This is a genomic window from Granulosicoccus sp. 3-233 (assembly GCF_052681095.1).
The window spans coordinates 507,969-563,076 of the sequence record NZ_JBQYLE010000001.1 but is presented as its reverse complement, the minus strand read 5'-3'; the positions used below and the strand labels follow the sequence as shown (position 1 = coordinate 563,076).

Genomic DNA, 55,108 nt, shown 5'->3' with positions numbered 1-55,108 from the left:
CTGCCTCAATCACTGCCTCAGGTCTGTTGCAGATAGGCGCGCAGACCATCGATCTCGACCGGCTTGGTCATGTGATGATCGAACAGGTCGCGGAAGTCCTCATCCAGCTCGCTGCTGCCGGTCAGGGCGACAAAGCGTGTCTTTTCCAGTGTCGGCATCCGACGCAGTCGTGACACCAGCGAATAGCCGTCCTCATCGGGCAAGCCGATATCCGACAGAATCACATCGGGCCTGATGGAATCGAGTGACGACACGGCCTGCGCTGCGGTATGAGCCATGTGCACCGTGTGCCCGGAACGTTCCAGCAGACGCTTCATGATGCGCGCCGACTCTTCGTGATCTTCCACCAGCAGAATACAGCGAGTCGCCGCAGCCGCTTCCTCGACAGCTCGACCTTCACCGATCTGGCGATGCAGTGATTCGATCAGCAGGTGCTTGTCAATCGGCTTGGTCAGATAATCGGTGCAACCGGCCTGCAGGCACTTTTCGCGCTCGCCTTTCATGGCATTGGCCGTCAGCGCCACTATCGGAGCCTTGAAGCCCTGCTTGCGCAGTGTGGCAGCTGCATCGTAACCATTGATCTCGGGCATCTGCATGTCCAGAACGATGGCCTCGAAGCCGTTACCCTTCGATTCGGCCTGAGCCACCTTCCTGAACGCATCAGCGGCGCCGGATGCCGTACTGACCTGCGCGCCGGCATCTTCCAGAATGTGTTGAACCACGTGCAACACATCGCGCCTGTCATCGACGGCCAGCAATCGATAAGGCAAGTCGGGAACCTGCAGCGATTCAGCCGTCTCGACAACCTGGCGCTTGACCGGTGTTTCCAGAACGATATCCTCCAGATCGCCGGCCGGCAGCGTCAGCGTCAATGTGCTGCCCTCTCCCGGTTGGCTCTTGATACGGATACTGCCACCCAGACTGGCTGCCAGTCGCTGGCTGATGGCCAGACCCAGACCACTGCCGCCAAACCGACGCGATATGGAGGAGTCGGCCTGACGAAAGGCAGCGAAGACTTCCGTTTGCTGACTCTCGGTCATGCCGATACCCGTATCCGTGACATGGAACAATACGCACGGCTCCGGCTCGGCCTGATAGTCGATACGCAGGGTGACGCCACCGGTTTCGGTGAACTTGACCGCATTGCCGGTCAGATTGACCAGTATCTGACGCAGGCGTGTCGGATCGGTTTCCAGTGTGACCGGCAGCTTGCTCAGATACTCCACCCCCAGCTCCAGCTGTTTGCGATCGGCCTGCAGCTGCATCATGTCCAGGGTCTGCTCGATGATTTCCACCGGCGAGACCGGCACCAGCTCCAGTTCCAGCTTGCCGGATTCGATCTTGGACAGATCGAGAATATCGTTGATCAGGTTGATCAGAAAACGTCCGTTGCGTCTGATCGTGCGCACGCTCTGCAGATTGTCGGGATCGCGCAGATGACTCTCCAGCAGATCGGCATACCCCAGTATGGCCGTCATCGGCGTCCGGATCTCATGACTCATGTTGGCCAGAAACTCGCTCTTGAAGCGATTGGCATTCTCCGCCTGTTCGCGCGCCTCGTCTGCCTGCATCTTCAGAGCCTTGAGCCGTTCTTCGGACTGGCGCTGGTGGGTCACCTCCTCGGCCACGATACTGATGCCCACCACCTTGTCGTCCTGATCGCGAACCGGAATCATGCTCTCCACCCAGTGTCGCTCGACACCAGGCTGCGCAGGTGTGGTACCACTGAGCGGGATATTGCGGATGGCCTTGCCCGTTTCGAGAATCTCGTGCAGCAGCGGCAGTGCCTGATCCGCAATGTCGGGTAGAACCTCCGCCATGCTCCTGCCGATATGCTCTGCGGCAGACAGTCCGTTGATTTCCGCCAGGTGCTGGTTGATGCGGGTCCAGCGCAGCTCACTGTCCAGCACACACAGGCCGATGGGGGCACTGTTGTAGATATCCTCGATCTCCTGCAACAGGGAGCGACTCTTCAACTCGGCAAGTTCCAGAGCAACTTCCATCTGCCGCCGATGGGTGACATCGATTGCCGAAGGGATCAGATGCGTGACCGTACCGTCAGCTGCTCGCATCGGTTCGATCTGGAAATCGACGATGCCGACCTCGCCGTCACGCAGATTGATCTCGACATCGAAGCGGGAGCTCTCGCCGCTCGCAGCTCGTTCGATGGCGGCATCGAGCAGATCCTGGGATTCGGGCTTGTCGGCCCACCAGGGCGTTTCGCGGAAGGGCTTGCCAATGACCGTTTCACTGGTCACACCGGCAGCCGTGAGTGCTGTCTGATTGGCCTGCAACAGCACGCCATCAGTCGAACAGACGCCGACAAAGCTGCGCAGACTGTCGATGACATTGCGTGTGAACTGCTCGGCGGCCATCGACTGCGTGATGTCGGTATAGGTCACCACGATGCCGCTGGGTAGATTGCCCGTGCGTACATAGGGCAGGACACGCCGCAGGAAACAGCGACCATCCCGCGTATGGACCTCGATCTCGTCGACGTCCTCCCCCAGATCCTCACGACGTGGTAATGCCGGCATGAAGCGGGCATTGTGCGTCGCATGCTCGATGGGACGACCGATATCCGAATCGATCAGGTTGTAGATGCTGCAGATGGCTGGCGTGAATCGCCTGATGCAGTGATTGTCATCCAGAAACAGCGTCGCCATCCGGCTACTGGTCAGCAGGTTTTCCAGATCATCATTGGCACGCTCCAGCGAGTGATGACTGGATTCGATTTCCTCCTTGGAGGTCTCCAGCTCTTCGTTGGACGAATGCAGCTCCTCATTGATCGAGAGCAGCTCTTCATTGGAGGATTTCAGCTCCTCGTTGGCCGCCTCGAGATCCTGTACAGTGCGTTCCAGATCCGCCTGGGTTGTCGACAGTTCCTGCTCCAGCCTGGCGATCATCGTCTGGGAATGCTGCATGCTACCCCGGTTATCGGCCTGCAGCGGGTCTCGATCGGCCGTGACAGGCACTTCGGACTCCTGAAAGATCACCATGAGAAGCTCTTCGTCAGTGCCGAGTGCCGGCATGGGCTGTACGGTCAGAGTCACCCGACTCAACCCTCCCTTGACGCGCATCAGCATGCGATCGTGCACGATCTTCTCGCGCGATTCTCGCGCCTGACGCAAGGTGCTGCGCAAGCCCGGCTGCAGACTGTCTCTGACCAGACGGATGATGTTGTTCTGAAAGGTGCCTGCCCCCATCTGCAGGTATCTCGAGGCATCCGAGGACAATTCCAGAACCTGAAAATCATCGTTGACGATGGCCCACTGCGGAGTGAACTCGTCCATGATGATGCGTTGCGCAATGGTGCCCAGATCGGGAGTCGCCGGTTGACTGGGAACGCTCAGGTCTCGCACGCTCTGCGGATCCGGCATGCTGTTCAGCGCCTGATTGACCTCACGCCGCCGGGACAGACGATGCCGGTCATGGACCGGTGTGAACAGATCCTTGTGAGCCTGAAGATTCTCGGAATTTCCCAGCAACAGATAGCCCCCGGGCTTCAGAGCGTAATGGAAGACCGGTATCAGTTTCTCCTGCAGATGCACCCCCAGGTAGATCAACAGATTCCGACAGGAGATCAGGTCGAGCCTGGAGAACGGCGGATCGGCGATCACGTTATGCGTCGAAAACAGACACATTTCACGCAATCGGTCATTGACGATATAGCGTCGCCCGCTCTTGCGAAAGAATCGCTGCAGACGCGCGGTCGACACCTCCTTTTCGATTCCTTCCGGGTAGCTGCCACGTCGCGCAGTCGCCAGAGCCTGTTCATCGATATCACTGGCAAATATCTTGACTCGTGGCCTGTCCTCGACATCATCGAAGTATTCGCAGATCAGCATGGCCAGGGTATAGGCTTCCTGGCCGGTGGCACAACCCGCCACCCAGATGCGCACGGTATCACCGGCCCCCTTGCCATCCAGCAGATTACCGAAGGCCTTGCGCACCAGCGTGACGAAAACATCCTCATCGCGGAAGAAGGCTGTGACCCCGATGAGCAGATCGCGAAACAGAACGTGCACCTGTTCGGCATCAGACAGCAGTACGCTGCGATACTTGCTCACATCATCAAGATGAAGCACATTCATGTGCCGCTGAATGCGTCGTGTCAGTGTCTGCGGCTTGTAGTGCTGAAAATTGTGTCCGGTATGTTGTTGCAGAATGCGGGCGATGGACGGAATGGCTGCCTTGATCTGATCGGTGATCGTATCCGGCTCAGCCACCGCCGACAGCGTCTGACAGTGCCGCGCATAGGCAATCAACTCCTGGGCAATCTGTTCCACGGACATCACATGGTCGGCAATGCCGGTATCTCTGGCAGATCGCGGCATGCTCCCGACATCGGCGGTTTCGGCACACTGCACCATGGTCATGCCACCCCGATCGCTGATGGCCTTCAACCCCAGGGTGCCATCGCTACCGGCACCCGACAGAATGACCCCCACCGTTCGGTGCCCCTGATCCATCGCCAGACTCGAAAAGAGCCTGTCCACCGGAGACAGGCAGTCATCGTCAGTGCCATCGGGATCGGCATGCCGCCGGAACCGCCCTTCCTCGACGGTCAGCTGGCTATCCGGAGAAAGCAGATAAATTCCTTGTTCGACTACCCGAGCGCCCTCTGACGGTGTGATGATCTTCAGTCGGGAATTCGGGTTCAACGCATCGGCCAGCTCCACCGGATCGATTCTGCCGGCATTGCTGACGACAATCAGTGCCAGTGTCGCCTCTGCATTCAGGGAACTCAGCAGATTCTGCAGGGCAGGCACACCGCCATCCCCACACCCTATCGTGACGAACAGTGGGGTCTCAGACAGTTTGGAGCCTTTGGTATCCATTCATTCGAGCAGGTTAACCGAACAAGGGCCGCGTGCTTCTGCTCTGAATGGCAGACGCGGAGCACACCGTATCGTAAAGCCTATCGCAGCAGACTACGAGACCTTGTAAAAAATACAGGCTTGCAACGACCTCTCTTTCAGTCAGGCAACGCCGCGACGGGATCGAATGGCAAGGGCTTGCATAAATTACGAGCGCTCGAAGAAGGAGTCGATAACCGATAGCCTTTTCACCAAGATATGTCGAAAGACATCCTGCAGCTGCGTCATTGACGCACGTCCAATGGAGAAGAACTCATGCCTGCCAGTACAGACATTCCCCTGCAGTCTCACCAGAATCCGGTTCCCATTCCACCGGATGACCCGCCGGGCAAGCCGCCGGAAATCGAACCGGACAAGCCTGTGCCAGTGCCTCCTGATCAGCCGACGCCACCTCCACATGTGCCACCGGTACCCGAGCCGGTGCCAGTGGATGACCCGAAACCCGACTTGCCCGACCACATCATTACCTGACTGACTGGCTGGAGAGGCATGTCGCTGGCGAGCGCCATCGAGCACGCAGAATCGACCTCGAACGGATGTCAGGCTGAATCGAACGATGCGACTGCCTCCCGCCCTGCAACCGTGACACTCCGCAGCCTCAGTAACGCGGCAGCTCCACCCCTTCGAACAGTTTCTGGCGCTCACGCAATCCGCTGGCATTCAGGGCCGCATCGACACGTTCGGCAGTCAGATGCGGGGCGAACTGCTCGATGAAGTCGTACATGAAAGGCCGAAGTTCGCGATGCTGACGCATACCGATGTGGGTCGTACTGGTGTCGAAAAGGTGGCTGGCATCCAGCAGTTTGAGATCGGAATCCAGCTGCGTCTCGTAGGCCATGCGTGCGATGATGCCAACCCCCAGGCCGGAGCGAACGTAGGTCTTGATGACATCGGTATCCGCGGCCGTCAGCACCACATTGGGCTCCAGCCCGCGAGCACGAAACGCCTTGTCCAGCTGTGATTGCCCGGTGAATCCGAACACATAGGTGATCAGCGGAAAGCTGGCCAGGGCCTCCAGGGTCAGACTGCCCAGCTGCGAGACCTTGAACAGCGCGTGCTCGGGTCGGACCACGACCGCGCGTGTCCAGTGTGAGCATGGCAGCATCACCAGGTTGTCGTAGTATTGCTGGCCCTCGGTCGCGATGATGAAATCCACCTCCCCGCTGTCTACCATGGCGGCCATCTGCTGCGGCGTCCCCTGATGCAGGTGAATGTTGACCCGTGGATAGCGATCGCCGAAAGAGCGAATGATATCCGGCAGGACATAGCGAGCCTGAGTGTGAGTGGTCGCCAGCCTCAACTCGCCGGAATTCGGGTCTGCATGTTGGCGTCCCAGGTTGCGAATATCATCGGTGCCGGCCAGAATGCGCTCTGCCACGGGAATGATGTCCTTGCCCGCCGCCGTTATGGCAATGATCTGCCGTCCGCTTCTTTCGAACAACTGCACACCGATCTCATCTTCGAGCTGTCTGATCTGCTTGCTGACACCCGGCTGGGACGTATGCAGGGAGGCTGCGGTCTCCGAGACGTTCAGGTTGTTGCGCACCATCGCCACAATGCAACGCAACTGTTGCAGCTTCACTGGCTTTTCACGGCTTCCGCAGAGCCACCACCGTCCACTGCCACCCCATCGGCATCGACACCCAGGCGCTCATGCATCAACGGGCTGGTTGTGGTGTATTGCAGATTGACCTTCTTGTCCGGCTCGAAAGCCTGCTTGATGGCGAATGCGGCCAGCGCCGCTTCATGGAAGCCGCTCAGAATGAGCTTCTTTTTGCCCTCGTAGGTGTTGATATCGCCAATGGCGTAGATGCCGGGAATCGATGTCTCGAAGGTGGCAAGGTTGATGGTGACCAGCTTGCGCTCCAGCTCCAGACCCCAGCTCTCGATGGGACCCAGTTTCGGCGACAGTCCGAAAAAGACCAGCAGATCATCGACCGGCAGCACCTTCTCGGTCTTGTTCTCATCGCGCAGAGTCAGGCTGATGCTGCTGAGCCTGCCATCGGTGGTCTCGAACCCCTTGAGCGCGCCCATCAGGATGGTGGCGCCACCAGCCTCTGCCAGTTCATAGAGCTTGTTGACCGATGCCTCGGCCGCGCGAAAACGCTCCGTACGATTCACCAGAGTGAGGCTCTTCACCGACGGAGCCAGCTGTACTGCCCAGTCCAGTGCGGAATCCCCGCCACCGAGAATCACGACGTCCTTGCCGGCATGCCTGGCCGGATCCCGCACCCGATAGAACAACTGCTGGTCTTCGAATTTCTCGATGCCTTCCAGACGGACCCGCACCGGTGTGAACGATCCGGCGCCCGCCGCGATGATCACGGCTCGACATTCGAACTCGGTACCGATTGACGTGCGGACGTAGAAATCGTTCTCGCCTCGCTTCTGCAGTTCATCGACTGTCTGGTCTAGATGCATACCCGGTGAAAACGGGGCGATCTGCTTTTCGAGATTGTCGATCAGCTGCTGGCCAGTGCATTCCGGAACCGCCGGGATATCGAATATGGGCTTGTCCGGATACAGTTCGGTGCATTGCCCTCCCGTTTGCGGCAGGGCATCGATGACTTCTGCCTTGAGACCCTGCAAGCCCAGTTCGAAGACCTGGAATAGACCGACAGGGCCCGCTCCGATGATGACTACGTCTGTCTGGATGCTCATTGCAAGGTTCCTGTTGATCGACTGCCGACAGCGACCTTATTGCACGAAATAGCGAAAGCCCAGTCCGAAGGTCAATTCATCGATGAGGTCCACACCGACATAGGCTTCACCGGAGCCTGTCGGCAGCGTCAGACCACCACCAATACCGATCTCGTTGCTGGAGTCACTGAAGACATCCTTGACAGTGAGACGGTGAAAACCGAAGTTGCCGTACCAGCCCAGACCATTGGCAGCCAGAGGCTGACGACCACTGAACAGGGCTTCGAAGGACAGTCCCGTCAGGTCCAGATTCGTACCACTGACCTCATACTCGCCCGAGTGATAACTGGCCTTGGCAGCGATATCGACACGCTGACTGATACGCTGATTCGACAGGTGATACAGGATACCCAGTCCGACCGGGGTGCCATCTGCGGGTCCGAACTCACTGAGACCGATGTCGCCGATGACCACGATTTCCGGAGAAACCCGATAATTGACTCGCGCTCCGAAATTCTGGTAATCGGTAACGCCCAGGTCACCGGTGACAAACCCCAGCTCCACGGACAAGTCCGAGAGCATGTCGGGGCTGGCGGAGCGACCATTGGGCAGGCCGAAGAACTCGGCCTGCGCATTGCTTGTCAGCAGGGACGCCGCAACGACCAGGGTTGCGAAGATTCTGGATAGTGGTTTGGTCATTGAGCTGATACCGATTTGACAGACTGCAGTTGATTTACTTCAGGAAATGACGGTAACCGGCGCCGAAGCCCAGATCGTCGATGTGCATCACACCCGCGAAGAACTCACCGGATTGAGAGGCCGTCGGCATGGTAAGACCCGCTCCCAGAGCCAGCTCGGTATCGGAATCGCCCTCACCACTGGTGCGATTGAGGCCGACACTGGCATTCCAGAACAGCGTACCTTGCGAGTTCACTGCTTCCCGGCCACTGAACAGGGCTTCGACCATGATGGACGTTACCGAGACGTCTCCGCTGAAACGGCTGTTCTCGAGACTGGTCTTGTGCAAGCTGGCATGAATGCCGAAATCGGTATTGTCCAGCACACCATCCATCTGGTAGAAGCCGCCCAGACCATATGCAAGACCGTCGAAATCGGCACCGAAATCATACTCGGCCTGTCCCAGGTCCACGTAGGCGACAGTCAGTGGGTTGACCTTGTAGTTGAAGCGTGCACCAAAAAAGGTGTAGTCCACGTCATCGAACTCGCCGAAAACGGCCCCGGCTTCAACCGACTTGTCGGGTGAGCGACTGACGTCCGCTGAGCGACCATTGAGCAGGCCCAGTGGCTCTGCCATCGCGGCACCCGACAGGGTCATCGCGGCCACACCCAAGGCCAGGAGGCCGGTTTTGTTCAATTTCTTCATTTCAAGCTCCATGAAAAGGCTGATTTCGGAACGTTGCGTCCATTGGAATTCTAGTTGAATACCTGCTCGCGTGTGGCCAGAAACTCGACATCCGGCCAGCGCTCCTGCGACATCTGCAGATTGACACGAGTCGGTGCCAGATAAACAAGCTCTCCGGCATGATCATGTGACAGGTTCATGTCCAGCTTTCGTGTGAAATCGGACAGCATCTTCTCATCCGCACAGCGGATCCAGCGGGCCTGCTGAACACCCACTGTCTCGAACTGACACTCTACCTTGTACTCATCTCGCAGCCGCTGCGCAACCACTTCAAACTGCAGCACCCCGACGGCACCCAGAATCAGGTCATTGCTGACCAGTGGCTTGAACAGCTGGGTAGCACCCTCTTCGCACAGCTGGCTGAGTCCTTTCTGCAGGGCTTTCATCTTCAGTGGGTCCTTCAGCACGGCGCGCCGGAACAGCTCCGGGGCGAAATTCGGAATGCCGGTGAATGCCAGCTCCTCGCCCACCGTGAAGGTGTCACCGATGCGGATGGTGCCATGGTTGTGCAAGCCGATGATGTCGCCGCTGAAGGCCTCTTCGACGTGACCGCGATCCGCTGCCATGAATGTCAGGGCGTCATTGAGCCGAATTTCCTTGCCCAGACGAATATGACGCACTTTCATGCCCTTGCTGAAGGTGCCCGAACAGATACGCACGAAGGCCACCCGATCGCGGTGCTGCGGATCCATGTTTGCCTGAATCTTGAAGGCAAAGCCGGTGAATTTCTCTTCCACGGGTTGCACTTCGCGAGTGACCGTGTTTCGCGGCTGCGGTGCCGGTGCATACTTGACGAAGTCGTCAAGCAACTCGGCAACACCGAAATTGTTGATGGCAGAACCGAAATACACCGGCGTCAGCTCGCCCGCCAGATAGGCATCGAGATCGAACTCGTGACAGGCTCCCTGCACCAACTCCAGCTCCTCGCGCAACTCGGCCGCCATGCTGCCCAGGATTTCGTCCAGCTTGGGATTGTCCAGCCCTTGCACCACTTCGCCTTCCTGCATCTTGCCGCCGTGCGTGGCCGAATAGAAGTGAATGCAGTCGGTGTGCAGATGATAGACGCCCTTGAACCGCTTGCCCATGCCGATGGGCCAGGTGATCGGGGCACAGCGGATGTTGAGCATGCTCTCCACCTCATCCATCAGTTCGATCGGATCACGTCCTTCACGGTCGAGCTTGTTGATGAAGGTCATGACCGGTGTGGTTCGCAGACGGCAGACATCCATGAGCTTCTCGGTACGTCCCTCCACACCCTTGGCCACGTCAATGACCATCAGCGCCGAATCCACCGCCGTCAGTGTGCGGTAGGTATCCTCCGAGAAATCCTCGTGCCCCGGGGTATCCAGAAGATTGACGATATGGTCACGATAGGGAAACTGCATGACTGACGAGGTCACCGAGATGCCGCGCTCCTGCTCCATCGCCATCCAGTCCGAGGTGGCATGCCGGGCAGCCTTGCGCCCCTTGACGGTTCCCGCCAGCTGAATGGCACCGCCGAACAACAGCAGTTTTTCAGTCAGCGTGGTCTTGCCGGCATCCGGATGCGAAATGATCGCAAAGGTGCGCCGTCGGTTGATTTCCTGAGTCAGTCTGGCGTCAGCCATGGTGAGGTCACTGCATAAGTTAGCCGCGGAGTATAACGCCTGTTGCCGCAAGGGTCGCGTGCCGGGCAACGGCTACTGCAATCAGGTATCAATCCGACGACAGATAGCGCGCCATGACAAGCGCATCCTCACGACCGCCGCTGGCGTCGTAATAGTCCTTGCGCAGGCCGATCTCGTTGAAACCGGATTGTTGATAGAGTGCCACGGCCCGGGTGTTGGAGGGGCGTACTTCCAGGAACATGACTTGCGCACCGAGACGGGCGGATTCCTCCACCAGGTGCTCCAACAGGGTGCGCGCCAGGCCCTGACGCTGCCAGGGTCTGTCGATGCACAGGTTCAGCAGATGCGCCTCATCGGCACCGATCTGCAGGACCCCGTAACCGGCGATGTCCTCACCGATCTTGAGTAGCGGGCAGATATAGCCGGCCTTGACGCAATCGCGGAAAATGCCATCGGTCCACGCAAATTCATAGTTGCGCCGATCCATGATTCCGATGGCCGCCACATCACCGGCTCGCATCGGAACGAATGACACCGGCTTGTCGTCTCGTCGTGCATTCATCGGCAGGCAGGCTCCATTGGACACGGTTCAACAGATCGTGGCGTTGCGCAATTGCTCGGACCGTTGTGCAGCCTGCATCGACAGGACCCCGACACGCCTGTCACGGCACAGCTCCGTCGAGCGTTGCCCGCAGGCGTTTCAGCACCTGCCAGGCCTGGCGCTTGAGCTGAGGCTGTTCCAGCAGAACGGCGGGATGTGCAACCCGCCACAATGGCAGTCCTGACCCCGGCAATCGACTCTGATGCTGTTCGACGGCGATATCGCCCGGGTCGAAGCTCCAGGGGTTCATCAGCAACAGTACGCCACGGGTGCCTGCCGTGCACAGACCGCTCACCCCGGCCTGAGAGACGGCATCGCCGCCCACCACATCTGCCGCAGCCAATCGATGGCCCAGCTGGCACCGGCGGGTATCCCGATTACTCAGCGCTATCGAGCGCAGCATCAGTTCGAACAGGCGACCATCGTCACCGGCCATCGATCCGGCCTGCCAGGACGGCGCCCGCTGTGCCAGTACAACCAGCAGCGGTGCCTCGGCAACGCCCAGTACCGGGTGCAGGCCACCCCTGAATTCTATCGGCACCAGAGCCTGTTCCAGTACCCACTTACCCAGGCCGCCGGCCGCCAACGGAGGCTGCTCGGACCCGCCAGCCTGGACGGCCGCCGGCGCACTGTCGTTCCGCTCTGCCGGTGTTGATGCCGGTATTGAGGCCGGTGTCGGTGTCGGTGTCGGTGTCGGTGTCGGTGTTGGCTTCGGTGTAGATGTGGGTGTTGATGTCGATGGAACCTGCGGCGACACGGCTTGTGTAGTAGTTGTCAGCGTTTCAGGAGCGGTGTCACCATGCTGCGCTTCTGAAGCGGCATGATTCTCCGACTGTGATGCCAACGCCGGCATGACAGGCTCTGTCGCAACAGGCGTCTGATCGACTGCCTCTGCTCCTGTTCTTGTCTCTGTCTCTGTCTCTGTCTCTGCCCCCGTCTCTGCTTCTGCCTCGGCAGCGACGGCAGGTGATGAGTTCAACGCAGCCACCCGCAACCCGGCCATATCCTCCGGCAATCGCGAGATCCACGGCACAATGCCCATTGTCTGCAGGCAATGCTGTTGTCGAGCGGTATAACGCATCAGGGTCGGCAGGCGCGAATCAGAACGGTCAGTCGTGCATCAGACAGACTGGCGGGCGCGCTTGCGGTAGACCCGGAACAGATAGTACACGGGACCCGACAAGGCATAGAGTGCAGAGGCGATCAGGATCATCTTGGCCGGATCGACCGCGGTTACCACGAACAGTAGCAGCAGGCCCAGCAACATGGCAAACGGCACCTTGCGGTTGGTACCCAGATCCTTGAAGCTGTAATAGGTGAAGGTGCTGACCATAGCCACACCGGCAAACAGCGTCATGATGCCCACCAACAGGACGACATCGGGACCATTGACGCCCATTTCACTCATGACCCAGACAAAGCTGGCCAGAAAGGCGGCAGCCGAGGGACAGGCCAATCCCTGGAAAAATCGCTTGTCGGCCGTGCCCACAGCCACATTGAAGCGAGCCAGACGCAAACCACAGCAGGCCGTGTAGACAAAGGCGATCACCCAGCCCAACTGGCCGTGGTAGGCCTCGGTCAGACTCGACAGGGACCAGCTGTACATGAGGAATGCTGGCGCCATGCCGAATGAGATCATGTCCGCCATGCTGTCGTATTCGGCGCCAAATGCCGTCGTGGTATTGGTCATGCGCGCGACACGGCCATCAAAACCGTCCAGCACCATGGCCACGATGATGGCAATACCGGCTTGCGTGTACTCACCACCGTAAGCCAGCACGATGCTGTAAAAACCGGCAAACAATGCGCTCGTCGTGAACAGATTGGGCAGCAGATAGATGCCCCTGGACGGTCGCTTGCGTGCCTCGCTTGACTCCACCATCGAATTCATTGCCTCATTACCGCTTCAGCCAACCGGCAGTTTACCCTGCCGGAGGCAATCACACGCGCCCGTGTCAGGGCTTCAGGCTTTTATCACCACGGGCGATACCCGTCGCGCCGGAACGCACGGCTTCGATGATGTTGTCTCGACCGATGGCATCGAGAAAACCCGACAGCTTGTAGTCGTCACCGGTAATCTCGATGACATAGCTGGATTCGGTGACATCGAGGATCTGACCGCGAAAGATGTCCGCCATGCGCTTGAGCTCTTCGCGCCCGGCATCCACCGCACGAACCTTCACCATCATGATTTCGCGCTCGATGAACGGCACTTCGGTCAGATCGGTCAGACGCACCACATCCACCAGCTTGTTCAGCTGCTTGATGATCTGCTCGACGATCCGGTCGGTGCCGATGGTCACGATGGTCATGCGTGACAGGGTCGGATCGTGCGTGGCTGCCACGGTCAGCGACTCGATATTGTAACCGCGAGCACTGAACAGACCGGACACGCGTGACAACGCGCCCGATTCGTTTTCCAGCAGGACAGATATAACGTGCCTACGCATCACGCCAGCTCCCGAGCAGGGTTCAATCGCATTTCGTGGTGTCCCTTCCCAGCTTCGATCATGGGATACACGTTCTCCTTCTGATCCGTCTGAAAATCCATGAAGACCAGGCGATCCTTCATCGCGAAGGCCTCCTTCAGGGCGCCTTCCACATCACCGGGTTTTTCGATCCGCATGCCCACATGACCATAGCTCTCTGCCAGTTTCACGAAATCCGGCAAGGCGTCCATGTACGAATGCGAATAACGCTTGTCGTAATTGAATTCCTGCCACTGCCGGACCATGCCCATGTAACGGTTATTCAGGCTGATGATCTTGATGGGCGTGCTGTACTGCATGGCCGTGGAGAGCTCCTGAATGCACATCTGCACACTCGCCTCACCGGTGATGCAGGCCACCACTTCATCGGGGAAAGCCAGCTGAACGCCAATGGCAGCGGGAATGCCGAAGCCCATGGTGCCCAGTCCGCCGGAGTTGATCCAGCGCCGTGGCTTGTCGAAGCCATAGAACTGCGCCGCCCACATCTGATGCTGACCGACGTCGGAGCAGATATACGCATCACCCTTGGTCTCGCGCCACAACGCCTCGACCACTGCCTGCGGCTTGATCAGCTTGTCATCGAGCTCATAGGCCATGCAGTTGGTGTCAGACCAGCCCTTGATGGTCGCCCACCATTGAGCCAGATCGGCAGGATCGGCGCGCTTGCCGGTGTCCTTGATCAGCGCGATCATGGCATCCAGCACGTGGGTGACATTGCCCACGATGGGCACATCGACCGTCACGTTCTTGGAAATGGACGCCGGGTCGACATCGACGTGCACGATCTTGGCGTCCGGACAGAAGCTCTCGATCTCGCCGGTGACACGGTCATCAAAGCGCGCGCCGATGGCAATCAGCACATCGCAATCGTGCATGGCCATGTTGGCTTCATAGGTGCCATGCATGCCCAGCATGCCCAGGTTCAGCTTGTTGGACGCAGGGAATGCGCCCAGACCCATCAATGTCTGTGTGATCGGATAACCGAGCAGCTCGGTGAACTCGGTGAGCTGAGCCGCGGCATTGCCGAGTACCACACCACCACCGGAATAGATCATGGGGCGTTTGGCCGACAGGATGAGATCCACCGCCTTGCGAATCTGGCCCGGATGGCCCTGCTCCGCCGGACTGTAGGAGCGCATGTTCACGGTCTTGGGATAGTTGAACGGCACCGTTACACCCGGAGCCGTGAAATCCTTGGGAATGTCCACAACCACCGGACCGGGTCTGCCGGTAGTGGCCACATGAAAGGCCTTCTTCATGGTCTCGGCAAAGTTCTCGAGAGAGTCCACGAGAAAATTGTGCTTGACGCAAGGTCGCGTGATGCCGACACAGTCGACTTCCTGGAAGGCGTCGCTGCCAATGAAACGGCTCTGCACCTGCCCGGACAGTACAACCATGGGAATGGAATCCATGAATGCCGTGGCGATGCCTGTCACCGCATTGGTTGCTCCCGGACCCGACGTGACCAGCACGACGCCCGGTTTGCCTGTTGCACGCGCATAACCATCTGCCGCGTGCGTTGCTCCCTGTTCGTGCCGCACAAGAATATGCTTCACGGAGTTCTGTTCATACAAGGCATCGTAGATGTGCAGCACTGCACCACCTGGATAACCGAAAATGAACTCGACGCCTTCTTCCTTCAGCGCTTCGATCAGTATTTCACCACCGGATAATTCCACCGCTTCTTTTCCTCATTACTCGCTGGATATTCAGGGACGCCGTCGACAATGCGCACGAGAGACCCATGGCCTGCACGCACGTCTGATAGCATCATGATTGCGTTGTAGAGGTGGCTGGCAACAATGTGGGTCCTTGTCACGAGTGGGCAGTGGTGGGTTGAACCGCCTGTGATCACACCACGAGAGGTAATTCGGGTGAGTGACTTGAACTGATTGCCGGGCCGGATTGTGTCGAACCCCATACAGGAAGAGAGTATAACGCCTTGCGAGCCATTACGGGAGCCGGAAACAGGCTCATGATAGATTGGCACGAACCAAGCAACACGTTGTCCCACAACGTACTGCCCCCTGCCATGGAAACTTGAATCACACTGTGCATCCGGAATATTCCAGTCAGACCCCTCGGACCAGGGCCAGACGCCGGTCCAGTGGCGCTCGCTTGCAGCGGGCCACTGGCATCATTTTCGGTGTGCTGCTGGCACTAGGGGTCAGCAGTATCGGCGCGCAGCAGAATCTGCCGAGCATGGGTGAACCGGCCGACAGTGCCTTGTCCCCGATCGAGGAACAGCAGCTGGGCGCGCAGTTCATGCGCCAGATTCGCGCTCAACTGCCTCTGATTCGTGATGTGCAGCTCACGGAATACATCCAGAGCCTGGGCTCGAAACTGGTCGCGGCATCAGGCAAGGGAGAATCGCTGGACTTCACCTTCTTCATCATCGACGATCCTCAGATCAATGCCTTCGCCATCCCGGGGGGTTATGTCGGCATCAATTCGGGACTGGTTGCCGTCATGGAGCAGGAAGAGCAACTGGCCAGCGTGGTGGCACACGAGGTCGCTCACGTGACTCAGCGGCACCATGCTCGCGCCTTTGCCACCGGCAATCGGGCAACGCTCAGCACAGCCGCTGCCGTACTGGCGGCCATCATCATCGGCCAGGCTTCACCGCATGCCGGTCAGGCCGCGCTGGCTGCGGGCCTGGCGGCCAGCCAGCAATCCGCCATCAATTTCACTCGCAGCAACGAGATCGAGGCAGATCGCATCGGCATCGAGATACTGGCCAACGCCCGCTACGATGCGCGAGCCATGGCCGAATCGTTTGCCATTCTGCGTCGCAAGAATTCGCTCAATACCTCCAATCTGCAGCTGGAATATCTGCGCACTCACCCGCTGGACAACAACCGCATTGCCGAAGCGACCGATCGGGCCGATTCCCAGCCACGACGGGAGCGATTGAACAGTCCCGATTACGACCTGTTCCGTGCCCGCCTGGCGGTTCTCAGCGCCAACGACAGCGGTGAACTGATGCGTACTTACCTTGCGCGTCATCAGACATCGCCCGACATCAGCAGTTGTTATGCACTGGCCCTGATCAACCAGAGAGCCAACCGGCTCGACCAGGCCAAAGCCTACCTGCAAGAGCTGGACACACTGATCAAGGCGCACCCGATGGTCGAGCTGTTGCGCGCCGATATCGCCGGCATGGAGCAGCAGCGTGGTGATGACTCGATTCTGGCTGCCCTGTCGGAACTGTATCCGGAACGGTACTCCATCGTGGAAAAGCGTCTGGAGCAACTCATACAGGATCGTCGTCTGGGACTGGCCATGCAGATTGCCAACGAATACCTGCGCAGCAACAGCAACCCTGACCCACTGGCCTGGAGACAACTGGCCAGCATACAGGAGAGGCTGGATGACCAGGCAGGCAGTCACGAGTCCCTGGCTCGTTACTTCCAGGCACTGGACGAACTGGAACGCGCCACCAGCCAGCTTGAGCTGGCGTTGCAGCAGGTAGCACCGGAATCACAGGATCAGCTCCGACTGGAAGCGAGCCTCAAGGAACTCAGAGCCCAGGCAACACGCCTGCGCTGAAAAGCGGGTTGATCGCGAATCGGGTTACGCTGAATGGTGGGACTGACCGAATCGCGCTGCGCTGCCAGGTGCAGCGCGGTACGCGGCTCATCTGAGCGCCTGAACAGCCTCTGACGACAGTCGCTGTCGTCAGAGGGTCGTGGAAAACGGCTGAAGCCGGTATTACGCCTGGACAGGCCCGGCTGCCACCAGCTCCCGGCCACTGTCGGTATCGGTGTACTGCACGAAATTGTCGATGAACAGTTGCGCCAGCTTGTCCGCTTCACTCTGCCACTGACTCTCATCCTCATAGGTGCTGCGTGGATCCAGCAGATTGGCATCGACACCTGGCAACTCCGTGGGTATACGCAGACCGAAGGTCGGGATGGTCTGTGTGGCCCCCTCTTCGATCGAGCCATCGAGAATGGCATCGATGATGGCACGCGTCGCCTTGATGGAGATTCGCTTGCCAGTGCCATTCCAGCCGGTATTCACCAGATAGGCCCTCGCACCGGAAGCCTGCATGCGCTTGCCCAGCTCTTCCGCGTAGCGGGTGGGATGCAGACTGAGAAAGGCCTTGCCGAAGCAGGCGGAAAAGGTGGGCTGCGGACTGGTGACACCCAGCTCGGTACCCGCCAGTTTGGCGGTGAATCCGGACAGGAAGTGATAGCGGGTCTGCTCGGGGGTCAGCAACGATACCGCTGGCAGCACACCGAAAGCATCAGCCGTGAGGAAGATGACCTTGTCGGCATGGCCGGCACGGGATATCGGTTTGACGATATTGTCGATATGATTGATGGGATAGGAGACACGGGTATTCTCGGTCTTGCTGGCATCGTCATAGTCGATACTGCCATCGTCACGCACCACCACATTCTCGAGCAGGGCGTTGCGACGAATAGCGCCATGGATATCCGGTTCAGCCTCGGCACTCAGCCGGATCGTCTTGGCATAGCAGCCGCCTTCGAAGTTGAAGACGCCATCGTCATCCCAGCCGTGCTCATCGTCGCCGATCAGGCGGCGCTTGGGATCCGTGGACAGGGTGGTCTTGCCGGTGCCGGACAAACCGAAGAACACCGCAGTGTCACCTGCTTCGCCCACATTCGCCGAACAGTGCATGGATGCAATACCCTTCAAAGGCAGGATGAAGTTCATGTAGGAGAACAGACCCTTCTTCATTTCACCGCCATACCAGGTACCGGCGATCAACTGCATCTTCTCGGAGAAATTGAAGGCCACGAAATTCTCCGAATTCATGCCGTGCTCCTGCCACTTGTCATTGGTTGCGGAGGCGGCATTCATGACCACGAAGTCCGGATCGAAGCCGATCAGCTCGCTATCCGTCGGGCGAATGAACATATTGGTGACAAAGTGCGCCTGCCAGGCGACCTGCGTGATGAAGCGTACGGCCACCCGGCTGTTCTCGTTGGCACCGCAGAACGCATCCACGACAAAGAGTCGCTGGCCGTCAAGATCGTTGCAGACCAGGGCCTTCAGATCACCCCAGACCGATTCGGAAATGGGCTTGTTGTCATTGGCCCCCTGATCCGACCACCATAGTACATCACGGGTCAGGTCGTCCTTGACGATGTACTTGTCCTTGGGGCTGCGGCCGGTAAACGCGCCGGTATCGACAGCAACAGCACCCGACTGCGTCAGAGTACCTCGCTCCAGGTCGGTCAGATCATCCTTGAGCTCTTCTTCGAAGAGCAACTCGTAAGACGGGTTATAGACAATCTCAGCGGCTGAGTTGATGCCATAAGGGGTCAGATCCAGTACGGGTGACAAGACACGAGCCGTCTGATTCATAGGGTGCTCCTGATAGTTGGTATCGCTGGGACTCGGATTGAGCCATTACAAATGCAAGCTGTAGCGGCTCCGATGGGCGGAACTATACTGTAGAGTGAAGCAGCTTTACACCCACTACACGGGTAAAAAATCTTTTAAAACAGCAACTTGAACGTTAAAATTCCTATTCATGTAGTTTCACTACACAGCTTTATCGTCCGACCAAAGTACCGGTCTGCTGCAATAACACGGACTTGGGGTCCACCCGAGCGACGATTCCGCGATCAAGGCGCTCATGACAAGGTCATGAATATTTTTTTGGGTAGTTTCAATTCAAGTGAACCTGCTTCAATGATCGCACCGTTATTCGGCCAGAAATGCCCATTCTGACAGGCCGCACCAGTACAGTGCGCGACATCAAGCAGAGGTCAAAGCCAGGGGTTTGCAGCCCCTGCTGGCTTGCTGGTCGTGCACAGGGCCTGGGTGGGACGATCGGTCGAAGACGAGTGCTGGGGGGGCGGCTAACGCTGAACGCCGCACGCCGCACGCCGCACGCCGCACGCTGAGGGCTGAGGGCTGAGGGCTGAGGGCTGAGGGCTGAGAGCTGAGAGCTGAGAGCTGAGAGCTGAGAGCTGAGAGCCGAGAGCCGAGAGCTGAGAGCTGAGAGCTGAGAGCTGAGAGCTGAGAGCTGAGAGCTGAGAGCCGAGAGCTGAGAGCTGGGAGCCGAGAGCCGAGAGTTGGGAGTCGGGAGCTGGGAGCCGAAAGTTGGGACTCGAGAGCTGGGCGCTGGGAGCCGAAAGCTGGGCGGCGGGAACCGGGGGACGAATGCCGGACGCTGAGGGTAGCGGTCAGTATCGGACGCAAAGCTGACAAGACAATCACCGGGGAAGACAGGGCTTCTCCGATGATTGTCCTGCCTTCAAGGCAGCCGGGTCAGGAGGACTACTGCAGAATGGAGAATTCGACCCGGCGGTTGGCTGCTCTGCCCTGTGCAGTGCGATTACTGGTACGGGGACGAGATTCTCCGTAGGCCTGAGGCTTCAGACGCGAACCGGAAATTCCGGCATCGACCAGATATCGAGCCACGGCAATGGCTCGCCTCTTCGACAACTGCAGATTGACGGCTGCCGACCCTTCGTTGTCGGTATGGGCTTCGATGATGACGCGCACGTCCGGGTAATCCTTCAAGGTCTGCGCGACTCCAGCCATGACATCAAGTGCCTCGGCAGTCAGACGGGCGGACCCGGGCTGGAAGTTGACACCTTCAACCACCCCACCGAAGATCGCGCAGCCATCCGTCTTGACGGGGGCATTCGCGGCTGTACCCGGACATTGGTCTTCACTATCGGGCACACCATCGCCATCGGCATCAGTCTGTGAAACAGCTGGTGCGACAGGTTCCGGTCTGTCAGGCAGCGGCTCCGGGTCTGCCACGGCAATGGGCGGCACCGATTCCAGCGGCACGCCTTCCACCGGTATGTCGTTGACCTCTGGCAGGATTGTCGGTTGCTCAGGCTGCGAACGAGTGGCAGAGCGCCCGCTGTCTGTCGAGCCGAAACGATAGATCAATCCCAGCTGTGCGTACTTCGCATCTGTCTCATGAGCAACCAGTTCGGCACGAACGCCGACGCCATTGACAAGGCCGTACTCCAGCCCGACGCCTGCCAGCAAGTGCACATCATTGACCTGGTTGAACCGTACACCGCTGGCGTCGTTTTCCAGCGCACCAACACCCAATCTGCCAAAGACCGCCAGACCTTCGCGACGCGCTCGATCACGCGGCTCCTGCGAACCATAGGCCAGGGCACTGAGACCGGCCACGGTGTAATCGATACTCCCTCGCGGATCGAGAGAAGCCTCACCCAGCGCAGCCACATGACCTTCCACACTGAAGCGGCTATTGATGTCATAGCCCAGCGCCAGTGATGCTCCGCCACTCATGTTTTCATCGACCGATGTACCGGCCACGCCATCGGTATCGGGCTCCAGACGGCTTGCCAGGACCCCGGCGCCAGCGTAGACACGCGGCTGGAAGTCCCTATCTGCCCGACTGCCCCCAACCGAACTGCAACCGGCCAGCACCATCACGCTACCCAGCAGACCTGCCGACAGTGCCAGGCGACAACCCGGCCCCCTTCCCCGGCGACTGGCGCCGCCAGCCGGGTTCCTGCAAGCAGGTCGGAACAACGATTTCCCAGCCTGCCGCAGGCTACGTCTGCCTTCAACGAACATCTCGATCATGAGTCGGAACCGGTCTCCCTGCGTCGGCGAACACGCGCACCCAGCGCCAGGACACTGCCGCCCAGCAGCAATGGCAACAGAGGATCAACCCCCGAACGACTGGCAACCGTTGCAATGCTGCAACCGAATCCGGAGCCGCCCAGACCGGTTTCCACTTCACCGCTGAGGGCCTGGCCCTGTTGCAGGTCGGGAACACCATCGCCATCGGAATCAGGCAGGTCCAGCGGATTCCCCTGCGACTGGCCATCGTCATTGTCATCGAGCGGACCGGCAAAACCATTGCCGTCTGCATCCGGGTCGAAACGATCAACGACACCATCACCATCGCTGTCCGGACCGGTGACGAAATCCTTGTCGACAGAATCATCGATACCATCGTTGTCGATATCGCTGCCGCCCGTGAAGTCGGCATCATTCACATCCGGAATGCCATCACCGTCGCTGTCAGCCAGCAGATCGATACGGCTGTCACTGTTTTCATCCCGACCACCGGCTTCGATCAGATCACTGATGCCATCGCCGTCACTGTCAAGGTCGATGCTGTTGGGAATACCGTCGTTGTCGGTATCCGTCGGCGCTGCCAGATGGGCGGCGACATTGTCATCAAGACCATCGCCATTGCTGTCGACGAAGTTGTCGACCTGACCGTCGTTGTCCTGATCGTTGTCGCTGCCACTGTTCTCGAACAGATCCGACAGACTGTCCTGATCACTGTCCAGATCGCGCGAATCGGCGATGCGATCACCATCGGTATCTCGTAGCGACACTGCAGAGCCCAGACGAGTGTCATCGGCCCCATCATTGTTCTCATCGATGAAATCGTCCAGGCGTGCGTTCAGATCGGCATCGGCCAGCCCGGCTTCGTGCACATCCGGAATTCCGTCGTTGTCGGAATCCAGATCGAGCGGGTCGGAAACGCCATCTCCATCGGTATCCACGACATGATCGCTTGCACCGGCTGCCAGACCAAACGCATCCACACTGGCCGAGGACGCCAGGCGACCACTGGCAGAGACGGCCGTGCGCCCTGCTTCCAGCGCATCGAACTGGCCATCGTTGTCACTGTCCAGGTCTCGATAATCGGGCACACCATCGCCGTCTGTATCCAGCCCTCTTTCCACGGAATCGAGGATGCCGTCGTTGTCGCTGTCACGATCAAGGCGATTGATGATGCCATCACTGTCACTGTCAGCGCTGCCCTCGACCAGATCGGAAATGCCGTCATTGTCATCGTCGGCATCCTGCGCGTTCGGCACACCATCCCCATCATGGTCCGCTGATGGTGTCGGTCCCGGATCGACTGCACCGCCGCCGGTGAACTGAACATCGGCATCCTGGAAGTCAGGCCTGCCATCGCCATTGGTGTCGACAGGTCTGGCCGCATCATCACCCACCTCGATGGCATCGCTGACACCATCGTTGTCAGAGTCCTGTTCACGGTAATCCGCCGCACCATCGTCATCACTGTCCGTTGGCTCTGAAGCGCTGCCGGTATTCTCTACCCGATCGAGAATGCCGTCGCCGTCCGAATCGGTATCCCGATAATCGCGCAGACCATCCGAATCCGTATCGAAGCGCGGCAGTGCACTGGCCTGCACCGCATCATCGACACCTTTCGTATCCAGATCGACAAAGCCATCGATACGACCGTCACCATCGCTATCGACGCCACCAGCTTCCACCAGATCGAAGATGCCATCACCGTCGCTGTCGGTATCCAGGTAATCGGGTGTGCCATCCCCATCCGTATCGAATAGAGGCGCATTGATGGTACCGCTATCGACGCCGGATTCGATTGCATCCGCCAGGCCGTTACGACCGACCGGATTGCGGATATCGATGGCCCCATTGTTGACGGTATCCAATACTGCAATGGTGGCTTCATTCAGCCGCCCCTCGATCAGATCGAGAATGCCGTCATTGTCGCTGTCCAGATCGTTGCCATCGGGCGTACCGTCGCCATCCGTATCCCGCGAGGTCGCATCAGCAACGCCATTGCCATCGGCATCGATGATGCCTTCCTCGGTATCGAGAATGCCGTCGTTGTCATCGTCCAGATCATCCTGATTGGCGATGCCATCGCCATCTCGATCTGGTCGATCATCGTCACGGATGCCATCGTTGTCGTTCGAACCGCCACTGCCCTCGCCCGAGTCGCCCGAGTCGCCAGTGTTGTTGTCGGTATTGCCGCTGGCAGCATCATTGTCGCGATAGTCCGGGATGCCATCGCCATCGGTGTCCACCGGTGAATCGACATTGCTGCCGACTTCCTGTCGATCGCCGATGCCATCACCGTCACTGTCCGACTCTCGGTAATCAGCAGCGCCATCGCCATCGGTATCGAGCGGTGCGCTGGAATTGCCGCCGGACTCGACTCTGTCGGGAATCGTGTCGCCGTCGGAATCCAGGTCGCGAAAATCCAGGATGTAATCGCCATCGGTATCGAACAGTGGCAAGGCAGACGCCTGTACCTTGTCATCCACACCCTTGCCATCACCATCGTAGAATCCGTCCAGTCGGCCGTCGGTATCGGCATCGACCCCGCCGGCTTCCACAACGTCGTAGATGCCGTCGTTGTCACTGTCACGGTCGCGGAAATCCGGCGTACCGTCCTGGTCCGTATCGGGCAGCTCGAATTTCATCTGTCCCGAATCGGGCCAGGTTTCTATTTCATCGGCCACACCGTTACGGCCAACCGGTATGCCGATATCGATGGCGCCATTCGGCACCTGATCCAGGGCCTTGACGGAATCGCGGGACAGACGCGCCTCCATGTTGTCCAGGATGCCGTCATTGTCGCTGTCCAGATCCAGCAGGTCCGGAACGCCATCACCGTCGGTATCGGCAGAATTGTTATCGGGGAAACCGTCACCGTCATTGTCGACACCACCTTCGACAGAGTCCAGGATGCCATCGTTGTCGTCGTCGAGATCGTCCTGATTGCGGATACCGTCTCCATCGGAATCCGGACCGTCCTCCGCTTTTGCCTGTAGCGGAAATCCCGCAGTTTCAGTCAACTGGAACGGGCTGGACGAATCGCTGTCGGCAGCCATGCCGGATGTGGATAGGGTTCCCAGAGCCAGGCCGATGGCCATGGTCAGTATTCCGGGAGTCACGGCCAGTGCGCCAGATGGGCGAGTGCACGGGCTCGTGAAGCGGCTGGTCAAGTGCTTCTTGCTCATGATGTTCGATTGACCGCAAGGCGGTCCCTGTTAACGATGACTTGTTTTTCCGGACACCACGTCAATTCCGGCACCGACAATACGATAACAGGTTACTTGGCGTATTAGCACGACCTACATCACGACCCTGCAGGATGTCTCCGACAACCTGCGCTACAGCTTAATCCCGGATGTAAAACCCTGTCAATTCCCTCGAATCAACAACACTCTCAGCGGGCAACAGCTCCCTGGTTTCGCTGAATGCGGATTTCCACCCGACGGTTGGTGGCACGATCTTCCTCGGTGACATTCTGCACCAGCGGCAGCAGTTCGCCATAGCCTTCGGCGTCCAGTCGCTCCTGTGCAACGCCCTGCGCCGTCAGATAATTCACCACGGTCTGCGCACGCTGCCGCGACAACTGCAGATTCTGTCCGGCATCACCGCTGTCATCGGTGTGGGCCATGACCACGATCCGAACCTCCGGATTCTCCAAAAGGGTTCGCGCGATGTCATCGAGACGACCATGGCTGTTGTTCTGCAGTTCGGCCGACCCGGTTGCGAATCCCAATCCATTCACCACCCCGGAAATACTGACCCCGGGGGCAAATCCCGGCTGTGGCAGTGGCATGACAGGCGGGTTTGATCGCGTCCTCGCGACCACCGGCCCCGCCGCCTTGAGTGGCGGTTCGGCGGCTTTCCCGGCCGAGCGTGCAGCAACCTTTGTCGCGGCCGGTGCCGGCTTGTGTTCATGCACCGAGGCGGCCGCCAGCAAGGTAACCGCTCGCCCGGTCTGACGAGGCGCTCTGTCCGGCAGTTCCCCTGCGTCCTGATCGGGCAAGGTCACGATATCCACCCGGCGATTGCGCAAACGGCCGGCCGAGCTGTGATTACTGGCAAGGGGTTGCAACTCTCCCATACCCACGGCTTGCAGTTGCCGGGCATGTACACCCCGACTCTGCAGGTATTGCACTACCGACTCGGCCCGCTCGGCCGACAGGCGCTGGTTCATGCTGGCAGTACCCTGTGAATCCGTATGGGCTCGTACCTGTACACGGGACTCGGGGAATGCCAGCAGGGTTTCCGCCAGCTGATCCAGGCGACTGCGGGCAGTGTCGGAAAGCCAGCGTGACCCACTGTTGAACACCACGTCTTCCAACACGGCATCAAAGAGCCCACAGCCGACACGGTCAACGGTCACGAACGCTTCGGTTGTCGGGCACTCATCATTCGCGTCGACGACCCCATCGCCATCCTGATCGTTGCTGCGCAATGCCGGACGCCAGCGATTGGCCATGCCCAATGCCGGTGGTGTGCTGGTCCGGGTGGCAGACGTTGGTGGCGCCTGATCTCGCTGATAGGCAGCAATCTGCACGCCGGCATCTGCGTCTGGCGGGGTATCGGACTCATAACGTCCTCTTGCACGCCCGTCCAGCACTCGCCCATCGATTCGAGTACGACTGCCATGAGCGTCACCATCGACGAGTGATTCGCGTGCCTCCTGAAGAATCGGCAGGGATGCAGAACACGCTGACAGGAGGCTGCAAACCAGCATGGCCAGTACGGTGCGGCTGCTGCCGACCATAGCAGGAGGTACTTTACTGCGGGGATGAATCATTGGTGTTCTGTTCCTGCCACACTAACGGCGTTGACAGGACAGCAAAAGCAATTTCCAAACCCGATCGAGTTTCGTTACTACTCGAGCCCCACAGGTTTGATTCGTTTTTGTCGATCAGAACACGTAACGAACTGCACAGGAAAGTCGGCTTGCCAGATTACAGAACCCGTAATTCGACCCGGTTGTTGAGCCGGCGTCCACCAGCTGTGTCATTGCTGGCGCGTGGCTGCGTATCACCAAAGGCACGAGCCTTCAGCCGCCTGACATCCACGCCCTGGCCGACCAGATAGCGCGCCACGGCTACCGCACGAGCCCGTGACAGCTCACGCGCGCGCTCGGGTTCCGGAAACGTCTGTGTATGGACACGGATTTCGACAACCAGCTCGGGATACAGATTCAGCGACCCGGACAGGCGTGACAACAACGTTTCCCCGACTGCCGTCAGGCGCGTGCTGTCGTCAACGAACTCCACGCCTTGCAGTACACCGCTGAACAAGGCACAACCCTGCGCATCGAGCGGCTCTCCCGCAGCCGGAACAGCGCAGGAACTGGCCGAAGCCGATAGAGACTGGTCGACGGTGACCACGGTCTGCTGCGCAGGTCGGGCGACCGTTGCGGCAGGAGCCTGCTCCGTGGAGGGTGCCGGCACCTCGACAGGGGCTGGGGCTGGGGCTGGCGTTTGCGCCTGCGCCTGTGCTTGCGGTTGCGGTTGCGGTTGCGGTTGCGGTTGCGGCAGTCTGGCAGGCACCGACGAAGAGCCTCTTCCAGCGCTGCGCTTCGCGCCGGGGCGCCAGTATACGGAGGCCAGTGCGGCCTGTGCGTCACCATCAAGACTGGCCAATTCGCCGCGCAAGCCCCAGGAATGACTCATGGGCCACTGGATACCGGCTCCGGCCCAGATAGCGGTGTTGTCCTCCTCGGCCAGAAGAATATCCGACTCGTTGCTGATCTTGCTCAGACCAAGCCGCACATAACCCGACCAGCCGTCCTGGCGTCGCCGAGCGTCAGCCTCACCCAGGACATAGGCGATGCCACCAATGGAAATTGCCGAATATTCGACCTCCTCCCCGGCGGACAGATCAGCCTTGCCAAGCTGCGTCCAGGCGGCCTCGACCCCCAGACGCTGGCCGATATCCATGCCACCATAGATGCCGGCAGCCACGGAATTTTCATCCTCGAGAGTGAAGGCAGAACCGTCAGTGTCCGGGCTCAGTCGTGACATGCCTGCTCCGGCACCGATATACCAGTTTCCCTGCTGCGCAAGCACCGGCTGGGCGACCAGAACGAGACTGCCCAGAGAAATGGAGAGGGCGACAACACGGGATACTGAAATGCACATTGGCTGACTGTCACTCATGGTTCAACGAGAATAAAGCGCCGCCACAATACGACAATCTGCACCGATTTGTTGTTAACTGTGATCAATTAACAGCTCACAGATTGCCGGAAAAGCGCATTTGTGCTCCGGGATGGCAGAGTGCGACACTTCATGGTGATGGCTATCGGCCAATCCGGGACAGACTGCAAGCCTGAAGTTGGTACGGGTTTGCACAAGCGCGGCAAATCGGTGTCCATCGAGGGGCGCAGCCGTGTTTCCCGGTTCGACAGAGTGGTAAACCGGGCCTCTTCAGCATTGACGGCGATATCGGATGAAGACCTTCTGCGCTGTGGCTTCCGCCCGTGTCAGCCTGCCCTGACAAGCCGAAGGCGGATTCATTCTGACGCGCAAGGTCAGCAGAAGAGGAAAAACAGCCATCCATGGCTACTATAGCTTCCCTGCCAGCAAGTACCACTTGGAGGAGGTTGCAGTGTGAAACAAATCACATTCTGCAAGCTCATTAGAGTCCCGGAAGCGCGGGCTGTCAACCCTGGTCACGTAAGTGATGCCAATTTCCTTTATAGATTCAGTCACTTGAATCAAGAATGGCCTTCTTCTGCCTTTGCTTGTGCTGCAGATACAGACCGACCCCCAGAAAGACTGAAATCAGAACCAGCAAGCCACTGATCAGGCCCTGCGTCTCCTCACCGACCCGAACACCGGCCCCGAGCAGTACGAACACCAGCATCTGGGGTATGTATCCGATACCGGAAGCCAGCAGGAACTTGCGATAGGACACGTCGGTAAAGCCGATGCACAGATTGGTCAGCAGATTGGTTCCCAGAGGCTGCAGACGCAATATCAGAACCTTGACAAAGGTATCGTGTCGCAGCAGCCGGCTCAGCCTTTCGATGAATGCAGGGTAGCGGCGCTCCACTCGATGTCTCAGCAGGCGCCGTGACACCTGGACCGTCAGATGACAGCCGCTCAGAGCGGCCATGAGCGACAACGCCAGACCAGGAAGCAGGCCATAGGCCAACCCACCGATAAAGGCCACCAACTGGCGCGGCAGTCCGATAGAGGTTGCCAGAGTGCCAACTGACAGGAAAACGACGATACCGTAGGCCCCTGCAGCCTCCAGAAGGAGACCCCAACGTCTAGCCGGTATTCGATCCTCCGGTACCGAGGCCGCGACCACCACGATGATCACCAGCAGCAGAATCGACGCTATCAGAGCTGGCAGTCGGCCGGATTGGCGGATAAGGCGAGTCATTCAGAATAACGATGTGTGCAGAAGGAACGCCATGCTGACATTGTTTCAGCAAAAACGAAGCCCCGGATCGAAAAATGATCCGGGGACCTGCTGTTGCCGGGGCTTGCGCAGACGGGCAGCGCCAACTGCAAGGTGACCGGCCTGCACGAATGGGTCAGTCGAAGACGCAGAAATTCCGCGGCTTCGTCGTCACCTCTGCTTCAGACCTTTTCCATATCAGCCATCGCACTTCGGCTGGTCGCTTCTGACGCATCGGTACGGAATACCTCGGCAGCCTCTGCCTGTGGCACATCATCGTTGGCATCGATCATGACACGGTAGATGACAGCACCGATGATGGCACCGGTAATGGGTGCAAGCCAGAACAACCAGAGCTGCTGCATGGGCAGAGTGACACCGTCACCGAACAGGTTCGCGATCAGGGCCTGAGCGGTGGAACGTGCCGGGTTGACACTGGTATTGGTCACGGGAATGCTGATGAAATGAATCAATGCCAGAGACAGACCAATGGTGAGTCCGCCCATCGCTGCAGAGGCGCGCTTTGCCGTCGCCCCCATGATGACGACCAGAAATACCGCGGTCATGACCACTTCGGTGACAAGAGCCGCCTGCATGCTGAACCCACCGGGAGATCCGTCGGTGCCGAATCCGTTGGTAGCGAAGGTACCGGGACCTGCTTCAATTGTAAAGCCCGGCTGCCCGGAGGCAATGGCATAGATGGTAGCAGCACCCAGCGTGCCGCCGATGACCTGGGCAATGATGTAACCGGGTGCCTTGGAAAATTCGAATCGACCGCCGGCGACCAGACCCAATGTCACGGCCGGATTGAAATGGCCGCCCGACACATGGCCGACGGCATAGGCGCCAGTCACAACGGTCAAGCCGAATGCAAGCCCTACCCCCAGAAACCCAAGCCCCAGGTTGACACCGCTGTCACCGGCCATGAACATCGCGGCCAGTATGGCCGAACCACAGCCGCCAAGAACCAACCAGAAGGTGCCGAATACCTCGGCCGCCAGTGCTTTTCCGTACATGTGTATTGCCCTCTTTGCAATTGAACAGGTTTATCCTCAGCAACGAAACGTAACCAGCCCGGCTGGGAGATGGAACTTCCGTGTCTGTCCGGCAATTCTAGAGAAGCAGGCACGCCATGGAAGCAGCAAACCGTGAACAAAGGTAGATTGATAGCCACCACTGCAAGGTCAGGCGGCCACTGCTTGCATTGTCGGTTCCCTCGAAGATGGTTGTTCAATACAGGAGCTGCACAGATCAGAATCCGACGGTAAAACTCACAGCTGTATCCGAATCTTCAACCGCATCCAGTTCGTCGATATCAACCCGCCGAATCCGGTAACTCAAGCGGATTGCTCCCTGAGGCACTCGCAAAGAGACACCCAGCTCTGCCTGCGACTGTATATAGCGAGCACTGGAAAAGACATCCGCCAGCAAGTCCAGCTTGATCAGATCCGAAAGAATCTGACTACCGGCAGCTCGGACAACACCGACACCTTCTTCTGCGTCTTCCAACAGGGTCTCTTCGGTGAAACTGGTCAGACGGTAACCGGCTCCTGCCTCCAGCAAGAGCTGTTGCTCGCGAGTAGCCAACAGTTGATATCCAAGCCCGCCCAGCAATTGCGTCTCGCGATCGATGCCCAGATCTTCCTCGAACCGCAGCCGTCCTTCGCCGAAGGTATAGAGTTTCTCGCTCAACCAGTACCGCGGCTTGTAGCCCAGCTCGATGCTGCTCGTGTCCCGGCGGTACCATTCGGCATGCAGATCATGACTCAGAGGCCGGCTGTCGAGGCTGGCCCTGGCACGAATACGCGTCGAGGACTCCCCGTCGCGCATCACGGTGCCCCCTTCCAGCCCTCCGCTCCATTGGGCCGCGCCTGCGCTGGTCAAGGTCAGGCAAAGCGCGAGAAGAAGAGCCATTGACGGCAATGGTTTGAAAGCAGGCATGGTGAGCGCATCGGTTTGTTGATGGCTCTAGTGTAGTGGATGTCAGGAAGAGTTGATCGGCGAGCTGGCACGGCCCGCCTGCCACGATCGGAATGCGATCGACACTGCTGACACACGCTTCTGAAGTCGGCAGGCCACCTGCCGATGATAGCTTCGTACACAGCTGGCCGCAGCCGGGAACAGGAAGAACACAGGCCACCGGTATTCCGGAACCTCGTTGCAAGGCCGTGACGGCACCACCGGACCGACAAGGACCAACACATGAAAATGCAGAATCTGACCGTCATCGACGACCTGCTGATTGCTGCCGGTGGCCTCGGCCTGCCGCTTTCAGGGTCCATCGTCTATGGCCAATGGGCCACGATTGGACGACTGGAGGGCACTGTGGGCTATCTGAGTCTGTCGCTGATTCCCGCCTGCATCACCTTGCTGGTATTCGGCCTGATCGTCAGGCATCAGGAAAAGACCACACTCAGACTCTGGGCCCTGCTGCAACACACGCCGGACGCTCGACTCAGCACCTTGTTGCAGCAATCCGGGTTTACCCTCCAGGACATTCGCCGAGGGGTCCGAAGTCTGAACAACGCCGGTATCGGCCACTATATCCTGAACGAACATGCCGACCGCCTCTACGACGGCCGACTCAATGCAAGAATGTCACTACGCCATGAATGTGCAGGCTGTGGCGCGACGACGGAGTTGACGGTGAACCTGCAAGAGCAGGATGAGCTTGCCTGCAGTTATTGCCTGACGCCGTTTCAGGTGGACAGCATCAACCGGATGCGTCATCAGCAGCGTCAGGCCATCGCCGGCGAGATTGCCCGCCACACTTCGAGCCGATTGATGCATCTTGCCGGACAGGAGTCCACCCGCAAGGCGCCGCGTTTTTCGATGAGCGTATTGCTTGTATTGATGGTGTTGTTCTGGCCGGGCGCATTGTTCTATGTCATCCGATATCTGCTCTCGCGCCGTCGGCACGAAGCGCTGTACTGAGCCAGGCAACATTGCGTTACCAGAGCCGGGCAGCCACCCCTTCCCCTCCTGTCGCACCCTTCACGTGTCGCCCACTCGCTGCACCAGGACTCGCGACAGCCCCCACAAGGCCGCCGCTCCACACAGAGCGTACACAGCGACCCCGCGCAGCAGGGCATCGACAGAAACTCCATGATCGATCAGGTAGCCGCTCAGACCCGGTCCCAGCGCTGTCGCCAGCACAATGGCGGACATCAACAAGGCGCGTATGGAACCCAGATGCTGCGTACCGTAGATCTCGGCAAACAGGGTTCCGAACAAGGTGGTGGACATTCCCTGCGAGATTCCCAGCAACACCATGAACACCAGTAGCCCCCACGCCTGATCGGTACCACTCAGCACCAGACAGGCGAGCGCAAAAGGCAGCAGAAAGACCGGCAAGAGGCGGCTGGCGCCGCGGCGATCGACAAACTGCCCCGACAACAGCAGAGCGGCCACATTACCAACGGACATGGCAGTCATGCCACCGGCAATCAGGGATGCAGACCAGCCTTTCAAATCACTGATATGCGCCTGATGAAAGATCACCGACGTACCGGCAAAGGCCGGTATCAGTACGAACATGAGCGTCAACCAGAAATACGGATCTCCGGCCACTTCGCGATATGTCCACTGGCCTGGTTGTTCAGCCTCATCGCTGCTGACCGTGACCACGCCGCGTGGCTTGCGCTCCACTCTCATCAGCAGATGAATGACGGGCAGTGCGACCAGCAGAAGTGACAATGCCCCGAGCAACCAGACGCTGCGCCAGTCCGCCCTGGCAAGCAAGGACACGACCAGTAGTGGAAGCAGTGCAACTCCCATCTGGTGACCCAGAGAGGCTACCGCCACTGCTCGGCCCCGCTCCGCCACATACCAGCGCGCCATGCAGACCATGGCAATATGCGGCAACAGTCCCTGCCCCAACAGTCGCAAAGCGTACAGTACCAGCAACAGCATCGCCGTTGAACTCACCAGGGACATGCCCAGACAGGCCATTGACAATGCAAGACAGGCACCTAATGCCACAAACCTTGCCGGGTATCGATCGACCAGACGACCGATGAACAGGAAACTGGCAGCACTGGCCAGGGTACTGAGCATGAAGATAGCGCCGAACTGCCCATTGCTCATCGACAGGCTTGCCCGCAACGAGCTACCGAACAGGGAGATGAAGAAAGCCTGACCAAAACTGGAGAATACCGTTAGCATCATGCCGCCCACCAACCATCGTGCATTGACTTGCAGAAATGACAGCGTACTCGACAGATCGTGGCGATTCATCGCAACATGATGCTCCAGTAGTACAGGCACTTCACGGCGAAACACCATGACAGACAAGCGATACAAGCCGCTGGGCGGCCTGCAGCAATTTCAGGCGGTCTACAAGACCCGCAACCTGACCACGGCTGCCCAGGCTCTGGGAATCTCGCAGCCCGCCCTCACACAGGCAATCACCAAGCTGGAAAAACTCCTGGGGGTGGAGCTCTTCGACCGCTCGACACGCCCGTTGGGTGTGACGCGCTACGGGGAGTTGCTGGTCGAACATGCCAATACGATCGAGCGTTCCAATACAGAGTTGCACAAGTCGCTGGAAGCGCTGAAAAGCGGCAGCGGTGGTCTGCTGCGTGTCGGCTGCGGGCCTGACTGGATACACGACATACTGCCTCGCGCCATCTGTGCCCAACAGCAGCGCAACCCCGACCTGAGGTTCGAGCTGACGGTCGCTCTCAACAATGAACTCCACAGGATGCTGGATCGCGACGCAATCGATTGTTATTTCTCGTCCATCAGTGACGACTTCATGGGTACGGGCTACTCCACGCAGATTCTGGTACAGGAGCGCATGACGGTCATTGCCCGTCATGATCATCCGATACACCGGGAACAGCCCCGGAAACTGAAAGACATTGCAGACCAGCGCTGGGCGATGACCGGTGAGGAAACCTTCGGACGAGACCTGATGAAACGCCTGTTCGGCGACGAGAAGGTGGATCTGCCCATACCGATGATCGAAACCAACTCTGTCTCCGCCATGATCAATATCGTTCGCTACAGCAACACGCTGGGATTCCTTTCTCAGACTCATCTCAACGCCTACCCGGACATCCGCGCCGTGTCCATGGAGAAAGCACTGCCCGAAAGGCTCGGTGGTGTGACCTTGCGTACAGATCAGGAGCCGATGGCAGCTGTCGTGGAACTGCTCGATGAAGTCAGGGGAGTCATCGACAGTATTCGAGTTGACTAACGCGACCACTGCATAATAACATCAACCTGCTCTTGAGACTCCCAATATAAGTAAATACTTATAACACCACTGCGAGGAACACCATGCTTCGATTTCGACATCTGCTGAGCGTGACTGCGGCAGCACTGCTCATCGTGACAGCCGGATCGGCTCAAGCCGAATGGCCCGAAAAACCCGTCAAGCTGATCGTACCTTTCAAGGCTGGCGGTTCATCCGACCAGATGGGCCGCGTCGTGCAGGCTGGTATCAATGAATCCGGCGCTCTGTCGCAACCCGTGACCATCATCAATGTCGGCGGGCACTATTCAATAGGTTCTCGCCGTGTCATGGAGGCCAAACCGGACGGCTACAACTTCCTGCTGATTCATCTGGCACTGATGGGCGGACAAGGCAGTGGCGCTCTGGATTTCGGCTGGAAGGACTTCGCGCCCGTTGCCTCGCTTGGCGAGTTCTGCCTGATGCCCATGGTGCGCAAGGATTCCGGCATCGACAGTCTGGAGCAACTGCTCACGCAGGCAAAAGACAAGCCTGACTCTCTGATATTCGGAGCCAACCTCGGCGCCATCAATCACATGGGTGGTCTGATGTTGCAGGAGACCACGCCCGGGGCCAAATTTCGATTCGTGCAGATCGGTGGCGGTACGGCAAACTACACGGCCCTGACCGGTGCGCAGACCGACGTCACCGTACTTTCAGGAGCTGAAGTCAGCAAGTTCACTCGCCTGCCAGATGGATCGGAAAACCCCGATTCCCAGATCAAGCCACTGGCCTATACCGGCAGTGAACGCTTCGGAGGCCTGCCGGACGTGGCTACCACGCAGGAATTGGGCTACGACGTGAATTTCTGCATCAAATCCTGGTTCTTCGCGCCGAAGGATACGCCTCAGGAAGCCATCGACGGCTTTGCGGCTGCCATTGAAAAGGCCACGCAAACCGACACCTATCAGGATTATCTGGTCAAGAATGGCTTCGCCGACGGCATTGTCACCGGTGACGAGATGCTGGAAGAACTGACAGCCACCTGGGAACGCATCGAACCGATCGCCAGACTGGCGGCCCAGAAATAGGGATAGCGCAATCATGGAACAGCGGACCATCGCCGAGATCGGCGTCTGCACGCTGATCATTCTTGTCTGTGTCGTGATCCTGTGGCAAGCGGCGGGACTGCCTCCGGGCAGTTTCGAACCGCTTGGCTCGGCACCGGTGCCACAGGCAACTGCCGGCATCGTGATCCTGTGCTGTCTGATCGTCATTGTCAAAGCCGTCGCACAGATACGTCGCCACCCTCCCCTGAGGCGGCATGTTCGTGATGAACTGAGCGGCAGATCCCCCTGGAACGCGATCGTGATGTTCGGCGGCACCCTCGCCTATGTCGGCCTGTTGCAAATAGGCTTGCTCTCCTTCGGCCTGCTGACCTTTGTCTTTCTGTTGTTGCTCATCATGACGCTCAACAGATTCAGCAAGCGCAGCCTGCTGCCTGCCTCGATTACGGCAGCCCTGTTCGGTTTCGGTCTCGAATACCTGTTTACCCGGGTATTCGTTGTCGACCTGCCGGTCTAGTCCTGCGTCCGAATGGACGCAGCCATCTTCGTCAATCACGAAACCACATGGACCTGAACGCGCTCTTCGTTGCCATTCAGCAGATTCTCTCCACGCACGCCCTGCTGATGTTGCTGTTGGGTACCGGCCTTGGCATTGTCGTCGGTGCCATTCCCGGGCTGACAGGTGCAATGCTAATAGCCCTGACCCTGCCGCTGACCTTCTACATGACACCGTTCAATGCCGTGGTGTTGCTGGTTTCGATGTACGTCGGTTCCATCAGCGGTGGTCTCATCACCGCCACGCTGATGCGCATGCCCGGAACGCCGGCCGCTGTCATGACAACATTCGATGGCTATCCGATGGCTCGTTCCGGACGACCGGGCCGAGCCCTGGGCCTGGGAATCACTGCCTCGTTTGTCGGTGGCCTCATTGCCTGGGTGGTGCTGCTGACCATCACCCAGCCACTGTCCGTTCTGGCTACGCGCTTCGGCCCCTTCGAATACTTCTCGCTGATCATGATGGCCATGGTGCTGATTGCATCGGTGAGCGAAGGCAGTCTGGTCAAGGGGCTCATTTCCGGCCTGCTGGGCATGCTGATTTCCATGCCGGGTGTCGACCCTGCCAGCGGCATGCCCAGGCTCACTTTCGACTGGTATGTACTCAACGGCGGTCTGCAGTTGTTGCCGGTACTCATCGGTACCTTTGCCGTCAGCCAGATCATTGCCGATGCCCTGGACATCGGCAAGGTATCGCAGAATTCGAAGGTCAACTCCCGCGGAGTGCTGATGAACCTGGCCGATATGCGCCGGCATGCGGTCAACATGATCCGTTCGTCCTTCATCGGCACCTGGATCGGCATATTGCCGGGTATCGGTGCCTCCATCGGCTCGGTCGTGGCCTATACCGCTGCCAAGAACATATCGAAAACCCCGGAAGAGTTCGGCAAGGGCTCCGAAGAAGGCATCATCGCCTCCGAAGCGGCCAACAACGCCACCGTCGGAGGAGCGCTGATTCCATTGATTGCCATGGGCATCCCCGGCAGCGTCATCGACGCCATTCTGATCGGAGCTCTGACAATTCATTCCATTCAGCCCGGACCAACCCTGTTCCTGACCAATGCCGATATCGTCTGGGGCATCATCGCAACCTGTCTGCTGGCCAACATCGTCATGTGGCTGATGATGACATCCTCGGTACGCTACATTGCCAGGCTGATCTATCTGCCACGCAGTTATGTCTTGCCCGTGGTGATCGTCTTCTGTGTCGTCGGCTCCTATGCGTTGAACAACACCATGTTCGACATCTGGGTCATGCTCGGTTTCGGGGTCATCGGTTTTCTGCTGGAAAGAGCGAAGATTCCACTGGGGCCCTTCGTCATCGGCTTTGTCCTTGCCCCCCTGGGTGAGGAAAAGCTGCGCAGCGGACTGATGATGACCGCTGGTGACATCACACCGATGTTCACGCGCCCTTTCTCACTGGCTTTCACGCTGGCTGCAGTCGTACTGCTGGTCTGGCCGCTGTACAACGACTGGCGCCGACGTCGTGCCACAGCGTAAACCCAATCTGCTGTTCCTCTTCTCGGATCAGCATGCGCAACGAGTATCCGGTTGCTACGGTGATGCCGTTGTCAGGACCCCGTCACTGGATCGCCTGGCCAGCCAGGGAGTCACCTTCGACAACTGCTACTGCCCGTCGCCGGTCTGTGTGCCGAGTCGGATGGCCGCACTGACAGCCTGCCACCCGCATCGGCAGGAATGCTGGACCAACGACGACTATCTGGCCTCGGACAGACCCACCTGGCTGCATGCCCTGGGTGCGGCCGGTTATCGCAGTCAGCTGATCGGGCGCATGCATTCCATGGGGCCGGATCAGTTACACGGCTACTCGCAGCGGTTGATCGGTGATCACAGTCCCAACTGGAGCGGCGTCAAACGTCATTCCATGGGTGTACTGGAGAACGCCAATGACCCGACGCCCGAGAGCTTGCGTGCCTGTGGCGCGGGCCGGTCAGCCTATGAACTCAAGGACGAACAGGTCACTGTCGCCACCATCGATGCCCTGCAGGAGATTGCCGCAACACCGGAAGAATCCCGTGAAGCCTTCAGTCTCACGGTGGGCCTGATGCTACCCCACGCCCCCTATGTGGCCAGTCGCGACTGGGTAGAGTACTACCTCGACACACTGCCCGATGTGGCAATGGACGCCCCACCGGACGCTGCCGAGCATCCCTGGATTCACTGGTGGCGGCACAACCGTGGTATCGATCAGACCAGCCTGCAGCAGATACGACTGGCGCGCGCCGCCTACTGGGGACTGGTCTCCACCATGGACGAGATGATCGGCCGCATACTGCAGACGCTGAGCGACACCGGTCTGGACAGGAACACGCTGATCGTCTATGCCTCCGACCACGGTGATCATCTCGGTGAACGCGGTCTATGGTGGAAGCACACCTTCTTCGACGAATCCGTCAAGGTGCCCTTGATCATGTCCATGCCTGGCACACTGCCGGCAGGAGAAAGGCAATCGGCCGTCGTGAACCTGACCGATCTGTCGCAGACCATGGTTGACGCACTGGGCGCAGCCCCGCTGCCGCAGGCCGATGGCAACAGCTTCTGGCCACTGCTGACAGGCGCATCGGAGCAATGGGACAACCGCACCTTCAGCGAATACTGCACCGACGCCGTGCCCGCATGGACAGGAGGCATGGCTGTGCAACAGCGCATGATGCGCGATGGTGATTTCAAATTGCACTACTACCATGGTTACCCACCGCTTCTGTTCGACCTTGCTGCAGACCCGGATGAACGTGTCAATCTGGCTGACAGGCCGGAACAGCAACAGCGTCTGACGGCCATGCAGAAGACGCTGCTCGCTGACTGGAAACCCGACGACATCGCCCGGACGATGCGTCAACGTCGGCAACGCAAGGACATCCTGGGTCGCTGGGCGGCCGTGACCGAACCGGGCAACACGCATCTCTGGCCAGTGAAGCCGGAGATGAACCTGCTGCAAGAGAATCAACCCGCATCACGTCGTGAACCATGACAGGCAATCGAGTCAGAGAATTACAAGTACTGCACCTTCGTCATCAACTGAGCGAACCGATCCAGACCACCATGGGCCCTGTTCGAGCTCGCCCTGCCTTGCTGATCCGACTCGAGGATGATCAGGGAGCACATGGCTGGGGGGAGGTCTGGTGCAATTTTCCTCCCGGTGGAGATTTCTACCGGGCAGAGCTGGCCGCCAATGTCCTGCCTGCGGCGCTGGCAGACATGCATTTGGACGATGCTGAACCGAGTCGCCATATCGAACGCAAACTGCATCGCCTCACATTGCAGGCCGGTGAACCCGGTCCGATCAGGCAGCTGGCCGCGGCTGTCGACATTGCCGTGCACGACCTGCGAGCCAGACGCAAGGGCATACCGCTGGCGGTTGAACTGGGTGGTGAGCTGCGCCCGGTTCCCGCCTATGCCAGCGGCATCAGTGCGGCATTGCATGAAAGCCAGGTTCTGCGAATGCGTGCCCTCGGTTTTCGCCACTTCAAACAACGCATCGGGTACGGCAAGGATGACGGCCTGCCTCAATTGCAAGCCTGTGCAGCCGGCCTGGAGGCCGACGAGCGGCTTATGGCCGATGCCAATCAGGCCTGGGATCTGACAGCCGCACTGCAGCACAGCCAGCTACTGGACTCTCTGTCGCTCGCCTGGCTGGAAGAGCCTCTTCCGGCAGATGCCGGTGCCGCAGACTGGCATACCCTTGCTCGGCAGATGAGCACACCACTGGCAGGCGGCGAGAACTTGCGCGATGATGACTCCTTCATCAGTGCCATCAAGGCCGGTGACCTGCACATCCTGCAGCCGGATATCTGCAAATGGGGAGGACTCTCCGGGGGGCACCGTATTGCCACTCTGGCTCTGGCAAACGGTCGCCGATACTGCCCTCACTACCTCGGTGGCGGCATCGGCCTGCTGGCATCGGCCCATCTGCTCAGCGCGGTCGGTGGCGATGGTCTGCTGGAAGTCGACAGCTCCGATAACCCGCTGCAGCTTACCCTGGCTGGTGGACGCATCGCACTCGACAATGAACGCTTCCACATTCCATCCGGTCCGGGCCTCGGTATCGAACCGGATATAACCGGCCTGAGTGCATTGCTGGTCAGCGACGTCAAGCGCTCTGTCCAGCCGTCATGAGTGATTCCGGCGATATCGCCACGGCAGTACGTCTGCACCCGGATGACAACGTGCTGTGTCTGCTGCGTGACCACCGCGCAGGAGAAATCCCGCAATTGCCGGCAAGTGACTGTGCAGCTCCATTGCCATCACTGTTGCAAGCGACTCCGCTGGGTCACAAGATTGCATTGACGGAGATCGTCGAGGGCGAGCCGGTACTGAAATACGGTGTGCCCATCGCTCTGGCCCGACAGAGGATCCAACCCGGAGAACATGCGCATCTGCACAATCTGGCAGACCTGCAGGACACAGCTACCCGCCTGTCGCCGGCTCATGCCAAACAAGATCCGCAAGCAACGGAACCCTGCAGTCCTGCCCCGATCGCGGCTTCGCCCGACAATACCGATGGCCCTTACCGTTTGCCCAGCGAGTTCGCCGGATTTCAGCGAAGCAGTGGACGCCCCGGCATCCGCAATCATCTGCTGATTCTGTCGGTCTGCGGCCTGAACGCAGCCGGTGCCAGAAAGGTGAGAGCCGCCCTGCCCGGCAGCCTGTTGGTCAGTACCGCTTTCGGGCGTGGTCAACTGGGCGCCGACAGGGAATTTCATGATCGCATGCTGAGGCAGCTGGCCTGCCATCCGAATGTCGGTGGCGTCATACTGCTGGCGGCAGATCGTCACATGCGTCAGCGCTATCAGTCCGTCATCACCGAACAGGGCAGGCTCTGTGCAGGGTTTTCCCTGCAGGAATGCGGAGAGGATACCGTTCATCTGACGGAACTGGCGAGCGTCATAGGCAATGAAATGCAACAGCAGCTCGCCAGTGTCAGACGCCAGCCCTGCAAGACAGACACTCTGGCCGTCGCGATGGAATGCGGGCACTCCGACGCTTCATCAGGCATGGTCAGCAATCCCCTCTGCGGGCGGCTGGCCGACGAACTCGTCCACGCCGGTGGCACGGTGGTCATCAGCGAAACCGTGGAATGGAGCGGCGCCGAACAGGACCTCTATCAACGTTGTCAGACCCGCAGGATTGCCGAACGTCTGCAAAAGCTGGTGATCGACAGACACGAGATTGCCAGAGCAGCGGGCAGGGATCTCACCCTGGGCAATCCCGGACCTCAGAATCACGACGGCGGCATCACGACGCTGGTCGAGAAATCCCGAGGTGCCATTGCCAAGGCTGGCACCACCGGAATCATCGCAGCGCTGGCACAGGGAGAATTGCTGCCGGCATCTGCTGGCCTGTGCCTGATGGACACGCCGGCACTCTCTCCCGAATCGATCAGCTCGATGGTGGCCTCCGGTGCGCAACTGGTGTTGTTCACGACAGGACCTGGCAACCCTTACGGCAGTGCGATCGCTCCGACCATCAAACTGTCTGCCAATCCGCAGACCACAAGACGAGTCGGGCATCAGATCGACTTCGACGCCAGCGCCGCCTTCGATGGCCGGCCGAGTGCAGGCAATCTGCTGCCACCACTGGGCGCACTGCTCCTGCGCGTCTGCGAGGGAGAGAGTGTTGCCGCTGAAAGACTCGATGAGGGCGACGAGGTCATCAGCAGACTGTCCGCATCGGTATGAGACAAGTCTGCAGCAGCAGGCTTGCCCGGTGTCCTGAATCAAGAAGCTAGGAGAAAGAACATGACTTTCGGCATAACGGTACTCCCCGAATGGGCGCAGTCTGAAGGGATCGAGAACCTGCTGGACCGTTTGCAACGGGCCCATGTCACCGACATTGCCACCAGTCCCTATGTCATGCAACCCGACAGCAATGGCACCCGCGAACCGCCAGTAGATGGCGGCGCCGGCAAGGTTCGATTGCTGGAACGGGAACTGTGGGGACACCGGGAACTGTCCGTTCGCACGGCACCCAGTTTCCACCCCGACCACACGCTCTACGAGACCACCCGCTACAAGCCACCGAAGCCGGACGACCTGACCGAACGCGAAGGCCATGTGGTACAGGAGTTCATTGACAAGGCATCCGCGCGTGGCATGAAAGTCTGGTTTCAGGTGCAATCGGCCATACCCCCGGGCTACCGGGTTCAGTTCGGCGGCCCGGCAAGTGGCGATGCCTGTCTGGGCCCCGACAGTCAGCCGGGCCCCGATCGTGTCGACAGCAATGCCTCGCTGGCAGCACCCGACGTCATCGCCTATGGAGAGGCCATGATGCAGGATCTGGCGCGGGCCTATCCCGGTCTCGCCGGAATACGACTGGACTGGCCCGAGTACCCGCCTTATCACTTTCATGCCTTGTTCTTCGACTTTTCCCCGCATGCACTGCAGGTCGCGACGCAACTCGATCTGGACATCGAACGCATGCGACATGACGCAAGAGCCTTGCAAACCAGACTGACCCGGGATCTCGATGCCGAACTGCTGAGCAGAGTGTGCCATCTGGACAGAAACAGCCTGGATGTCATGCTGCAACGCTACCCCGGCATGCTGGACATGCTGCGACTGCGCAGACACCTGTCCCTGGCACTCATCCAGCGCTACCGCCAGGCACTGCCTGCCTCTCTCGATCTGGTTCCACAGGCCTTTCCCCCTCCGTTCAATCTGTTGTCAGGATTCGACTTCGGTGCTGCCAGCGAAGTGGTGCAAGGCATCGGCATCAAGCTCTACACCATGCACTGGCCGATGATTGCCGCCGACTATGCCAGAGCCATGTCTGCCGGCAAGGCATCCGCCTCCAAGGTTGCCGAAGCTCTGCTGAAAGCGCTGGACATCAGCGACCAGGTACCTCCGGCGCAGCGAGGCTTCGCCTATCCCGAACCCGACGAGAATCACACCGCCTCCGCCGACAACATTCGGCGCAAGATCACTGCTGCGAAACAACAGTCCGGAAATTGCCCGGTCTACGCCTTCAGCCATGCCTACGGCCCTTGTGACGACATGCTGCGCCGGGCACAGGCTGCCTGGCAAGCCAGTGAAGGCAATATGTGGGTCAATCGCTACGGCTATCTTTCCAACGAGAAGCTCGAAGCACTGGGCCTCATGGTGAGCCGGTAGCCATGACCCTTGCCTTGAGCGCCACATGCAGGGCGCGGATCAGATCAGTGCCGGTCTGCGGTAATACATCGTTGCTTCGACTCAGAATGGCAAGCTCGCGCTTCACCGGACTTGCCAGTTTCAGCATCGTGATCCGGTCACCATGACCAACGTTGATCAGTTGCTGAGTGGCAATGCCCAGCAGATCGGTGCGGGCAATGACATCCAGAATCATGGTATTGGAGTCGGCGATCACCACCGGCTTGGGTGGTTGCATGCCACGCGCCATGTAGAGACTGGTGAGGTATCGCCTGAAATAGGTTTCTGCCGAACCACTGATCCAGTCGAATTCCGACAAGGCCTTGAGGCTGACATTGCGGCGCCCGGCCAATGGATGTTCTCGCCGTACCGCCACGCCCTGAGAATCATGTACCACCGAATTCACGGTGATTCCCGTCAGATCATCCAGTTCCGAGGGCGTGGCCACCAGGATATCCAGATCGCCTTCTCGCATGCGCTCGATCATCTGCCAGGACTTCTGGCCTGACGATACGATCAATTGTGGCCGACGCTCATCGTCAACCATGCGAGCCACGATTTCCGGCATGACGGTACGCAGCACCCAGCGAGGTGCTATACCGACCCGCAAGGTTACCTCGCGACCTTCGCTCTGCGCTCTGACCGCGCTGACAGCGGCTTCCCGCTGATTGATGATCAGGCGAGCATGTGTCAGAAAGGCCTGCCCTTCGCGAGTCAATACAACTCCGCGCGCGCTGCGATCGAAAAGTCTGGCCTGCAGTTGATCTTCCAGATGTCGGATGCTCTTGGTCAATCCTGCCTGTGAAATACCGGTGCTGGAAGCCGCCTTGTTGATGCTGCCCGATTCGGCCACTGCAATGAAACGATCAAGCCTGCTCAGATCAAGAATCATGATACGTCGAGTTCAGTCCGTCAGTTATAACCATAAGCTATACCCCTATGAAGATTCAAGGTATTCCCACAGGAACTCTCTCATGGCAGTATTTCATTGACCACTGGGAAGACACCGGAGAAGAAAACACAAGCATGAATACCTTCAAACAGTTGATACTGGCAGCCAGCCTGTGTATCGCACCGCTGGCAACCACACTGGCAGACTATCCCGATCAACCGCTGCGTATCGTCGTGCCGACCAATGCCGGGGGCAGCGTCGACAATCTGGCCCGCATCTTTCAGCGCAAGATCGAACAGATGGGAGACTTCCCGTCCGTTGTGGTCATCAACCAGCCAGGGGCCGGTGGCACCATCGGTACTCGGGCCATCAAGGACGCACCAGCGGATGGCTATACCATCGGTATCTGGAGTCCTGGCATCATCACCTCCAAAGCCATGGGTGTGGTCGATTACGATCACACGGCCTTTACTCTGCTCGGCGGCACCGGGCGTACCGAGATCGGCATGGGCATTCTGGACGAATCGCCCATCAAGGATGCCGACGCCTTTCTGGAAAAGGCCCGTGCAGAGCCCGGCAGTATTGTCGTTGCCACCAATATCGGACTGCCGGTGCACTTCATTCCCATGATGTTCGCCGACGAGGCCGAGGTGGAATTCAAGTTCGTGCAGATCGGTGGCGGTGCCAAGCGACTGGCCAGCATTCTTGGCGGCCACACGGACACGGCTCTGTTTTCGGTATCGGAGTTCAAACAGTACGAGGAAAGCGGTCTTCGGCCTCTGTTTCTGTATGCCACCGAGCGGGATGATGCGCTTCCGGATACGCCCACGGCACTCGAATTGGGTGTGGACATGAGCATCAGCGTGTTTCGTGTCTGGCTGGCACCTGCCGGTATCGGCGAAGCGGAGTCGGCCAGACTGCAATCGATTCTGCAGGACGTGCTGAAAGATGAGGATGTACGACAGGAACTGGCAGGGTTGAGCATCGATGCAGACTGGATCCCCGCAGACACCGCCAGAGACATGCTCGACGACATGAACGCCCGCACCGAGCCATTGATCGACGCGGCGCGTTCCGCAAAGTAGACAGGAAGACGCCGCCATCCGATTTTCAACCTCAAGCTGCTTTGTCGCGCTGCTGGGCGCACTGATCGGGACAATCCTGCTGATCGGCTCTCGGGATATCGCGCCACCGATGTTCGATCCCGTGGGTTCGGCCGCATTGCCCATAGCCTGTGCCATAACCCTGTTTCTGCTGGGAGCAGGTGTGCTGGTCCAGACAGCGTTGCGCAGTAAGGAAGTACGGAAGAAAAACGCCGATGAGGGAAGCGGGAGTACAAGACTCGCAACCGTGGCTCTGTTGGCGCTGATGATCGCCTACCTGCTGGCCATGCATCAGGGCATTCGCTTCTCCATGGCGACCGCGGCGTTCGTCGCCTTGGCCATCCCACTGATCAGCCAACGCCTGCGCGTGCTGCCACTGGCCATTCCGATCGCGCTTGTTCTCGGCTTCGGCTCGGAGTGGCTTTTCACCAGCGTTTTCTTTGTCGATCTGCCGGGTACCCGATGATAGAAGGACTCCTGACCGCTCTCGGTCCCATGCACTTGCTGTGGTTGTTTCTGGGTGTCGGCAGCGGCATTCTGGTCGGCGCCATTCCGGGTCTGGGAGGTGGCATGCTGATGGCACTGGCCTTGCCACTGACCTTCTCCATGGCTCCGGTGGATGCCATACTGCTGTTGATCGGAATCCATGTCGGCTCGGTCAGTGGCGGTCTGATCAGCGCCACCCTGTTGCAGATGCCCGGCACGCCTTCTTCGGTCATGACGACGTTCGATGGCTACCCGATGGCAAGAAACGGTCAACCCGAACGGGCCCTTGGCCTGGGGATCGGCAGTTCGCTGATTGGCGGCCTGCTGGCCGGCATTGCTCTCGCAGCGCTCGCACCGCCCTTGTCTTACTGGGCATTGAAGATCGGTCCCTGGGAGTTGAGCGCCCTGATTCTCTGCGCGCTGGTTCTGGTGGCCATCATTGCCCAGGGCTCCATGCTCAAGGGCCTGTTCTCGGCAACGCTGGGCATCATTGCAGCCCTGCCGGGGCTTGCGGAGTCCGATGGACAGTTGCGGTATACCTTCGGCAATGACGACATGACGGCAGGGTTTCGCCTGTTGCCGGTATTGCTGGGAGTCTTCGTCATCAGTCAACTGCTCAAGGAAAGCGACAAGGCACTGGGCACTGCCAGCGTCATTCGGCTAGGGCGCAAGTTCAGCTTCCCGACCTTGCAACACTGGGGCAGTCACTGGGTCAATCTGTTGCGTTCCTCCGTCATCGGCACCTTTGTCGGCATTCTGCCCGGAGTCGGCGCCAGTATTTCCTCGATGGTCGCCTATGGCATGGCCAGAACCTTTTCCAGAACACCCGAGAAATTCGGTACCGGCCACGATGAAGGGGTCATGGCCTCAGAGGCGGCCAACAATGCCAATGTCGGAGGCGCCATGATTCCACTGATCACCCTGGGCATACCGGGAGCGCCGGTGGATGCCATTCTGCTCGGTGCCATGGTAATGCATCAGATTCAACCCGGCCCGCTGTTGTTTACCGCCAATGCCGGACTGGTCTGGGCCATGATAGCCGGCTATTTCATTGCCAATCTGCTGATGTTCGCCATCATGCTGGCCGGCTATCGCTCGCTGGCCCGCATCATCACCATCCCGGCCCATTACCTCGTGCCGGTGGTGTTCGTGTTCTGCCTCATTGGCGCCTACTCCATCGGCAACCGCCTGTTCGACGTCTGGGTCATGATCGGCTTCGGCGTACTGGGCTATGCACTGGACAAGGCACGTGTGCCATTGGGCCCCTTCATCATCGGTTTCGTACTGGCCACACCTTTCGAATCCGAGTTGCGCACCGCCCTGCAGCTGTCGGATGGCTCTTTGCAGGCCATCGTCGACCATCCGCTGGCGCTGGCTTTCGTCGTGCTCGCAGGCATCATGCTGATTCTGCCGCTGCTACGCTCCGGCAAGCCTGCAAGGCAAGCTGCCATCTCGACGGTCAACAAACCGGAATAGACCGATGCCGCACAACACGCTCATCATCATGTCCGATGAACACAGTCGCAAGGTCATGGGCTGCTATGGCAATTCCCTGGCTCACACACCACACCTGGATGCTCTGGCAGAGCGCGGCACCGTCTTCGAGAATGCCTACTGCAACAGCCCCATCTGCGTCCCTTCACGCGCGAGCCTGCATACCGGGCTCTATCCGCACCAGATTCGCTACTGGGACAATGCCATGCCCTACGATGGACGTGTCAGTAGCTGGGGGCATGCCTTGCAACGCCAGGGCAAGGCCGTCACCTCCATCGGAAAATTGCATTTTCGTGACAGTGACGCTGACACCGGTTTTGACGAACAGATCCTGCCCTTGCACGTCAAGGATGGTATCGGTGATCCGTCTACCCTGTTGCGAAGGAACCCACCGGAACGCCCCGGCACCCGACAGCTGGCAGCCATGACAGGCAAGGGAGAAACGCCCTATTGGCAGTACGATGAAGCGGTTGCCAGAGCCACCGAACAGTGGTTGAAAGAACCGCGTGAACAGGGCTGGACACTGTTCGTCTCTTTCGTCCTGCCCCATTTTCCGCTGAATGCGCCGCAGCAGTTTCGAGATCTGTTTGATGCCAATGACCTGCCGCTGCCCAAGATGCAATACCAGTACACGCCTGAAAATGAAGTCATGACAGCCATGCGGGCACTGCTGGATTTCAACGATCACTTTCAAGATGAACAGGTGGTACGCGAGGCCGTCGCCAATTACTACGCTCTGGCAGCCGCACTGGATAGCAATGTCGGGCGTGTTCTGCAGGCGCTTGATGCCTCAGGCTTGATGGATGACACGAATATCATCTATACCTCCGATCATGGCGACAATCTGGGTGCCCGAGGCTATTGGGGAAAATCGACACTGTGGGAAGAAAGCGTGGGGGTGCCGCTGGTCATGGCCGGCCCGGACATCCCGGCAGCACGACGCAATACAACTCCGGTGAGCCTGATCGATCTGTATCCGACAGTGACAGCGCTGGCGGGAATCGATGATGAAGTCATTGACGTGAAATCACCCCGACCCGGGCTCAACCTGGCAGAGCTGGCGGCAGACGAACAACCGCAACGGGCCGTTTTCGCCGAATACCATGCCGTGGGCGCCCGAGACGGCCTGTTCATGCTGAGGCAGGGCCGTTACAAACTGATCGACAGCCCGGGTTCACTGCCCCTGCTCTATGACCTGCAAGCCGACCCGGAGGAAACCTGCAACCTGGCTGCAGATGCCGAACACCGGACACTGCTTGTCCGAATGCAGAACCAGCTGCGGGCAATTGCGGAACCTGAATCGGTCAATGAACAGGCCTTCGCCGATCAACATGCCAGGGCACTGGCGCTCGGTGGTGAAGCCGTGATTCGTGGCATCACGCCGGTGGCCTTCACACACCCGGGGGATGTGTCCGTCAAATCAACACACTGATTATCAGTCTCGATGAGACATGAATGCACGACCGGGAATCGCCTTCGGTCGGACGACGCTCCGCTCGCGTCTTCATGCCCTATTGAATCTGCACGAGAACAGCGCAACCGAGGCTAGGCATAACCGAAATAGAGATACACCTTGGATATCAGATGGCCTGAGTCCGTGGCGACAAACTTCACGTGACTGATTCGTCGTATTTGTTCAGTCACCTCACGCCCCGTGACGCGACACAGACTTTCCCGGAACGCACCGCCGGCCAACGGCAGCTCGCCTGGCCAATGCATAAACGCATCCGCCTGTTCCCTGGTGCAGTAACCCGAGACGCTCATTCTCTCGAAAATCTCCGGCCAGGCACTTCTGGCGGGTAGAACCTCAATACCGACTTTCGAGCCGATGGCGGGACTGACGTCCAGATCCAGCATGAGCTTTTTCGCCGAGCACGCGTACGCCTCGATGATGCCTTGCAGGGCGCAAGCCTGCTCGACACAACCCAGCTTTGACAAACAGGCAGCGATATCGTCGGCACTCAACTCGGCCAGACAGATCCTCAAGGCCGATCCGGAACGGGGGAACATGAAACCCACGTGACGCAGATGACTTTGCACAGCCCCCTGATGCAGAATCGCTTCCAGTTCCGGCATGAAGTCTTCTGTCAAGGTGTAGTCAAGAGCATCCATCGAGTGCTGCAATGTCGTCAAACGCTGATCTGCAGAATAGCGACCGTGTCGATCCAGATCCACAAACATCGAAGGCTCTGTCAACGCCAGATGCCCCGGCAGCAGATCGAACTCGAGCCATGCATTCTCGACAGACTCGGACAAAGGATGCCGAGGGTCAGCCCATTTTCGGGCAAAGCGTCTTATCCTGCGCCAGATGTCACCTTCAAGAGAGGCTTCGGGGATATCCCACTCGGGATTTTCACCGGCCAGAGCCAGGCTGCCGCCATTGCTGCCTGTTGCACGGATCAACAGATCGGCGCGTCTTTCCAGGTCGTACGGATGAACTTCCAGCATGCCACCGGAAAGTGGTGGCAGGGTACTGGCTGTTCGCAGGATTCTTTCCCAACCGGCTGCCGAGACCAGACTGTCCAGGCGGTGGCGTGGCAACCGATCAACTAGTTGCGCCATCACCGGTGGTCGCCCGACCACCGCCGATTCGCCCGACGCTGCGATCATTACCGAGTGGTCTTGCTTTTACCGCTCGTGAGGGTCGACTTGTCCCACCCCTGCTCGGGATTCCTGCCTTTCCCCTTGAAGAAACCTTCAGGTATGACTCCCAGCAATTGCTTTCTGGTGAACGAATAACCGGACTGCTCAGCAACGTCAATCACCCCGGCCCAGTCTCCTTCAGGTACAGCCAGAAGAGCAGGCCCCACCTCGAACCTGAACTCTTCATCGTCTTGCAAACGTTTTACGAACTGAGCCGCCTTGTTGCTTCTAGCCATGATTTCCCACCAGGTTTGTTTCTCGGTTGCAATCAGAACCAACCAATGATCTCTTCGCCGATGTCCGAGAAGAAATTAACGAATTCTCCACCAAGGCTCGAAAAGAACCCTTCGATCTCCCTGGCGGCAAAGCCGGCACCTGTCAATGCGTCATTCAGTGCATCCGGCCCCAGATCATAGACATCCTTGACGAAGCCGCCGACTTCACCCACCGCGAAACCTGCATACTTGAGAGCTTCGGCCGCGGTTTTCGCACTGTTGGAAAAGGCGCTGTTGATGGCGTAGCCCACCTCATTGACCGTGTAATTCGCCACCTTGAGCGCAGCGGCGACCTCCTTGACATTGGCAGAGTAGACATTCTTCAATGCACCACCGACTTCATCCACCGCAAAACGAGCGTGCTTGAGTGCTCCGGCGGCCACCTTTGCACTATTGGTGTAGGCGCCTTTCAAGGCTCGCCCGACGTCATTGACCACGTATCCAGCGCTTTTCAACGCAGTGGCTGCAACATTCACACTATTCGTGAAAGCACTTCTCAAGGCCCGGCCTACATCCGCGACGGCATACCGAGCATGCTTGAGAGCCGCAGCGGCCACCCTTGCACTGCTGGTGTAAGCACTCTTCAACACTGCGCCTACTTGCCTGGCGGTGTATCCGGCCAGTTTCAAGGCTTCAGCGGCCTTCCCTGCAGTAGCATTGTAGATGCTCTTCAAGGCCTCACCCACCTGATTGGCGGCATAACCTGCATAGACAAGTGCTTGCGCAGCGGACTTGAGCGCTTCACCAAAAGCGCTCCTGATTGCGGCAGCCACCTGATTGGCAGCATACCCGACCTTCTTCAGCACCCTGGCAGTCTGCCTGACGCCCAGATTGAACGCCTGTTCCAGTGCTTCGGCAACCTGTTCAATCGCATAGTTGGCTTTCCTGAGCGCCTTGCCGACCTCTTCGGAAGTTGCCTTGTAAACGGTTTTCAGCCCCTTAGCGACTTCATCAGCACCCCGACTCAACGTCCTGTATGCCCTGACCGCTTCATCTCTGGTGGCGTTGTAGACATCCTTGGCAACCGTCGCGATCTCGCCCACAATCATTACTGCCCCCCGCTTCACGGCATCCGCCCATTCCTGCAGAGTCTTGAAAATCGGCCCGAACAGGTCTTCGGCTTCGTCACGAATCTGCTTGACCACCGCATTGAAAACAGCCTGAAAATCCCTGGGAGCAACGCTGAGCTTCAGTTCAGGGAAGGTGACGGTCTTGCCGTAGAAGCGAAAATCACCGTTGAGCGACAGGAAAAATCCATCGATGGCGCCGACTCGAACAATCGCCGCTGCATTGAAGCCCAGATCGATCAGTGGGATATCACCGAATCGCGTTGGAATGGTGACGTTCAGATTGAAATTGATGGAACCCGTTGCGGCAAAATTGTAATTGCCCCAGGTGCAGCTCAAACGTGTGGTCAGCACGCTTCCCAGGCTTTGATTCAGATGGAAGGTCAAGGCATCTTCGTTCGCCTCGACCCTGACCTCCCGCGACAGTCCCAGCAATTCGACCCGGGCAGAGAAATACAGCTCTGGGGCGAAATCGGGCTTCGGTGCTATTCGCATGCGTAATACCGGAGCAGGATCCCCCTGCGCGCCCGTGATCTTGAATATATTGTGTATATTCACGGGCTCCATGTCCCCGCGCACGGTCAGGCCATCAAATGTATCCACATTGATGAAGGCACTGGCGTTCCACCCCCAGACCGACAGCTTGCCCATGAGGGTGACACCTTCATCGCGAAAATGTACGCCACCGATGGACGTGGCGGACGGCACGATATTGACCTTGACATCAGTCATCTTGACATCGACAACCTTGCCCAGCGTTTTCTGAACGCTCTGGCCCAGCGCCTGATAGACCACGAAAGTGGCAGGATTCATGGCACTCATGACCTGCAACAGGGTCAGAACATTGCTGGAACCCGCCAGAACGAACTGGTCAGGGTCATTGGTATCCACCATCACGGACATGCTGCCCTCGACATCGCCGATCTTCATGTTGCCATGGACACCCACATTGTCGATCCATGGAGCCGCGTAGGTCCCTCCCAGCTGCAGGGACAATTGACTGATCGTGATGCCGGGAATGCCGAAGGGCTCTTTCCACTCTCCGGTATTCTGAACCTTGCCTGTCAAACCGCCGTCCGGGTGGCGGCCCGTGCCGTTCATGGTAAAGAAGCCTGAAATGGATTCGGCTTGCACCTTGATGCCACCGGTGAACACCAGATGTGTATTTTCACCCCCTTTCTGCAGGGTCAGTACAAGGTCATTCGACAGGGACACCGTCGGCTCGGGCGGCTTTCCGGATATCTCCAGCCCGACGTCAGACCGGGTGAAACGCAGTTTGAAGGCCGCTCCGTCAAGTAGCGTGATCTCACGTTTGACAGCGGCTTCAAGAATGATCTTGCGCGGCGAGACAGAAGTATCGATGGCGGCGTGTACAGCCAGCTCGCTGACAGACAGCAAACCACCCACATAGCGCAAGGCTTCGTCATCGGACTCGGCAATTTCCAGATTACCGAAAAAGTTGAAACCCTCGTTGATGCCCGAATCGAGGTCCGCGTCATAGAGGGTGCCAGCGTTGCAAACGATCAGCGTCGGCCCTTTCATCTTGAGTGCCTGAATCAAGGGGACGCCCGGCAGAAAGGTGCCAATACCCAGAGGCTGGCCGCTGACGAACTTGAACGAGCATTTCGGCTCTTTCTTGTAGTGAAAGAAATCCGCCTGAATCTTGTAGTCAAGGCTGCCGAACACCTCGACATCACCGGTCACTCTGAGAGAGTGATCTTCGGGTGTGGCCAGAGCCGTGCTGTCGTCGGCATCAACAACCAGCTCCGAGCCCGGCGCACCAATCATCCCGGGTTTGCCTCTGAGGAATTGAACCTTGGGGTTGCGGATCGATACCAGCACACTCAGTACCTCGGTCGCAATGCCGGCAATTTCGGCATACGGCCCCAACAACCTCTTGTTCAGAACCAGTTCGTCATCATGCACTGCAGCCAACAGTCTTCCCATGAGATCGTACTGGGGCATAAGGCCGCTGCTGATCAGCTCCTGAATCGGTTCAGCGACGAGATCCTGCGGAGGATCGGCTTCATGACCGTTGCCCAGCGTCGTGCCTACGACCGACAGCTTTTCACCTTCATCGCGAATGTCCTCGGGGTCTGGCGCAAAGAAGTTGCTCAATACGCCGCCGGGGAAGTCATTGCTGCTCGTCCACAGCGGCACCCCATGTATCGTGGCATCCGACAGACCATTGACGACGTTGCGCACCACACTGCCCTTACGCTCGGAAAAGGTCCAGAAAGCCAGCAGGTCTGTCTCACTGCCGACAATCTGCTCTGTCCAGGCTTGATTGTCCTGTTCATTACGTGCAACCGACCACAGGGACACTTCTGCAATCTCGCCCTGAAAGTAATCCGACAAGGCGTCACTGGCAAAGCCGATATTGATTCCGGTCTGTTCGTTGAAATCGGAGCTGCTCTTGACACCGCTGGCACGCAATACTCCATCGACATGGATTTGCTGCCCACTCACGCTTGCACCGATGACATGGCTGACCCGGTGCCATTGACCATCAGCGTAATTGATGCCACTGGTGGCAATGGTTTCGTTACTCCACAAGCGAGCGATCATGTTGCCGCCTTCCAGATACAGGTTCCTGTCGTGTCCTCCGGCGCCACGCACACCGACGTCGACGCTGAACAGGCCGCAATTCGGATTCGAGGTCTTGAACCAGATACTGACGGTGAAGTCGGTTTCCGGGATGTCGAGTTCACTGGACAGATAATTGTCCGTGCCATTGAAACTCAATGCCTGCCGACTGGTTCCTTCCGAGAGCGGAGTCACCAGAGTGCTCTGAATGTGGGCATTTGGGCCGCCAAGTTGTTCACTGACTTCCAGACAGCGGCGGGTCCCCTGTTCGAACAGCAGAGCATAAGACGCTCGGTCACGACGCCAGTCTGCGCCGATGGTCATGTCAAACGCCTTGAGCGCACCCACGGAGCGCAACAGATCGGCCGCGGCTCCACTTCCGGGCGCATTGGATACTGCATCATAGGATGCCACGGCCACAAAATCACCCTCGGCAGCCGTGGATTCAACCCATTCTGCCCACTGGTTCCAGACACTGCCGTTGCCGTATATATCGTGATGGGACTGTGCCTTGAAGCTCAGGTCATGAGTCAGAACCAGCGTATTCAAGCCTCGTTGAGAACTCATGTTCATGGAGTTGCCATTCACCTCCAGAAAGGTCTGATTACCCTCTGACGACTCGAAGGCCGACCCGCGAAGATGAAGGGTGTTCAATGCGACCACGATGTGTGCATTCGGTCCTTCATGGTGGTGGAGTTCTTCCCGGGATCCATTCCCGCCCATGACAAAGAGTAGCGCGTACGGGGTACGGACCCTGCGCCAATCGCCCGGCCCTTCCGTCCGAAAGGCTTTCAGCGCACCGATGTCGTTCAACAGTGTCGCCGCCGCACCGCCACGAGGAACACTACGCACAGCGTCGTATGAGGCGACGGCGACAATATCGTTCTCTTCAGCGTTGGCGCCAATCCAGCTGGCCCAGCCATTCCAGGCGTCGGCATTGCCGTAGACATCGTGACTGGCTTTTGCCTTGCGGGTGCCGTCCGGATTGAGGACAACCGTGTTGAGGCCCCTGTTCTTCGGCATTCCTCGCGCCTGGCCGTTCACGCGTAGATGGGTTTCGTTACCCTCGGAAGAGTCGAAGGCAGAACCTCTCAGATGCACACTTATCGGCTTTTGACTCACCAGCGAATCTTCCCTATGCAAAGGTCGACAGGCAGTTTATGACGATTACCTATCACTTTTTCGCCTGAGAAACTCGCAATTAGTCTAGTTTATGGCTTGACCTTGCCTGAAAAGTACCCGCGGGTCATGCTTGTATTTTGCAAGGCAAAATGCGTCTTGAGGCTCGGTCGCACCCAACCGAGCCATGTTGCCGGTGCCTTGTCACTTGCCTTTGAAAGCAATTGCTACACCGGTGCCGGCGTATGCGGAATATCCGTCCCTGACAGCACCGCATCACGGCCACCGTGACGCTCCACCAGTGCTTGTTGCTGCTCGAACACCTGTCGATTGACAGCCTCGATATCGCAGATTGCAGCCATGGCTTCGCGCAGGCTGGCCAACACAGCGGCATATTCCGGTTGGTCAGCCAGATCCCTGACTTCCCCCGGGTCATCCTCCAGATTGAACAGTTGCGGGGCATAGCCCGAATAAGCGACCAGCTTGAAGGCACCACAGCGCAGCATGAACATGCCGGTGCAGGCACCGGCGGCGTGGTACTCGCTGAATACCGCCCTTTCCGGTTCGTCGGGCGTGCTGGCAAGCTGTTGCAGTGAACAACCGGGAAGCGTGTCTGCCATATCCGTCGCGGGTCTTTCGATACCCAGTACATCGAGCACCGTAGGATGGAAGTCCACCAGCGATACGGGCGTGCTGCAGACATGCCCCTGCGGCACATCGGGGCCGGCCAGTATCAGCGGTACCGCAACGGAATCCTCATACATGACCGACTTGCCCCACAGACCACGATTGCCCAGATTGTCGCCATGATCCGAGGTGTAGGCCATGCAGGTATTGTTGCTCAGCGAACTCCCTTCCACCACCGAGGTGATGTCGCCAACGATGGCATCTATCGTGGACACCATGCCCAGATA

At 58.7% G+C, this 55,108-nt stretch carries 40 protein-coding genes (1 of these 40 running past the window's edge); 15 read left to right on the top strand and 25 right to left on the bottom strand.

All coding sequences use genetic code 11. The features are described from left to right. Positions 1-17: 17 nt before the first annotated feature. Positions 18-4,841, bottom strand: coding sequence for a CheR family methyltransferase (locus tag ACUNV4_RS02500; RefSeq protein ID WP_430876908.1), 4,824 nt, complete (start codon positions 4,839-4,841; stop codon positions 18-20). Positions 4,842-5,135: 294 nt separating this feature from the next. Here ACUNV4_RS02500 and ACUNV4_RS02495 point away from each other — a divergent pair, with 294 nt between their 5' ends. Beyond that, positions 5,136-5,351 carry a hypothetical protein gene (locus tag ACUNV4_RS02495; RefSeq protein WP_430876907.1) on the top strand — a complete coding sequence of 72 codons (216 nt, stop codon included), beginning with the start codon at positions 5,136-5,138 and terminating at the stop codon, positions 5,349-5,351. Positions 5,352-5,478: 127 nt separating this feature from the next. Here ACUNV4_RS02495 and cysB read toward each other — a convergent pair whose 3' ends face one another. The 10 genes from cysB to ilvB all read right to left on the bottom strand — a co-directional run bounded on the left by cysB (position 5,479) and on the right by ilvB (position 15,319). Then, positions 5,479-6,462, bottom strand: coding sequence for an HTH-type transcriptional regulator CysB (cysB, locus tag ACUNV4_RS02490; RefSeq protein WP_430876906.1), 984 nt, complete (start codon positions 6,460-6,462; stop codon positions 5,479-5,481). Next, positions 6,459-7,541 carry an NAD(P)/FAD-dependent oxidoreductase gene (locus tag ACUNV4_RS02485; protein ID WP_430876905.1) on the bottom strand — a complete coding sequence of 361 codons (1,083 nt, stop codon included), beginning with the start codon at positions 7,539-7,541 and terminating at the stop codon, positions 6,459-6,461. Before ACUNV4_RS02485 ends, cysB begins: the two co-directional genes overlap by 4 nt. A 36-nt stretch (positions 7,542-7,577) precedes the next feature. Continuing rightward, positions 7,578-8,219 carry a hypothetical protein gene (locus ACUNV4_RS02480; protein ID WP_430876904.1) on the bottom strand — a complete coding sequence of 214 codons (642 nt, stop codon included), beginning with the start codon at positions 8,217-8,219 and terminating at the stop codon, positions 7,578-7,580. Positions 8,220-8,253: 34 nt separating this feature from the next. Continuing rightward, entirely contained in the window at positions 8,254-8,904 is a 651-nt protein-coding gene (locus tag ACUNV4_RS02475) for a hypothetical protein (RefSeq protein ID WP_430876903.1), read from the bottom strand. Between the two features lie 50 nt (positions 8,905-8,954). Beyond that, positions 8,955-10,550 carry a peptide chain release factor 3 gene (locus ACUNV4_RS02470; RefSeq protein ID WP_430876902.1) on the bottom strand — a complete coding sequence of 532 codons (1,596 nt, stop codon included), beginning with the start codon at positions 10,548-10,550 and terminating at the stop codon, positions 8,955-8,957. A gap of 88 nt (positions 10,551-10,638) precedes the next feature. Further along, a complete protein-coding gene (gene rimI, locus ACUNV4_RS02465; protein ID WP_430876901.1) occupies positions 10,639-11,112 on the bottom strand; it encodes a ribosomal protein S18-alanine N-acetyltransferase in 474 nt (157 codons plus the stop codon). Between the two features lie 100 nt (positions 11,113-11,212). Beyond that, positions 11,213-12,232 carry a hypothetical protein gene (locus tag ACUNV4_RS02460; RefSeq protein ID WP_430876900.1) on the bottom strand — a complete coding sequence of 340 codons (1,020 nt, stop codon included), beginning with the start codon at positions 12,230-12,232 and terminating at the stop codon, positions 11,213-11,215. Positions 12,233-12,271: 39 nt separating this feature from the next. Beyond that, on the bottom strand, positions 12,272-13,033 hold the full coding sequence (locus tag ACUNV4_RS02455; RefSeq protein ID WP_430876899.1) for a CDP-alcohol phosphatidyltransferase family protein: 762 nt from the start codon (positions 13,031-13,033) through the stop codon (positions 12,272-12,274). Between the two features lie 73 nt (positions 13,034-13,106). Next, positions 13,107-13,601 carry an acetolactate synthase small subunit gene (gene ilvN, locus ACUNV4_RS02450; RefSeq protein ID WP_430876898.1) on the bottom strand — a complete coding sequence of 165 codons (495 nt, stop codon included), beginning with the start codon at positions 13,599-13,601 and terminating at the stop codon, positions 13,107-13,109. Beyond that, entirely contained in the window at positions 13,601-15,319 is a 1,719-nt protein-coding gene (ilvB, locus tag ACUNV4_RS02445; protein ID WP_430876897.1) for a biosynthetic-type acetolactate synthase large subunit, read from the bottom strand. The genes ilvN and ilvB overlap by 1 nt, the downstream gene beginning before the upstream one ends. Before the next feature lie 361 nt (positions 15,320-15,680). Between ilvB and ACUNV4_RS02440 the strand changes: the two genes are divergently transcribed. After that, complete coding sequence (locus ACUNV4_RS02440; protein ID WP_430876896.1) at positions 15,681-17,189, top strand: M48 family metalloprotease; 1,509 nt, start codon at positions 15,681-15,683, stop codon at positions 17,187-17,189. Positions 17,190-17,351: 162 nt separating this feature from the next. Here ACUNV4_RS02440 and pckA read toward each other — a convergent pair whose 3' ends face one another. From pckA to ACUNV4_RS02400, 8 genes are all read right to left on the bottom strand, one after another. Continuing rightward, complete coding sequence (gene pckA / locus ACUNV4_RS02435) at positions 17,352-18,977, bottom strand: phosphoenolpyruvate carboxykinase (ATP) (protein WP_430876895.1); 1,626 nt, start codon at positions 18,975-18,977, stop codon at positions 17,352-17,354. A 921-nt stretch (positions 18,978-19,898) separates the two neighbouring features. After that, positions 19,899-21,197, bottom strand: coding sequence for an OmpA family protein (locus tag ACUNV4_RS02430; protein WP_430876894.1), 1,299 nt, complete (start codon positions 21,195-21,197; stop codon positions 19,899-19,901). After that, the gene (locus tag ACUNV4_RS02425; protein WP_430876893.1) at positions 21,194-24,379 is read right to left on the bottom strand and encodes a hypothetical protein; all 3,186 of its coding nucleotides are present in this window, start codon (positions 24,377-24,379) and stop codon (positions 21,194-21,196) included. The genes ACUNV4_RS02430 and ACUNV4_RS02425 overlap by 4 nt, the downstream gene beginning before the upstream one ends. Positions 24,380-24,588: 209 nt before the next feature. After that, positions 24,589-25,941, bottom strand: coding sequence for an OmpA family protein (locus tag ACUNV4_RS02420; protein ID WP_430876892.1), 1,353 nt, complete (start codon positions 25,939-25,941; stop codon positions 24,589-24,591). Positions 25,942-26,131: 190 nt separating this feature from the next. Further along, entirely contained in the window at positions 26,132-27,313 is a 1,182-nt protein-coding gene (locus ACUNV4_RS02415; RefSeq protein ID WP_430876891.1) for an OmpA family protein, read from the bottom strand. A gap of 565 nt (positions 27,314-27,878) precedes the next feature. Then, positions 27,879-28,565, bottom strand: coding sequence for a TVP38/TMEM64 family protein (locus ACUNV4_RS02410; RefSeq protein WP_430876890.1), 687 nt, complete (start codon positions 28,563-28,565; stop codon positions 27,879-27,881). 200 nt (positions 28,566-28,765) lie between these two features. Next, positions 28,766-29,599, bottom strand: a complete 834-nt coding sequence (aqpZ, locus tag ACUNV4_RS02405) for an aquaporin Z (RefSeq protein ID WP_430876889.1) — start codon at positions 29,597-29,599, stop codon at positions 28,766-28,768. A gap of 235 nt (positions 29,600-29,834) precedes the next feature. Next, a complete protein-coding gene (locus ACUNV4_RS02400) occupies positions 29,835-30,524 on the bottom strand; it encodes a DUF481 domain-containing protein (RefSeq protein ID WP_430876888.1) in 690 nt (229 codons plus the stop codon). A gap of 261 nt (positions 30,525-30,785) precedes the next feature. On the opposite strand from ACUNV4_RS02400, the gene ACUNV4_RS02395 reads away from it, so the two are divergent. Beyond that, complete coding sequence (locus tag ACUNV4_RS02395) at positions 30,786-31,517, top strand: hypothetical protein (RefSeq protein WP_430876887.1); 732 nt, start codon at positions 30,786-30,788, stop codon at positions 31,515-31,517. A 60-nt stretch (positions 31,518-31,577) separates the two neighbouring features. Here the strand turns inward: ACUNV4_RS02395 and ACUNV4_RS02390 are convergent, their stop codons facing one another. Further along, complete coding sequence (locus ACUNV4_RS02390; RefSeq protein ID WP_430876886.1) at positions 31,578-32,867, bottom strand: MFS transporter; 1,290 nt, start codon at positions 32,865-32,867, stop codon at positions 31,578-31,580. On the opposite strand from ACUNV4_RS02390, the gene ACUNV4_RS02385 reads away from it, so the two are divergent. The 8 genes from ACUNV4_RS02385 to ACUNV4_RS02350 all read left to right on the top strand — a co-directional run bounded on the left by ACUNV4_RS02385 (position 32,866) and on the right by ACUNV4_RS02350 (position 42,511). Beyond that, on the top strand, positions 32,866-33,783 hold the full coding sequence (locus ACUNV4_RS02385; RefSeq protein ID WP_430876885.1) for a LysR family transcriptional regulator: 918 nt from the start codon (positions 32,866-32,868) through the stop codon (positions 33,781-33,783). The two genes, ACUNV4_RS02390 and ACUNV4_RS02385, sit on opposite strands and share 2 nt — an antisense overlap. 83 nt (positions 33,784-33,866) lie before the next feature. Then, positions 33,867-34,850: a Bug family tripartite tricarboxylate transporter substrate binding protein gene (locus tag ACUNV4_RS02380; RefSeq protein WP_430876884.1), complete on the top strand. Its 984-nt coding sequence runs from the start codon at positions 33,867-33,869 to the stop codon at positions 34,848-34,850. Positions 34,851-34,863: 13 nt separating this feature from the next. Further along, positions 34,864-35,343 (top strand): tripartite tricarboxylate transporter TctB family protein, encoded by a 480-nt coding sequence (locus tag ACUNV4_RS02375; RefSeq protein ID WP_430876883.1) that lies wholly within the window; start codon positions 34,864-34,866, stop codon positions 35,341-35,343. A gap of 47 nt (positions 35,344-35,390) precedes the next feature. Then, on the top strand, positions 35,391-36,881 hold the full coding sequence (locus tag ACUNV4_RS02370) for a tripartite tricarboxylate transporter permease (RefSeq protein WP_430876882.1): 1,491 nt from the start codon (positions 35,391-35,393) through the stop codon (positions 36,879-36,881). Beyond that, entirely contained in the window at positions 36,868-38,373 is a 1,506-nt protein-coding gene (locus ACUNV4_RS02365) for a sulfatase-like hydrolase/transferase (RefSeq protein WP_430876881.1), read from the top strand. The genes ACUNV4_RS02370 and ACUNV4_RS02365 overlap by 14 nt, the downstream gene beginning before the upstream one ends. Further along, positions 38,370-39,518 (top strand): mandelate racemase/muconate lactonizing enzyme family protein, encoded by a 1,149-nt coding sequence (locus ACUNV4_RS02360; RefSeq protein WP_430876880.1) that lies wholly within the window; start codon positions 38,370-38,372, stop codon positions 39,516-39,518. The genes ACUNV4_RS02365 and ACUNV4_RS02360 overlap by 4 nt, the downstream gene beginning before the upstream one ends. After that, complete coding sequence (locus ACUNV4_RS02355) at positions 39,515-41,080, top strand: UxaA family hydrolase (RefSeq protein WP_430876879.1); 1,566 nt, start codon at positions 39,515-39,517, stop codon at positions 41,078-41,080. Before ACUNV4_RS02360 ends, ACUNV4_RS02355 begins: the two co-directional genes overlap by 4 nt. A 60-nt stretch (positions 41,081-41,140) precedes the next feature. After that, complete coding sequence (locus ACUNV4_RS02350; RefSeq protein WP_430876878.1) at positions 41,141-42,511, top strand: hypothetical protein; 1,371 nt, start codon at positions 41,141-41,143, stop codon at positions 42,509-42,511. Here the strand turns inward: ACUNV4_RS02350 and ACUNV4_RS02345 are convergent. Next, complete coding sequence (locus ACUNV4_RS02345) at positions 42,495-43,421, bottom strand: LysR family transcriptional regulator (RefSeq protein WP_430876877.1); 927 nt, start codon at positions 43,419-43,421, stop codon at positions 42,495-42,497. The genes ACUNV4_RS02350 and ACUNV4_RS02345 overlap by 17 nt on opposite strands. Before the next feature lie 134 nt (positions 43,422-43,555). On the opposite strand from ACUNV4_RS02345, the gene ACUNV4_RS02340 reads away from it, so the two are divergent. From ACUNV4_RS02340 to ACUNV4_RS02325, 4 genes are read left to right on the top strand one after another with little or no spacing between them, the layout of a single operon-like run. Next, positions 43,556-44,506 carry a Bug family tripartite tricarboxylate transporter substrate binding protein gene (locus tag ACUNV4_RS02340; protein ID WP_430876876.1) on the top strand — a complete coding sequence of 317 codons (951 nt, stop codon included), beginning with the start codon at positions 43,556-43,558 and terminating at the stop codon, positions 44,504-44,506. Between the two features lie 16 nt (positions 44,507-44,522). Next, on the top strand, positions 44,523-44,990 hold the full coding sequence (locus ACUNV4_RS02335; RefSeq protein WP_430877400.1) for a tripartite tricarboxylate transporter TctB family protein: 468 nt from the start codon (positions 44,523-44,525) through the stop codon (positions 44,988-44,990). Continuing rightward, positions 44,987-46,486 carry a tripartite tricarboxylate transporter permease gene (locus tag ACUNV4_RS02330; RefSeq protein ID WP_430876875.1) on the top strand — a complete coding sequence of 500 codons (1,500 nt, stop codon included), beginning with the start codon at positions 44,987-44,989 and terminating at the stop codon, positions 46,484-46,486. The genes ACUNV4_RS02335 and ACUNV4_RS02330 overlap by 4 nt, the downstream gene beginning before the upstream one ends. Before the next feature lie 4 nt (positions 46,487-46,490). Then, positions 46,491-47,936, top strand: coding sequence for a sulfatase-like hydrolase/transferase (locus ACUNV4_RS02325; RefSeq protein ID WP_430876874.1), 1,446 nt, complete (start codon positions 46,491-46,493; stop codon positions 47,934-47,936). Positions 47,937-48,049: 113 nt separating this feature from the next. Here ACUNV4_RS02325 and ACUNV4_RS02320 read toward each other — a convergent pair whose 3' ends face one another. The 4 genes from ACUNV4_RS02320 to ACUNV4_RS02305 form a co-directional block, all read right to left on the bottom strand. After that, on the bottom strand, positions 48,050-49,114 hold the full coding sequence (locus ACUNV4_RS02320) for a hypothetical protein (RefSeq protein WP_430876873.1): 1,065 nt from the start codon (positions 49,112-49,114) through the stop codon (positions 48,050-48,052). Further along, positions 49,114-49,425 (bottom strand): hypothetical protein, encoded by a 312-nt coding sequence (locus ACUNV4_RS02315; protein WP_430876872.1) that lies wholly within the window; start codon positions 49,423-49,425, stop codon positions 49,114-49,116. The genes ACUNV4_RS02320 and ACUNV4_RS02315 overlap by 1 nt, the downstream gene beginning before the upstream one ends. Then, the gene (locus tag ACUNV4_RS02310; protein WP_430876871.1) at positions 49,416-54,098 is read right to left on the bottom strand and encodes a LamG domain-containing protein; all 4,683 of its coding nucleotides are present in this window, start codon (positions 54,096-54,098) and stop codon (positions 49,416-49,418) included. The genes ACUNV4_RS02315 and ACUNV4_RS02310 overlap by 10 nt, the downstream gene beginning before the upstream one ends. A 323-nt stretch (positions 54,099-54,421) precedes the next feature. Continuing rightward, positions 54,422-55,108, bottom strand: the final stretch of a protein-coding gene (locus tag ACUNV4_RS02305; protein WP_430876870.1) for a sulfatase-like hydrolase/transferase. It continues 783 nt past the right edge of the window; only the last 687 of its 1,470 coding nucleotides appear in the window; the start codon falls outside the window, past its right edge — the gene reads right to left on this strand; it ends in the stop codon at positions 54,422-54,424.

What these genes read in the sequence shown, in the direction of transcription:
- ACUNV4_RS02455 (WP_430876899.1), bottom strand. Translation starts at nt 13,033, where the DNA reads ATGGTGGAGTCAAGCGAGGCACGCAAGCGACCGTCCAGGGGCATCTAT.
- ACUNV4_RS02420 (WP_430876892.1), bottom strand. Translation starts at nt 25,941, where the DNA reads ATGGTCGGCAGCAGCCGCACCGTACTGGCCATGCTGGTTTGCAGCCTC.
- ACUNV4_RS02475 (WP_430876903.1), bottom strand. Translation starts at nt 8,904, where the DNA reads ATGAAGAAATTGAACAAAACCGGCCTCCTGGCCTTGGGTGTGGCCGCG.
- ACUNV4_RS02355 (WP_430876879.1), top strand. Translation starts at nt 39,515, where the DNA reads ATGAGTGATTCCGGCGATATCGCCACGGCAGTACGTCTGCACCCGGAT.
- ACUNV4_RS02500 (WP_430876908.1), bottom strand. Translation starts at nt 4,841, where the DNA reads ATGGATACCAAAGGCTCCAAACTGTCTGAGACCCCACTGTTCGTCACG.
- ACUNV4_RS02370 (WP_430876882.1), top strand. Translation starts at nt 35,391, where the DNA reads ATGGACCTGAACGCGCTCTTCGTTGCCATTCAGCAGATTCTCTCCACG.
- ACUNV4_RS02330 (WP_430876875.1), top strand. Translation starts at nt 44,987, where the DNA reads ATGATAGAAGGACTCCTGACCGCTCTCGGTCCCATGCACTTGCTGTGG.
- ACUNV4_RS02385 (WP_430876885.1), top strand. Translation starts at nt 32,866, where the DNA reads ATGACAGACAAGCGATACAAGCCGCTGGGCGGCCTGCAGCAATTTCAG.
- ACUNV4_RS02320 (WP_430876873.1), bottom strand. Translation starts at nt 49,114, where the DNA reads ATGATCGCAGCGTCGGGCGAATCGGCGGTGGTCGGGCGACCACCGGTG.
- ACUNV4_RS02415 (WP_430876891.1), bottom strand. Translation starts at nt 27,313, where the DNA reads ATGTGCATTTCAGTATCCCGTGTTGTCGCCCTCTCCATTTCTCTGGGC.
- ACUNV4_RS02310 (WP_430876871.1), bottom strand. Translation starts at nt 54,098, where the DNA reads ATGCCGAAGAACAGGGGCCTCAACACGGTTGTCCTCAATCCGGACGGC.
- ACUNV4_RS02460 (WP_430876900.1), bottom strand. Translation starts at nt 12,232, where the DNA reads ATGCGTTATACCGCTCGACAACAGCATTGCCTGCAGACAATGGGCATT.
- ACUNV4_RS02430 (WP_430876894.1), bottom strand. Translation starts at nt 21,197, where the DNA reads ATGATCGAGATGTTCGTTGAAGGCAGACGTAGCCTGCGGCAGGCTGGG.
- ACUNV4_RS02375 (WP_430876883.1), top strand. Translation starts at nt 34,864, where the DNA reads ATGGAACAGCGGACCATCGCCGAGATCGGCGTCTGCACGCTGATCATT.
- ACUNV4_RS02345 (WP_430876877.1), bottom strand. Translation starts at nt 43,421, where the DNA reads ATGATTCTTGATCTGAGCAGGCTTGATCGTTTCATTGCAGTGGCCGAA.
- ACUNV4_RS02350 (WP_430876878.1), top strand. Translation starts at nt 41,141, where the DNA reads ATGACTTTCGGCATAACGGTACTCCCCGAATGGGCGCAGTCTGAAGGG.
- ACUNV4_RS02395 (WP_430876887.1), top strand. Translation starts at nt 30,786, where the DNA reads ATGAAAATGCAGAATCTGACCGTCATCGACGACCTGCTGATTGCTGCC.
- rimI (WP_430876901.1), bottom strand. Translation starts at nt 11,112, where the DNA reads ATGAATGCACGACGAGACGACAAGCCGGTGTCATTCGTTCCGATGCGA.
- ACUNV4_RS02470 (WP_430876902.1), bottom strand. Translation starts at nt 10,550, where the DNA reads ATGGCTGACGCCAGACTGACTCAGGAAATCAACCGACGGCGCACCTTT.
- ilvN (WP_430876898.1), bottom strand. Translation starts at nt 13,601, where the DNA reads ATGCGTAGGCACGTTATATCTGTCCTGCTGGAAAACGAATCGGGCGCG.
- ACUNV4_RS02410 (WP_430876890.1), bottom strand. Translation starts at nt 28,565, where the DNA reads ATGACTCGCCTTATCCGCCAATCCGGCCGACTGCCAGCTCTGATAGCG.
- ACUNV4_RS02360 (WP_430876880.1), top strand. Translation starts at nt 38,370, where the DNA reads ATGACAGGCAATCGAGTCAGAGAATTACAAGTACTGCACCTTCGTCAT.
- ACUNV4_RS02495 (WP_430876907.1), top strand. Translation starts at nt 5,136, where the DNA reads ATGCCTGCCAGTACAGACATTCCCCTGCAGTCTCACCAGAATCCGGTT.
- ACUNV4_RS02485 (WP_430876905.1), bottom strand. Translation starts at nt 7,541, where the DNA reads ATGAGCATCCAGACAGACGTAGTCATCATCGGAGCGGGCCCTGTCGGT.
- ACUNV4_RS02425 (WP_430876893.1), bottom strand. Translation starts at nt 24,379, where the DNA reads ATGAGCAAGAAGCACTTGACCAGCCGCTTCACGAGCCCGTGCACTCGC.
- ACUNV4_RS02380 (WP_430876884.1), top strand. Translation starts at nt 33,867, where the DNA reads ATGCTTCGATTTCGACATCTGCTGAGCGTGACTGCGGCAGCACTGCTC.
- aqpZ (WP_430876889.1), bottom strand. Translation starts at nt 29,599, where the DNA reads ATGTACGGAAAAGCACTGGCGGCCGAGGTATTCGGCACCTTCTGGTTG.
- ACUNV4_RS02325 (WP_430876874.1), top strand. Translation starts at nt 46,491, where the DNA reads ATGCCGCACAACACGCTCATCATCATGTCCGATGAACACAGTCGCAAG.
- pckA (WP_430876895.1), bottom strand. Translation starts at nt 18,977, where the DNA reads ATGAATCAGACGGCTCGTGTCTTGTCACCCGTACTGGATCTGACCCCT.
- ACUNV4_RS02390 (WP_430876886.1), bottom strand. Translation starts at nt 32,867, where the DNA reads ATGGTGTTTCGCCGTGAAGTGCCTGTACTACTGGAGCATCATGTTGCG.
- ACUNV4_RS02340 (WP_430876876.1), top strand. Translation starts at nt 43,556, where the DNA reads ATGAATACCTTCAAACAGTTGATACTGGCAGCCAGCCTGTGTATCGCA.
- ACUNV4_RS02400 (WP_430876888.1), bottom strand. Translation starts at nt 30,524, where the DNA reads ATGCCTGCTTTCAAACCATTGCCGTCAATGGCTCTTCTTCTCGCGCTT.
- ACUNV4_RS02480 (WP_430876904.1), bottom strand. Translation starts at nt 8,219, where the DNA reads ATGACCAAACCACTATCCAGAATCTTCGCAACCCTGGTCGTTGCGGCG.